Here is a 57492-nt window from a genome sequence, read left to right on the forward strand (position 1 = left end):
AACGGCCGCCCGCGTTTACCCTTGGTTCAGCGTTGTCGGGTGCTGGGAGTTCAGGTGTTCGGAGACATAGGCGGACTCGAGGTCCTGACGATCGTCATCATGGCCATCGTGATCTTCGGGCCGGACAAGCTTCCGAAGCTGATTCAGGACACCATGGCGTTCATTCGCAAGATCCGCTCCTTCGCGGACAACGCGAAGGACGACATCCGCAGCGAACTCGGGCCGGAGTTCCAGAACTTCGATTTCGAGGACCTCAACCCGAAGACCTTCGTCCGCAAGCAACTGCTCGGCGACAACGACGACCCGCTCGGGCTGAAGGACCTCAAGGACAGCGTCGACCTCAAGTCCGCGCTGAACGGCGAGCCGACGCGCACCCCGAGCGCCTCGGTCGACTTCTCCAAGCCGGCCTCCCCGTTGAGCAACGGCCCGGCCCTCGCGGCCGGCGAGCGCCCGCCGTTCGACCCGGACGCCACCTGACCGACGCTCCCCGCCCGACCCCGACGCCCCGCCCGGCAGGCGGGGCGTCGTCGTCCGCGCCGCTATCGTGTCCACTACCTCCCCGGACGGCGGGCGCTGTGCGGTCCGTCACGCCCGGCCGTGTCCGGCCCGGTTTTCCCGGACGGAGGGGCCGCGGTGCGCCACCATGGAGCCCGCCCGTGGCAGGAGCACAGCCGAGGAGGCCCGCAGTGGACGCCACGCAAACGACCGCAGAACCCGCCGCCACGCGTCGGCCCGCCGCCGACCCCCTCGCCGCCTACCGCGCCGCCGACTTCCCCTGGTACGGCCTGGACGAGGGCTGGACCGGCCGCCGCTGGCTCGGCCAGGTCGGCACCGGCCAGAACTCACGCGCCGCGCAGTCCGACCTCCCCGACTACGGCACCCTCGGCCACGGCGACGAACCCGCCCGCGGACCCGAACCGCGCGACACCCGCCGCTTCGCGCTGGTGGTCACCGTGGCCCGCCGCGAGGTCCGCCGCAGCGCCGACAACACCGGCACCCTGGAAGCCACCTCCGCGTCCTCCGCCGCCTGGCTGGCCGGCTCCGGCCTGCTCGCCGCCACCTGGCCCGGCAACCTCGACCGCACCCTGCGCCAGCACTGGCTCGACCAGCAGTCCACCCTCGCCTGGGACCTGGCCGACGACCTCGACGGCCCCGCCTGGTCCTCCCTCACCCTCCCCGTCAACGGCGTCCCGCAGCCCTTCCGCTACCGCGAATCCGAATACGGCTGGGTCCTGGCCGGCGAGGCCCCCGGCGTCCTCATCGGCGCCTACGGCCGCTCGGTCTCCGCGTACGGCATCGGCTTCACCACCGTCCCCGACCTGGCGACCTACGACGGACGGTAGGCCCGGCCGGACACACTACGGCTCCAGCAGAAACGGCCCCGGGCAGGTGCCCGGGGCCGTTCGTGGTGCTGGGGGTCCGTCAGAACTTGTTCTTCGGGGTCAGGCCCAGGGAGAGGCCGGACAGGCCGCGCTGGCGGCCGGAGAGCTTGCCCGCGATGGTGCGCAGGGCGGAGCCGGCGGGGGAGTCCGGGTTGGAGAGGACGACCGGGCGGCCGTCGTCGCCGCCCTCGCGGAGGCGGACGTCGATCGGGATGGAGCCGAGGACCGGAACGGTCGCGCCGACGCTGCGGGTCAGGGCGTCGGCGACGGTCTGACCGCCGCCGGTGCCGAAGACGTCGATCATCTCGTCGCAGTGCGGGCACGGCATGCCCGACATGTTCTCGATGACGCCGACGATCTTCTGGTGGGTCTGCAGCGCGATCGTGCCGGCCCGCTCGGCGACCTCGGCGGCGGCCATCTGCGGGGTGGTGACGATCAGGATCTCGGCGTTCGGGACGAGCTGCGCGACCGAGATCGCGATGTCGCCGGTGCCGGGCGGCAGGTCGAGCAGCAGGACGTCCAGGTCGCCCCAGTACACGTCGGCGAGGAACTGCTGCAGCGCGCGGTGCAGCATCGGGCCGCGCCACACCACCGGCGCGTTGCCCGGGGTGAACATGCCGATCGAGATGACCTTCACGCCGTGCGCCGCCGGCGGCATGATCATGTCCTGCACCTGGGTGGGCCGACCCTCGACGCCCAGCATGCGGGGCACGCTGTGGCCGTAGATGTCGGCGTCCACCACGGCGACCTTCAGGCCGTCCGCGGCCAGCGCCGCCGCCAGGTTGACCGTCACCGAGGACTTGCCGACGCCGCCCTTGCCGGAGGCGACCGCGTACACCCGGGTCAGGGTGCCCGGCTTGGCGAACGGGATCTCCCGCTCCGGGGCGCCGCCGCGCAGCAGCTGCGACAGCTCGCGGCGCTGCTCCTCGCTCATCACGTCGAGCTCGACGGAGACGGCGGTGACGCCGGGAACGGCGGACACCGCGTCGGTGACCCGCTGGGTGATCGTCTCGCGCATCGGACAGCCCGAGACGGTGAGGTACACCGCGACCTTCACCGCGCCGCCGTCGCCGATCTCGACGGACTTCACCATGCCGATCTCGGTGATCGGACGGTTGATCTCCGGGTCGTGGACGGTCGCCAGGGCTTCCTGGACGGACTGCTCCGTCACCCCGGCCGCCACCTCTGTCTCGTTGGCCATGTGTTGATGGTACGGCGCTGCGCCCCGCCCCCGACTCGCCGGTAGCGTGCCGCGGGTCACAACGGGTCGGCGGGCTCCCGCCGTTCGTCGATCTCCCGGAGCAGCGACTGCAGTTCGGACCGGATGAAGTCCCGGGTGGCGACCTCGCCGAGGCCCTGCCGCAGCGCCGCGACCTCGCGGGTCAGGTACTCGGTGTCGGCGATGTTGCGGTCGCTGCGGGCCCGGTCCTGCTCCATGTTGACGCGGTCGCGGTCGTCCTGGCGGTTCTGCGCGAGCAGGATCAGTGGAGCCGCGTACGAGGCCTGCAGCGACAGCACCAGGGTGAGGAAGATGAACGGGTAGCTGTCGAAGCGCACGCCGGGCGGGAGCAGGGTGTTCCACGCCACCCAGGCGATGATCACCACCGTCATCCAGACGATGAACCGGCCAGTGCCCAGGAAACGGGCGATCCGCTCGGAGAGCTTGCCGAACGCCTCCGGGTCCCAGGCGGGCAGGTGGATCAGGCCCGGGCGGCCGGTGCGCGGCTGGTCGAGCCGGGAACGGGAGCCCGGGGACTGGCCGGGGCGCTCCTCGCGGCGGACGCGCTGCTCCCGGGTCCGCAGTTCGCGCAGCTGGCGCAGCTGGCGCAGCTCGCCCTGGATCCGCTGGCCCGGCGAGTCGTGGTGGCGCTTGCGGTCACTGTCCATCGAGCACCTCGTCGGTGGGGATGCCGTGCGCCGAGCCCTCGCGCCAGTCGTCCGGCAGCAGGTGGTCCAGCACGTCGTCCACGGTGACCGCGCCCAGCAGGTGGTCGTCCTCGTCGACCACGGGCGCCGCCACCAGGTTGTAGGTGGCCAGGTAGGACGTGATCAGCTGGAGCGGGGTGTTCGGCGGCAGCGGGTCGAGGTCGTCGTCCACGATCGAACCGACCAGCGTGTACGGGGGCTCGCGCAACAGCCGCTGGAAGTGCACGGTGCCCAGATAGGTGCCGGTCGGAGTCTCGTTCGGCGGGCGGCACACGTACACCTGAGCGGCCAGCGCCGGCTTGGTGTCGGAGATCCGCACCCGGGCGAGCGCCTCGGCGACCGAGTCATCGGGTTCCAGGACGATCGGTTCGGTGGTCATCAGGCCGCCCGCGGTGTCCTCCTCGTAGGAGAGCAGCCGGCGCATCTCCGCCGCCTCGGCGGGCTCCATCAGACGCAGCAGCCGCTCGGCGTCCTCGGTGGGCAGTTCGGAGAGCAGGTCGGCGGCGTCGTCCGGGTCCATGGTCTCCAGGATGTCCGCGGCCCGCTCCTCCTTGAGCTTGCCGATGATCTCCACCTGGTCGTCCTCCGGAAGCTCCTCCAGGACGTCCGCGAGCCGGTCGTCGTCGAGCGCCGCCGCGACCTCCGCCCGGCGCTTCGCCGACAGGTGGTGCATGACGTTCGCCAGGTCGGCCGCACGCAACTGCTCGAACGTGGCCAGCAGGTTGGCCGCGCCCTGACCCTCCTCCGACAGCGAGAAACCGGTGACGGCGGACCAGTCGAGCAGCAGCTGCTCGCCCTTGGCCTTGCGCAGCCGGGACGGAGGCTTCCCGACCTGGACGAAAACCTTGTCGATCTCCCACTCGCGCAGGCGGGTCTGCACCATCGCGACGTCCAGCACGGTCACCTCGTCGGCGGTCTTGGTGCGGGTGACGGTGCGGTCGAGCAACTCGGCCAGCACCAGCGTCTCCGACGGACGCTGCTCGAACCGACGCATGTTCAGCAGGCCGGTGGAGAGCACCTGGCCGGACTCCAGACTGGTCACCCGGGTCATCGGCAGAAAGATCCGGCGGCGGCCGATCACCTCCACCACCAGCCCGAGAACCCTGGGCGGGCTGCCACCGAGACGCAACGAGACCACCACGTCACGGACCCGGCCCACCTGATCGCCGTTCGGGTCGAACACCGCGACCCCGGAGAGGTGGGAGATGAACACTCGGCTGCCTGGCCCCGCCATGCGACTCCCTCGGGGGGAAACGGACACAACCACCCAAATCTATCGGTGGCGCGTCGGGGCGGCAGGTCATTGAGGTGTCGCGATCTTCCTGGCGGGTGCCTTCCGTCCCGCGCAGTTCCCCGCGTGCCTGCTTGCGCTCAGCGCTTCTGCTTCTTCTTGAACAGGAGCTTCGGGAGGCCGGCCGGGATCGGTTTGCGGGTGGTGGCCGGGGTGGGCATGGGGGTGGCGGTGAGGGCGCCGTCGGGGTGGGGGGCGAGGGGGCCGGCGGGCTCCAGGCGGAGGATGCGGCACTCGCGGGCCCAGCGGTCGCCGATGGTGTCGGTGTCGGGGGCGTTGAGGCGCTTGCCCTTGAGTTCCTCGACGACGCCGTCCCAGGCGGGGGTGCCGGGGGCGACGGCGGTGACGGTGGCGGGGAAGGTGACCAGTCGGCCGCCCTTGTCCTTGCTGCGGACGGTGAGGGTGGCGGTGGTGCCGGCGGCGAGGCCGTGCAGGGGCTGTTCGGCGCCGTCGCCGACGACGATCACGGCGCCGTCGTGCCAGGCGTGCCAGAGCGGACGGGCGTGCGGCTGCCCGGCGGGCTGCACCCAGAGCAGGCCGGACTTCTTGGCGGACTCCTCCACCAGGGCCCGGTCGAGGAAGTCTGCCGGGGTCGTCGTACGCTCCATGCCGCACAGCGTACGGCCTGGTCCCCGGGGGACGGTTCCATCCCCCGGGACGACAGTGCCATGACGGGCGGACAGCCCTTACGGTGTTTCCTGCCCCGCCCCGTCCGCCGAAGGAGAACCGTGCTCGCCACCAGGACCGCCCCCGCCGCGCCCGCGGTGGCCGATCAGCAGCGGGTGTTGCCGCGCACCGACCTGCTGCTGCTGGCGGTGTCGATCGCGGGCATCTCGCTGTCCGCCCCGCTGATCAGCGCGACGGCCGCGCCCGCGCTGGCGATCGCGTTCTGGCGCAACGGCATGTCGGTGGCGGTGCTGGGCCCGTACGCGCTGTGGCGGCACCGGGCCGAGCTGCGCGGGATCTCCCGGCGGTCGCTGCTGCTGGCGATGGCGGCGGGTGTGCTGCTGGCGCTGCATTTCGCGCTGTGGATGCCCAGCCTGCGGATGACGTCGGTGGCGTCCGCGACCGCGCTGGTGACGACCACTCCGCTGTGGACGATCCTGCTGATGCGCCTGCTCGGGGTGCGCGCGCCGCGGCTGGTGTGGCTGGGCACGGGGCTGGCGTTCGCGGGCGTGCTGGTGCTGACCGGCGTCGATCTGTCGGTGTCGTTGCGCGCCCTGCTCGGGGACGGTCTGGCGCTGGCCGCGGGCGCCGCGGCGGCCGGGTACGTGCTGCTGGGCGCGGAGGTGCGGCGCACCCTGTCGACCACCGCGTACACCCTGATCTGCTACGCGACCTGCGCGGTCGCGCTGCTGGCGGTGTGTCTGCTGATGGGTACGCGGCTGTCGGGCTGGCCGGCCGGCGCGTGGTGGCAGATCGTCCTGCTGATGGTGGCGGCGCAGCTGCTCGGGCACTCGCTGAGCAACCGGGTGGTGCGCACGCTGGGCCCGTCGATCACCTCGACGGCGATCCTGCTGGAGACCCCGGGCGCGGCGCTGATCGCGGCGGTGTGGCTCGGCCAGTGGCCGCCGGTCGCCGCCTACCCCGCGGTCGGGATGATCCTGCTGGGCCTGGTCCTGGTGGCCCGGGCGGAGCGCCGCTGACGCTCCGCCCGGTCGGCCTCACAGCCAGCCGTTGCGGCGGAAGCCCCGGTACATGCCGACGCAGATCAGCGCGATCACGCCGAGCACGGTCGGGTAGCCGTACGTCCACTGGAGTTCCGGCATGTGCTCGAAGTTCATGCCGTACACGCCGGTGATCATGGTGGGGACGGCGAAGATCGCCGCCCACGCGGTGATCTTGCGCATGTCCTCGTTCTGGGCGACCGAGACCTGCGCCAGGTTGGCCTGGAGCAGCGAGTTGAGCAGTTCGTCGAAGCCCTGCACCTGCTCGCTGACCCGGGCCAGGTGGTCGGCGACGTCCCGGAAGTACTTCTGCATCTCCGGGTCGACCAGCCGCGCGACGGGCTCGGCCAGTTGCAGCATCGGCCGCAGCAGCGGGGTGACGGCGCGCTTGAACTCCAGCACCTCGCGCTTGAGCTGGTAGACCCGGCCGACGTCGGCGCCGCTGCCGCCGCGGTTGGCGAACACGCCGTACTCGATCTCGTCCACGTCGTTCTGCAGCCGCTCGGCGACCAGCAGGTAGTTGTCCACCACGTGGTCGGCGATCGCGTGCAGCACCGCCGCCGGGCCGAGGGCGAGCAGGCCGGTGCCCTCCGCGTCGGCCTCCAGCCGCAGCCGCAGGGCGCGCAGCGAGGAGTGCGCGCCGTGCCGGACGGTGATCACGAAGTCGGGGCCGGCGAACACCATCAGCTCGCCGGTCTCGACCACCTCGCTGGTCGGGGTGAGCTGCTCGTGCTCGATGTAGCGCACGGTCTTGAACACCGCGAACAGCATGTTGTCGTATCGCTCGACCTTGGGACGCTGGTGCGCGTGCACCGCGTCCTCCACCGCCAGCGGGTGCAGGCCGAAGCGCTGGGCGATGCCCTCGAACTCGGCCTCGGTGGGCTCGTGCAGGCCGATCCAGCTGAACGAGCCGGGCCCGCTCTGGTGGGCCGCCTTCACCTGCCGGGCCGCCTCGCGCGGGCTGCAGGTCTCGCCGATCCGCTTGCCCTGCTGGTAGACGGCGCAGTCCACCACCGCGGACGGGCTGGTACCGGAGGGCAGTCCGAGATCGTCACCGGCCCGGCGGCGGGTCGGGCGGACGACGGCGGCGCGCAGGTTGTTGATCATCGACATGGCGCGGACTCCTTGGGCCGGACCGGCGCGCACCCCGGCAGGGCAGGGCGAACGCGACGGCGGAAAACACCGGTGGACACGCCGGAGCCGATGGTGCGCCAGAAAGCCGTTGCTGGGCGGGTTTCGACGGCTCGACCCCGGGGAAGGTGCTCTCCCGGCCGGACGCCACGCTGCGTGTGAGCCCAGGTCAGCCGTGAAGGCGGCGGGCCAGGGTGGGCCGGAGAGAGCTGCCGGTACTGCATGGTCGACTGCTGTCCACCGTGACCACCTCCTCCACGCCGGGGCCCGCGCGGGGGCCGTCGCGGCCCTGGTTCGTATTCACAAGGCCGACCGCTCACATTAACAGCTCTTCCCCGTACTGAGCCCCGGAGTTCGGCGTCCGCCGGGTAAAGGTCGCGCCAAAGCTTGCCCGCGCGCCGCGCGCTAAGGTCGCGGCATGGCGCACGACTTCCCGCTCTTCGGCGACTTCTCCGATCCCGACGCCGGCCACGGCTCCGGCCCGACCCGGCAGACCGTTCTGGCCGCCGTCGAGGCGCGGCTGATCAGCACCTTCGGCGATCCCTCCGGCCGCGCCGCGGTCACCTTCGTCGGCGCGGACCGCATCGAGGTGCTGCGCTTCGGCCCGGACGCCGAGGGCCTGGTCCGCTACGCGACGCTCGGCATGGCCGCCGCCCCGATGGCCGACCCGTCCTCGCCCGTCGCCGACCCGGTGCGCGGCCCGCGCGCCGAGCTGGTGCTGACCGTGCGCGGCGGGCGGGACGAGGTGCACAAGGCGCTGGTGGTGTTCGCCGCCAGCCCGCAGGTCGAGGGCCTGGTGGTGGCCCCCGGCGGCTCGCTCGACCTGGGCTCCCCGCTGTGGACCGGCGCCCCGTTCACCTCGGTGCTGGCCGCCGAGCCCGGCGGCCTGGTCGAGGACCTTGAACTCCCGGCCCCCGCCGAGGCGGTGCGCTTCCTGCCGCTGCTGCCGATGACGCCCAACGAGGCCGCGTTCAAGCGCGTCCAGGGCGCGGGCGCCCTGGAGGAACGCTGGCTGAAGCACGGCACCGACCTGCGCGACCCGAACCGCCGCGGCGTCCCGCTGGACTGAACCCGCGTCGGCCCGGGGGTGGAGGCCCAGGGGTGGAGGCCCAGGGGTGGAGGCTTAGGGGTGGAGCTCGATGAAGCCGAACACCCCGTTGGCCACCAGCTGCGCCGCGATCGCCGACAGCAGCAGGCCGGCCAGCCGGGTGATCAGGACCACGCCGCCCTCCTGGATCACCCGGATGATCGACAGCGAGAACCGCATGGTCAGCCAGAGGATCAGATGCATGATGACGATCGCCGACCAGAGCGCCAGGTGCTGCGTTCCGGTGCTGGCCCCCTGTACGGCCAGGATGACCGCGACGATCGCACCGGGCCCGGCCAGCAGCGGGGTGCCCAGTGGGACCAGGGCGACGTTGACGTCCTTGGTCTGGGTGGGTTCTTCGATCCGGCCGGTCAGCAGGTCCAGCGCGATCAGCAGCAGGAGGACCCCGCCGGAGGCCTGGAGGGCCGGGATCGAGACGTGCAGGTAGTCGAGGATCTGGTGCCCGAACAGCCCGAAGCAGGTGATCACCCCGAGTGACACCAGCGTGGCCTGCCAGGCCATCCGGCGCTGCACCTTCTGCGTCCGGCCGGAGGTGAGCGCCAGGAAGATCGGCATGATGCCCGGCGGGTCCATGATCACGAACAGCGTGATGAAGAGTGAGCCGAAGACCTTGCCGTCGATGACGGTGAGCATGCCGGGATTGTGCGCGCTTCGGACCCCGGGTGCGGCGGGACGCGCCGGGTCTTTCAGCCGGTGATGGGAGTGGCTCCGGTCGCCTGGGACACCAGTGCTTCGTACACCTCTGGCGCAGTGGTGTACTCGCCCAGTCGGACGATCTTGCGGCTGCCGTGGTAGTCGCTGGAGCCCGTCACGAAAAGCCCCAACTCGCTTGCCAGCGTGCGGAGTCGGGCCCGGGTCGGTTCGTCGTGGTCGGTGTGGTCGACCTCCAGGCCGGCCAGCCCGGCCGCCGCAAGATCGGCGATCACCTGGTCCGACACCGTCCGGCCCCGCTTGTCCGCTCCGGGGTGAGCGAAAACCGGTACGCCCCCCGCCGCCCGTACAAGCCGCACCGCGAGCGCCGGGTCGGTCTCGTGCTTGCGGACGTCCGCCCTCCCGTCGTTGGCCAGCCACTCGGGCGTGAACGCGTCCGAGACGCTCGCCACCACGCCCGCCTCCACCAACGCGGACGCGATGTGCGGACGGCCCACCGAACCGGCCCCGGCGATCCGCTGCACCTGCTCCCAGCTGATCGGCGCGCCCAGCTCCCGGCAGCGCTCCACGATCGCCCGCGCGCGCCGGAGCCGGTCGGTGCGCACCAGCTCCCGCTCGGCCGCGAAGGCCGGCTCCGCCGGGTCGAACAGGTACGCCAGCAGGTGCATGCTGATCCCGCCCACCTGGCAGGAGAGTTCGGCGCCCGGAATCAGGGTCAGACCCGTCCCGGCCAGCGCGGCCGTCGCCTCGCCGTACCCGGCCACCGTGTCGTGGTCGGTCAGCGCCACCACGTCCAGGCCCGCGGCCACCGCGTTGGCGACCAGTTCGGCCGGGGAGTCGGTGCCGTCCGAGGCATTGCTGTGGGCGTGCAGATCGATACGCATGGCGCCCAGGATAGGGAGCCGCCGGGACGGCAGGGGCGGGGAGTGGCTCAGCCGAGCAGACGGGGGGAGAGTGCCCCGCAAGGCAGCAGGCCGAGTTCGGCCCCCGCGTCGCGCAGGTCCGTCAGCACCAGTTCGTCGTGCATCAGCAGCGCCGACTGCTCGGGCCAGGCGATCGCCCACAGCCACAGGCCGCGCGCCTCGCCGACGTACACCGCCCGGTCGTCCGGGGCGCCGGGGACGTGGAACATCGGGGTCGGCCGGCCGGCCGCCATCAGCTTGGCGTCCGCGGGCTTGTACAGCGCGACGTCCTCGCCCGGGTCCGGCCCGTCCAGTCCCGCGTAGCGGGCGCCCAGGCCGATGCCCAGTTCCTCGGCCACCAGCACCAGTTCGCCGAACCCGCCGAGCGGGGCCGGCCCCGAGCAGGCGACGGCGGTGGCGCGCGCCCCCGACAGGTCGTCACCCGCGTGCGCGATCCCGGTGAACAGCCAGCCGACCGGCAGCGGCCAGGGCATCCAGACGGGCACCTGGGAGCGGTTCACGGCAACGTTCAGGGCTTCGATACTGGGGGGCAGTACCGGCTGCATCGGGTGTACGGCACCGTGCCGGTCGCACTGCCAGGTGTCGGAGAAGAGGCCGGGGGCGCGGACCCGACCGGCACATCGCGGACAGCTTGGCTCGCCCCTCATAACCGACAACGGTCCTCCCTCCGGACTGCTGCGTCAAGGACGATCACCCGGAAGGAGTCCGCCACGAGCCGCCACGCGCCGCCCCGGCAACGGCCCGGGTCCGGCAGGGTAGATGTCCCGGGCGGCAGGGCACCAAACCCCCCGCAGGTCGCGGCCCCCGAACACACTGACGCCCCGTCGTCCCAGGGGTCTCCTGTGGTGACGGGGCGTCAGCCGGGTATCGGAACGTCGGACGGCTCGGCGGCTCGTCCGCGTTCGGTCACACGGCCTTGCACGGCCGGATGTACAGGCGTTCGCCCGTTTGCGCGGCGGTCTTCAGGTATTCGGAGACGGTCGCCGCGTCGGCGATCAGTCGATCGGTCTCCGCTCCGGCGTGATCCAGACGAAGGATCTCGAAACGCATGGGCCTCTCCCTTCCCGTCCTCGGGCTCCGAGGCGGACTCGGCCGGCGGTAGGCCATCGTGCGATGGCCTGCCGGCACTGGCTGGGTCGGACGTCCGGCAGGTGCAGTCACCCGTCGCTCCCCCCACTCTCAAGCAGGACTTCTTCAGCGGCACTTACAGTGCGGCAGCCGGAGTGGGGCGACGATGCCCCTGTCTCACTGTGCCGCGACGCTGCTACCCGGCGGTTTCCCGCCGGTAAATCCGTCATTTCGACGGCCGGAGGAGGGTGCGGCCGTCGGAGGGTTCTGATTCCGGACTGAATCAAATATTACCCGAGCTAACGATCCTTGTCGCGCGAAAACGGGAGCCGACTTCTGATCAACCGTCAGAAGGCCCGCCCATGGCCCGGATCCGCCGGGAAAACGGTGCGCCCCGCCGTCACGCGCCCTGCGCGGACCAGAACGAGGCGAGGGCCGCCGCCGTCTCGGCCGGGCGCTCCGCGTTCGGCGAGTGCCCCGCGCCGGGCACCACGGTGCGCAGCGCGCCCAGGCGCTCCGCCATCCGCGACTGCTCCTCGACCGGCCAGGCGTAGTCCCGCTCGCCGGACAGCACCAGCTTCGGCAGCCCGACCGCCGCCAACTCGTCCACCCGGTCCGGCGCGGCCACCAGGTGCGCCGCCGCCGCCTTCAGCGCCTGCGGCAGGTTCGCCAGCCAGCGACGGTGCAGAAAGTCCGCGATCTCCGGATCCAGCGGCGGCACCCGCTCACCCTCCAGCTGCCGCATCACCTGCCAGATCGACTCCAGGTCCATCGACTCCAGCGCGTCCAGCAGCAGCCTCGTCCGCGCCGCCTCCGCCGGATCGATCGCCCCCGGCCCCGTCGACATCAGCGTCAGCGACGCCCACGGCAACGCGCCGGGCGCCGACAGCACCGCCTCCCGCACCACCTGACCACCGAACGAGTGCCCCAGCAGGTGCAGCGGCCCGCCCTCGGCCTCCAGCTCCGCGGAGAGCGCCCGGACGTCCGCCCCCAGCGCTCGCACCGAGTACGCCTCCGGGTCGGCCGGGCCACCCGACTCGTACTGGCCGCGCTGATCCACCGCGACCACCCGGAACCCGGCCCCGGCCAGCGGCTCCAGCAGTGCGATGAAGTCCTCCTTGCTCCCGGTGAACCCCGGCACCAGCAACGCCGTCCCCCGCGCCGGCCCCACCGGCTCCCCCCACAACGCCGCCAGCCCACCCACCCGGACCGCCCGCACACACCCCGGCAGCTTCAGAAACGGCGGCGTACTCATATCTCCGTGCCCTCCCGGCAGATCACCCGACAACCCGGGGCCACCCTACGCAGCACAAATCCGCCTCCGGCGGCCGGAGCCGGGGGAAACGCCGAGGGGCGGGGCGGCGCCGTGGCAGGGCGGCGGAAATGCCGCCGGGGAGGGCGCGACCTGGTGGTCGGGCCCTCCCCGGCGGGTGGGGTGGTGCGGGTGTTACTTCTCCACGGCCTTGCGGGTCCGGCGCGGGGCCGGGATCTCCTCGGTCGCGGCCTTCTTGACGGCGCGCTTGCGCGGGGCCGGCGCGGCTTCCTCGGTCGCGACCTCGGCAGCGGCAGCCTTCTTGGTCGCGCGCTTGCGGGGAGCCGGGGCGGCTTCCTCGGCGACGACCTCGACAGCGGCGGCAGCCTTCTTGGTGACCCGCTTGCGCGGGGCCGGCGCGGCTTCCTCGGTCACGGCCTCGACGGCGGCGACGGCCTTCTTGGTCGTCCGCTTGCGCGGCGCCGGGATCTCCTCCGCCGCGGTCTCGACGGCGGCGACGGCCTTCTTGGTCGCGCGCTTGCGCGGCGCCGGGGCGGTCTCCTCGGCGACGACCTCGACAGGGGCGGCAGCCTTCTTGGTGGCGCGCTTGCGCGGGGCCGGCGCGGCTTCCTCGGTCACGGCCTCGACGGCGGCGACGGCCTTCTTGGTGGTCCGCTTGCGGGGAGCCGGAGCGGCTTCCTCGACGACGGCCTCGACAGCGGCGGCAGCCTTCTTGGTCGCGCGCTTGCGCGGCGCCGGGGCCTCGACGGTCTCCTCGACCACCGGCGCGGCCGCGGCCTTGCGGGTGCGCTTGCGCGGGGTCTCGGCGACCGGCTCCGCGACGACCGCCGGGGCGACCGTCTCGACGACGACCTCGGCGACCGTCTCGACCGCGGGGGCGGCAGCCTTGCGGGTGCGCTTGCGGGGAGTGCGGACCGCCGGGGTCTCGGCGACCGGTTCCACGACGACCGCCGGGGCAGCCGTCTCGACGACGACCTCGGCGACCGTCTCGACCGCGGCCGGCGCGGCAGCCTTGCGGGTGCGCTTGCGCGGGGTGCGGGCGGCGGGGGTCTCGGCGACCGGCTCCGCGACGACCGCGGGAGCAGCCGTCTCGACGACCTCGGCGACCGTCTCGACCACGGCCGGCGCGGCGGCCGCGGAGTTGCGACGGTTGCGGTTGCGGCGACGCGAGCTGCGGCCCTCACCGGGTGCGGCCGGAGCGGCGGTGGGCTGCTCGGCGGTGGTCACCTCGGGGGTGGCCGGAGCGTCGGCGACGGAGCTGCCGCCGCGGGTGCGGCGACGCTCGCGGCTGCGACGGGACGGACGCTCGGCGGGAGCCGGGGTCTCGGGGGCGGCAGCGCCCCGTCCACCGCGGCCGCCACCGTTGCGGCCCGCGGGGCGCTGGCCGCGGCCGCCGGTCTCGCCGAGGTCCTCGACCTCTTCGGCGGCGAGGCCGGCCCGGGTGCGCTCGGAGCGGGGCAGGATGCCCTTGGTGCCGGGCGCGATGCGGAGCAGCTCGTACAGGTGCGGGGAGGTGGAGTAGGTCTCCTCCGGGTCGTTGAACGGCAGGTCCAGCGCCTTGTTGATGAGCTGCCAGCGCGGGATGTCGTCCCAGTCGACCAGGGTGACGGCGGTACCCGAGGCGCCGGCCCGGCCGGTGCGGCCGATCCGGTGCAGGTAGGTCTTCTCGTCGTCGGTGCACTGGTAGTTGATGACGTGGGTGACGCCTTCGACGTCGATGCCGCGGGCGGCGACGTCGGTGCAGACCAGGACGTCGACCTTGCCGTTGCGGAAGGCGCGCAGCGCCTGCTCGCGGGCGCCCTGGCCGAGGTCGCCGTGGACCGCGCCGGCCGCGAAGCCGCGCTTGGTGAGCTGGTCGGCGACGTCGGCGGCGGTGCGCTTGGTGCGGCAGAAGATCATCGCCAGGCCGCGGCCGTCGGCCTGCAGGATCCGGGAGACCATCTCGACCTTGTCGAGCGAGTGCGCACGGAAGATGTGCTGCTCGATGTTGGCGACGGTGGTGCCGGTGTCGTCCGGTGCGGCGGCCCGGATGTGGGTGGGCTGGCTCATGTACCGGCGGGCCAGCGAGATGACCTGGCCGGGCATGGTGGCGGAGAAGAGCAGGGTCTGCCGCTTGGCGGGCAGCATGGTGATGATCTTCTCGACGTCGGGCAGGAAGCCGAGGTCGAGCATCTCGTCGGCCTCGTCCAGCACCAGCGCGCGGACCTGGGACAGGTCGAGCTTGCGCTGGCCGGCCAGGTCGAGCAGGCGGCCGGGGGTGCCGACGACGATGTCGACGCCCTTCTTCAGGGCCTCGACCTGCGGCTCGTAGGCGCGGCCGCCGTACACGGCGAGGACGCGGACGTTGCGGACCTTGCCGGCGGTCTGCAGGTCGTTGGTGACCTGGGTGCACAGCTCGCGGGTGGGGACCACGATGAGCGCCTGCGGGCTGTCGGTGAGCTGCTCGGTGGTGGCCCGGCCGGCGGCGACGTCGGCCTTGACCACGACCCGCTCGATCAGCGGGAGGCCGAAGCCGAGGGTCTTGCCGGTGCCGGTCTTGGCCTGGCCGATGACGTCGTGGCCGGTCAGCGCGACCGGCAGGGTCATCTCCTGGATCGGGAAGGGGTGGACGATGCCGACGGCCTCCAGGGCCTCGGCGGTCTCCGGGAGGATCCCGAGTTCCCGGAAGGTCGTCTTGATGGGTTCGGCGGTGGTGGACAGGGTGCTGCCTCTTCCGTGTGGAGGGGCCGAGTTCGAGCGCGTCCTGCCGTGCCCGCGCTGCCCGGTGAGGGGCGCGTCGGGCGGGCGGCGCGGGGGAGGGCGTCCCGTTGACGGGGGCGTGCGGCCCGGCGCGTCCTGGCGCGGTCCGCGGCGGCCCTCGCTCGGCCTGATGCGGTGCCTGGGCCCGAGGCTCGGGCCAGGTCGGAGCCGATCGGGTCTCCGACCGGGCATCCGCGTACGTGAGCGCCGGGAGCGGTGCACCGGGCGGCGGAAACGCCACCGGGTACGACTGCGCGGCCTGCCGATGAACGGACGGGCCGCGCGGGTTCACACCTGGCCTCGCTACCTACCATACAGTCAAGCGACGACTCGAACACGTGACGGCGAATACTCCGACCGGCCGCGCCGGGGTGGCGGGACGGCTGCGGGCGGTCCCCGGACCTGTCGGGACCACTAAGGTCAGGTGCCATGGAGACTCAGGAACCCGGTGACGGGATCACCGACTCGATCGGGCCCTGGACGGCCCGGGCCGCCGACCCGCAGTACCGCGCGGCGGTGCTCGACCTGCTGGGCGCGCTCGCGTACGGCGAGCTGAGCGCCTTCGAGCGGCTCGCCGAGGACGCCAAGTTCGCGCCCGGCATCGCGGAGAAGGCCGCGCTGGCCCGGATGGCCTCCGCCGAGTTCCAGCACTACCAGCTGCTGCACGACCGGCTGGCCGAGGTGGGCGCCGACCCGGTCGCGGTGATGGAGCCGTTCGTCGAGCCGCTGGAGGCCTTCCACCGGATGACCGCCCCGTCCGACTGGCTGGAGGGCCTGGTCAAGGCGTACGTCGGTGACGCCATCGCGACCGACTTCTACCGCGAGGTGGCGGTCCGGCTGGACGACGACACCCGGGACCTGGTGCTGCGCGTGATGGCCGACACCGGGCACGGCGAGTTCGCGGTGGACCGGGTGCGCCAGGCGATCGAGGAGGACCCGCGGGTCGGCGGGCGGCTCGCGCTGTGGGGCCGGCGACTGATGGGCGAGGCGCTCAGCCAGGCGCAGCGGGTGGTCGCCGAGCGGGACGCGCTGTCGAACCTGCTGGTCGGCGGCGCGCACGTGCGCGGCTTCGACCTGGTCGAGGTCGGCAAGATGTTCAACCGGATCACCGAGGCCCACACCAAGCGGATGGCCGCGCTCGGGCTGGCCTCCTGAGCGGTGGTCAGGCGTGCCGGTGCCGGCCGCCGCGCCGGCGCCGGTCCGCGAGGTCCGGCCGGGCCGGCACCGACACCAGCAGCACCGCCACCAGGACGGACACCGCCAGCTGCACCGCCGGGACGTGCCCGTCCATCACGTAGTGGGTGAGCCGCCCGGCCAGCACGGCGGACACCAGGGCGGTGCCGACCGGCAGGGCGCGCGACCCGGGGAACAGCTCGGGCCGGACCAGCAGGGCGCCGAACCCGACGGCGAGGCCGATCAGGACGAACGCGGTCGTCTCCCACACGGCTGCCTCCCGGGGTTGTGCGGCGCTGCGGCACCCACCGCCTACCCGCCCGGGGCCGCCGGTACACAGCACGGCGCCCCGTCCCCCCAGGTGGGGGAACGGGGCGCCGGTGAACGCAGACTCAGAGCGTGCCGAAGCCGACCTTGCGGACGGACGGCTCGCCGATCTCGACATAGGCGAGGCGGTCCGCCGGGACCATCACCTTGCGGCCGTGCTCGTCGGACAGGGTGAGCAGCTTGGCGCTGCCGTCCAGGGCCTTGGCGACCGCTTCCGTGACCTCTTCGGCAGATTGCGCGCTCTCCAGGACGATCTCCCGGTTCGCGTTCTGCACGCCGATCTTGACCTCCACGGCTTCCGTCCCTCCGGTAGCTGGCCGCGCGCGCTCGAACCGCATTTCGCGGGCGGCGCGCCGTACGGGCTTCACCTTAAGGCAGCGGAGCGGCTCGGAGGCGAACGTCCCGGGTCGGTCCGCTCAGGGCCGAATCGGCGCTCACTCGCCGCCGGCGCCGGAGCCCTCCAGGGCGGGGTGCATCGGGAAGCCCTTCAGACCGCGCCAGGCCAGGCTGGCGACCAGCCGGATCGCCTCGTCGCGCGGGATCTCGGACTCCTGGGACAGCCAGTACCGGGCGGTGATCTGGGCCATGCCACAGACACCGACCGCGAGCAGCTTGGCCTCCGCCTCCGGCAGGTCGGTGTCCTCGGCGATCACCTTGGAGACCAGGGTGGCGCTCAGGTCGGTGGCCCGCTCGACCCGGTCGCGCACGGCCGGCTCGTTGGTCAGGTCCGACTCGAAGACCAGCCGGAACGCGCCGGACTCGCTGGAGATGTAGTGGAAGTACGCCTCCATGGTGGCGGCGACGCGCTGCTTGTTGTCGTTGGTCGCCTCCAGCGCCGCCCGGGTGCCGTCCACCAGGGCGTCGCAGTGCTTGTCCAGCAGCGCGAGGTAGAGCTCCAACTTTCCGGGGAAGTGCTGGTACAGCACCGGCTTGCTGACGCCGGCCCGCTCGGCGATGTCGTCCATGGCGGCCGAGTGGTAGCCCTGGGCGACGAACACCTCCTGGGCGGCTCCGAGCAGTTGTTCACGGCGGGCGCTTCGCGGCAGGCGGGCACCGCGCGGGCGCTCCTGCGCCTCCTGGATGGCCGTCACGGCGCTCCTCACTTCACGGTCTGCGATGGGCTGGCAAGGTGTTGATTCTACTTTTCGGTAACCCGCTCGTGCGCGGGTGAAGCCGAGTAAAGCGCACCACCGCCCTTGTCGGGAGCCCACAATACGGCCCGGACCAGGGGTGTCCACAGGTCCGGACGGGCCCGGGAACGGGTCGGGACGGGCCGAATCGCACCGGTGGCGAGCCGTCCTCACTACCATCGTGCTCCATGAGCGCCGCCCAGCACCCTCCCGCCGCCCTGGAGCCCTACCGCACCGTCGAGGTGCCCGGAGCGGAAGTGGCCGTCAGCCGCCATACCGAACCCCGCGACGGACTCCCGCCCGCCCTGTTCGTGCACGGGCTCGGCGGCTCCGGCGACAACTGGCTGGAGCTGCTCGACCAGCTCTCCGACGACGTCGACGGCGAAGCGGTCGACCTGCCCGGCTTCGGCTGGTCCGCGCCGCCGCTGGACGGGAACCTGAGCGTCTCCGGACACGTCCGCGCCGTCATCGGCTACCTCGAGGAGACCGGCCGCGGACCGGTCCACCTGTTCGGCAACTCGCTCGGCGGCGCGGTCTCCGTCCGGCTCGCCGCGCTCCGGCCCGACCTGGTGCGCAGCCTCACCCTGATCTCCCCGGCACTGCCCGAACTGCCCCCGCAGCGCACCGCCTGGCCCACCGGGCTGCTGGCCGTCCCCGGCTTCGCCGAACTGCTCCGCCGCCGCAACGCCGGCAGCGACCCGGAGAGCGTCACCGCCGAACTGCTGCGGCTGGTCTACGGCGACCCCGAAGGCATCCCCGCGCACCGCCGGGCCCGCGCCGTCGCCGAGTACCGGCGCCGCACCGCGCTGCCGTACGCGCTGCACGCGATGGCCGGGTCCGCGCGCGGCATCGTCAGCGCCTACACCGAGCGCGGCGAGCAGTCGCTGTGGCGGCAGGCCCGGCAGGTCGAGGTGCCGGTGCTGCTGGTGTACGGGCTGAAGGACAAGCTGGTCTCCTACCGCTCCGCCCGGCGGGCCTGCGCCGCGTTCCGGGACGCCCGGCTGCTGGTGCTCCCCGAGTCCGGGCACGTGGCGATGCTGGAGCACCCGGAGCCGGTGGCCCGCGCGGTGCGCGAACTGCTCGCGGAGGTCGACGCCGGGCGCTGAGTACCTCGGGCGCTGAGTGCATCGGGCATTCGGGCGAGAACGCAGCCGAGGCGCGTGAGGTCACGGCCGTTCACTCGATCAGGTGGCAAGCCGGGCCGGGCCCCCAAGGGGTCCGGCCCGGCGCTCTACCGTCGTGTTGTCGGACCGAACAGGTGTGGGGGGCGAGACGGCGACGGCGGCGGACGCGGGGAGCGGACGCCGGCCGGACGGCCGTCGAGCACGGACGCACTTCCTGTGTCGTAGGGCCGGAACCCCGTCGAAACGCTCGTGCTCAGGAGGCGTCGTGCGCATAGCTCTGCTCACCGAGGGCAGTCACACCAACGCGCAGCGTGGTGGAGGAGGTTGGTGCGGTCGGCTGGTCGGCGGCCTGCCCGAGCACGAGTTCCGGCTCTACCGGCTGCTCCCCGGTGACGGGCCCGCCCCACCCACCGGGGTGCGTGGCCTGCACGGCGTCCACGAACTGCCCATCTGGGGCCGCCGCCCGGCCGGCCGCGGGCCCACCGCGTTGCGCCGCCGCGGCTACCTCCGGGCGTACGAGGAACTGGTCCGCGCACTGGTGATGCCCGGCGAGCGGGCCGGGTTCGGGCCCGCGCTGTACCGGCTGGCCGCGCTCGGACGGGAGGACGACGCGCTGCCCGCGTTCCTCGCCTCCGGCCACGCGCACCGTGCGCTGGAGCGGATCTGGCGGATGCCCGGCGCCGACACCGCGGGCGGCGGGCCGCAGGTTCGCGACGTGCTGGTCGCCGCCGACCTGCTCGAACAGTGCCTGCGGCCACTGTCCGCGCCCTGGTACGGCACCGGACCGGCCGGGCTCGGCGGCGCCGACCTGTGCCACGTGGTCGGCGGCGGCCCCGCCGCGCTGCCCGCGCTGGTCGCCCGTGAACTGCACGGCGTCCCGTTCGTCGTCACCGAGCACGGCCTGCACCTGCGCGAGCAGTACCGCGGCTACCGCTCGGCCCCCTACCGCTGGCCGGTGCGCGCCCTGCTGCTGTCGTTCTTCCGGCAGCTCACCGAGGAGACCTACCGGCAGGCCGCCGTGCTCACCCCCGGCAGCGACTACGACCGGCAGTGGCAGCGGCACTGCGGCGGCGACCCCGTCCGGACCCGGATCGTCCACGAGGGCACCCCCGCCACCGGGCGGGACGCCGCCGGGGCCGAACCCGAGGCACCCACCCTGGTCTGGGCCGGCGCGCTGGAGCCCGGCCGCGACCCCGAACTGATGCTGCACGCCTTCGCGCAGGTCCGCGCCGAACTGCCCGAGGCCCGGCTGCGGATGTACGGCGAGGAGGGCGCGCCCGGCTACCTGGCGCACTGCGAGGCGATCGCCGATCGGCTCGGCATCGCCGGGGCCGTCGAGTTCGCCGGACGGCCGGAGAGTCTGGCCGCGGCCTGGGAGCCGGGCAGCGTCGTGGTGTTCAGCGCGCTCGCCCAGCGGAGCCCCCGGTTGCTCGCCGATGCCATGCTCAGCGGCCGCGCCGTGGTCGCGACCGAGGTCGGGGTGGCCGGCGAGGTGCTCGGGGCCGGGCTGCTGGTGCCGCCGCGCAGCCCGCGTGCCCTCGCCGGGGCCTGCCTGGCGCTGCTGCGCGACCGGGAGCGGCGCTCCCGGCTGGGTCTGGCCGGTCGGCTGCGAGCGCAGGAACGCTTCGGCGTGGAGCCCGTGGTCGGCGCGTTCCGCGAGATCTACCTCGAACTGGTCTCCCGCTACCCCGCCTTCCCGGCCGGGCCCGGCACCCCGGCGCGGCCGTTCGCCCGCCCCGCCGAGTACTGGGTGGCCGCCGGCGGGACACCGCTGCCCGCGCTCGCGGAGGCGGTGTGACCACGTCGCCATCAGCGGATCCCGTCCGCGAACTCCTGGATGCCAACCGCGAGTTGTGCGAGCGCGCGGTGGACCCGCTGGAGATCGCCGCCGCCCTGGAGGACTCCGGCCTGGCCGCCGACGGCGCCGCCCGCTACCGGCACGCCGACGTCTTCGGCCTCGCCGAGGAGCTGTACGCCCGGGTGCCGCGCCGCCCGCCCGCGCCCGAACCGCTGCCGGTGGCCCCGGCCCGGCTGCCTGCGGCGCTGTGCGGCGCCGCCGTCCAGCTGCTGCCGCTGCTGCCGGCCGCCGCGCTCGGCGGGGTGGCGGGCGGGGTGCTGGCCGTGCTGGTCGGCGCGGGCGGGCACGCGCTGGTCGCCGACCGGTGCGGAAGCGTGCCGGGGCCGGTCGTCGGGTGGCAGCCGGACGACGGGCTGCTCGACGACCCGGCGCAGGCCGGACCCGGGCCGTCCGGATGGTGGACCGGCCACTGCGCGCGGCAGTCCGCGCTCGGCGAGGGCGCCGGCAGCGGACTGCTGCTCGCCCTGCTCTGCGCCGCCGACCCCGGCGCGGCGCTCGTGGTCGCGCTCGGCGGTGCGGTCGCCGGGTGGGGTGCGGCCCGGGTGCGCCGGTTCGGGCAGCGGCAGACGGGGGTCGCCACGCTGCGGGAGTTCCGCTCCCGGCTGCGGCCCGTGCTGCCGCTGGCCGTACTCGCGCAGCTGGCCGTGCTCGCCGTGCTGGGCCGGGTGACGGTCGGGGGCCGGTCCGGCACCGTGCAGGCCGCGCTGTTGGTGTGCGGCGTGCTGCCGCTGCTGGCCGGCGTGGTGCGCGGCGCGGGGCGGCCCGGCACCGCCGCGATCGCGGTGCTGACCGCCGCGGCCGGCGCCGCCGTCCTCTCGCTGCCCGGCCCCGCGCACTGGCTCGGGGCGCCGCCGTCGGGCCCGGTGCTGGCCGCCGCGCTCGGCCCGGCCGTGCTGCTGGCCGGGCACGCCTGGCCGCTCACCACCCGGCCGGGCGCGTACTCCGACTTGTCGATCAGATCTCGTTGCCCGGCCGGTGCCGGGCCTGATGGAAGGACTTGGGCCCGATGAGGGTGCTGCTGCTGGGAGCCGACGGGTTCATCGGCCGGCGGGTCGCCGACCGGCTGCTGGCGGAGGAGGGGCTCCAGGTGACCGTGCTGGGCCGGAGCGATTCCGCCGACATCAGGTTCGACCTGGCCTCGGGGAGTCCGGGCGCGCTGGCCCGGTTCCTGGACGCGGTCGCCCCGCAAGTGGTGATCAACTGCGCGGGGGCGACCTACGGGACGTCCCGGGCGCTGATCCGGGCGAACACGCTGGCGGTGGCCACGGTCTGCGAGGCGATCCGGCGCAGCCGGGAGCCCGCCCGGCTGGTGCACGTCGGGTCGGCCGCGGAGTACGGTCCGGCCCAGCCGGGCGGGCCGATCCCGGAGGGCGCGGAGCCGCGGCCGGTCGGGCCGTACGGGGTGTCGAAGCTGGCGGGCACCGAGCTGGTGCTGAGCTCGGGCCTGGACGCGCTGGTGCTGCGGGTGTTCGACGTGGTCGGCCCGGGGTCCCCGACGGCCTCGCTGTTCGGGCGGCTGGCGGAGGGCCTGCGGCGGGCGCTGGAGCAGGACGAGGCCCAGGTGCGGATGCCGGACCTGTCCGGCTACCGGGATTTCGTGGACGTCCGGGACGTGGCGCGGGCGATCCAGGCGGCGGCGGTGTCCGCGGCCACCGGGGTGATCAACATCGGCAGCGGCCACGCGGTGCGGGCCCGGGAGGCGGCACACCTGCTGGTCAGGGCGTCCGGTTTCGAGGGGGCGATCAGCGAGGACGCCCGCCAGGTGGTGCTGCCCGCGCAGCAGACGGCCGCGGAGGGTGCCCGGGCGGCCGAGGCGCGGGCGGCCGCCGAGCCGGTGCACTGGCGGCAGGCGGACGTCCGGACCGCCCGGGACCGTCTCGGATGGCGGACACAGGTGCCGCTGGAGGAGTCGCTCGGGGACGTCTGGCTGGAGACCGCCTGCCGGGTCTGATCCGGCCGAGTAGGCACAGCTTGACCAGGGGGTTCGGCGCGGGGTGCGAAGTCTCGCCATCCGGCGCCGGCCATCTCAGCAAATGGACCTGCTGTCTTGGAATACCCCCGGCGCGTGACACTGTTGGCGTAGTCGAACGAGAAACTGACGACCATCGGAGTCCCCGTGTCGCTGCCACCCCTGGTCGAGCCGGCCGCCGAGCTCACTGTCGAAGAGGTCCGCCGGTACTCCCGCCACCTGATCATCCCCGATGTGGGCATGGACGGGCAGAAGCGGCTCAAGAACGCCAAGGTGCTCTGTGTCGGCGCCGGCGGCCTCGGCTCGCCGGCCCTGATGTACATGGCCGCCGCCGGTGTCGGCACGCTCGGCATCGTCGAGTTCGACACCGTCGACGAGTCGAACCTGCAGCGCCAGATCATCCACGGCCAGTCCGACATCGGCCGTTCCAAGGCCGAGTCCGCGCGCGACTCCGTCAAGGAGATCAACCCGCTGGTCAACGTGGTGCTGCACGAGGAGCGCCTCGACAACGACAACGTGATGGAGATCTTCTCCGGCTACGACCTGATCGTCGACGGCACCGACAACTTCGCCACCCGGTACCTGGTGAACGACGCCGCGGTGCTGCTCGGCAAGCCGTACGTGTGGGGCTCCATCTACCGCTTCGACGGCCAGGCCAGCGTCTTCTGGGCCGAGCACGGCCCGTGCTACCGCTGCCTCTACCCGGAGGCCCCGCCGCCGGGCATGGTCCCGTCCTGCGCCGAGGGCGGCGTGCTCGGTGTGCTGTGCGCCTCGATCGGCTCGATCCAGGTCAACGAGGCGATCAAGCTGCTGGCCGGCATCGGCGAGCCGCTGGTCGGCCGGCTGATGATCTACGACGCCCTGGAGATGCAGTACCGCTCGGTGAAGGTCCGCAAGGACCCCAACTGCGCGGTCTGCGGCGAGAACCCGACCGTCACCGAGCTGATCGACTACGAGTCGTTCTGCGGTGTCGTCTCGGAGGAGGCCTCGGCCGCCGCGATCGGCTCCACGATCACCTCCAAGCAGCTCAAGGAGTGGATCGACAACGGCGAGGACATCGACATCATCGACGTCCGCGAGGTCAACGAGTACGAGATCGTCAGCATCCCGGGCGCCCGTCTGATCCCGAAGAACGAGTTCCTGATGGGCAACGCCCTGCAGGACCTGCCGCAGGACAAGAGGATCGTGCTGCACTGCAAGACCGGTGTCCGTTCGGCCGAGGTGCTCGCCGTGCTCAAGGCCGCGGGCTTCGCGGACGCGGTGCACCTGGGCGGCGGCGTGATCGGCTGGGTCAACCAGATCGAGCCGGAGAAGCCCGTCTACTGACGCCACGCCCCGCACTGACGCGCAGTCAGCGAGCCGCCCGACCAGGGGAATTCCCCCGGTCGGGCGGTTTTGCGTGACCATGGGTGCGGAACAGCACCCCTGCGCCGGCCGTGGCGCAGGCGTTCGAGTTCGAGGGAGCGGTGGAGTCCGATGGGCAAGCATGTGGTGGTCGGGGCCGGGCCGGTCGGTTCGGCCACCGCGCGGCTGCTCGCCGAGCGCGGCGAGGAGGTCGTGGTGGTCACCCGCACCGGCGCCTCCGCCGCCCCGCTGGAGGGCGTGCGCCGCCTGCAACTGGACGCGTCCGACCCGCAGGCGCTCGGCTCCGCCGCCGAGGGCGCCGCGGTCCTCTACAACTGCGCCAACCCGCCGTACCACCGCTGGCCCGAGGTGTGGCCGCCGCTCGCCGCGTCGCTGCTCGCCACCGCCGAGCACGGCGGCGCGGTGCTGGCCACCGTCTCCAACCTGTACGGCTACGGCGCGGTGGACGGGCCGATGAGCCCCGACACGCCCCTGCGGCCGGTCTCCACCAAGGGCGAGGTGCGGGCCACGATGTGGCGCGACGCGCTGGCCGCGCACCAGGCCGGGCGGGTCCGGGTCACCGAGGTGCGCGGCTCCGACTACCTGGCCGCGAACGCGGTCGGCGCGCTCGACGACCGGGCGTTCTCCCGCGCCCTGGCCGGCCGCACCGTCCAGGTCCTCGGCGACCCGGACGCGCCGCACAGCTGGACGGACCCGCAGGACGTCGCCCGCCTGCTGGCCACCGTCGCCGCCGACGAGCGCGCCTGGGGCCGGGCCTGGCACGTGCCGAGCAACGCGCCGCGCAGCCAGCGGCAGGTGGTCGCCGAGCTGTGCGCCGCCGCCGGGCGGCCCGCCGCGAAGGTCACCGGCATCCCACGCCCGGTGCTCGTCCTGCTCGGCCTGGCCGACCCGACGATCCGCGCCGCCCGGGAGACCGCCTACCAGTTCGAGCGCCCGTTCGTGCTCGACGACAGCGCCACCCGCGAGACCTTCGGGCTGGCGCCGACGCCCTGGGAGGAGATGCTCGCCGGGATCGTCGCCGCGTACCCGAACGCCTAGAGCGCACTCCTGCGCTGGAGGACGTTGTAGGCGATCCAGCCCGGGAGGACGGGGAGCCAGAAGGTCAGCAGGCGGTACAGGAACACCGCCGGGGTGGCCGCCGTGAGCGGGACGCCGGCCGCGGTCAGCGCACCGATCAGGGCGATCTCGACCGGGCCGATGCCGCCCGGGGTGGGGATCGCCGAACCGGCCGCGTTCGCGGTCAGGAACACCACGGCGACGGCCGAGTAGGTGACGTGCCCGCCGCCGCCGAACGCCTGCACCGAGGCGTCCAGGCAGGCGGTGAAGGACAGCGTCAGCAGCAGGATGCCGCCGAAGCCGGTGACCAGCTTGCGCGGGGTCTGCATCAGGTCGAGCATCCGCGGGATCACGCCGAAGAACAGCGAGCGGACCCGGGTCACCACGAACCGGCGCAGCGGGGCCACCGCGGCCACCACCAGCGCGAGCACCGCGGCGGACAGCACCCCGATGATCACCGCCCGGGAGGCGCCCAGGTCCCCGTTGGTCTGGGTGCCGGTGATCAGGCCGAAGGCGAACAGCAGCAGCAGGTGGCCGCCGAGCCCGGCCAGCTGGGAGGCGCCCACCGAGGCGGCGGCCTGCACCGGCCGGATCCCGGCCTTCTGCAGGTAGCGGGTGTTCAGCGCGATGCCGCCGACCGCCGCAGGCGCGACCAGCTTCACGAACGACCCCGCGACCTGCGCCGCGACCGTCCGGCCGAACGGCAGCTTCTCCGGGACGAAACCGGTCAGGCTCATCGCCGCGGCGACGTACGAGGCGGCCGCGGCGGCCAGCGCGGCCGCCGCCCAGGCCCAGTTCATCTGGGAGACCTTGAACTGGTCCGGCCGGATCGTGGTCAGCGCCAGGTAGGCGGCGAAGGTCAGCGCCACCAGCATGATCAGCGTCTTCGGCTTGAGGCGTTCCAGCTTGGCCGGGGCCAGCGGCGCCTCGGGGGCGATTTGCAGGATCTGCCCGCGCAGCTTGGACAGCAGGTCCTCGTTGGCCTGCGCGATGTCCTCCTCGGCCTGCTGCTGGGTGCGTTCGCCCGACGCGACCTGCTTGAGCGCCAGCGCCTTCGCGGCGGCCTTCCGCTCCTTGGTCATCCGTTTCAGGTCGCCGCGGGTCTGCCGGCTCAGGCCGACCGGTTGCAGCAGCGGCAGCGCCTCGGCGATCCGGGTCGGGCCGAGCGCCTCGGTGGCGGCGGCCACCGCCCGCTCCGGGCCGGTGCGCAGCGCGAAGGTGGTGAGCAGCTGGGCGATGTCGATGCGCAGGGTCAGGTCGCCGGCCGCGATGTCGCCGCCGGACAGGTTGATCAGGCAGCCGGTGCGGTCGTCCATCACCAGCAGGGACTCGCCGGTGAGCCGGCGGTGGGCGATCCGGCGCTCGTGCAGGGTGGCCACCGACGTCCAGAACGAGGTCATCACCGCGTCGGTGACCTCCTCGTCGGCGAGCTCGTCCAGGGTGCGGCCGGCCACGTTCTCGTAGACCAGGATCGCGGCGTCCGGGCCGAGCTCGGAGGTGGCGACCAGTTGCGGGGCGCGGGCCCCGGAGGCGGAGGCCGCGTACGCGATCAGCGCCTCCTGTTCGAGTGCCTGGCGCAGCGACTGCGGGCTGCGGCGGACCGCGACCGAGCGCAGCCGCAGCCGCCGCCAGGCCCGGTAGAAGAAGCCGGAGGCCTGTTGCTCGCGGTCGATGATGTGCACGTCGAGCAGCGGCCCCTGTTGTTGCACGACCAGGTAGCGGCGGGTGCCGCCGGGGCCGTCGGGGGCAGTGTGCGCGGCGGACGGGGTGAAGCCGACCTTGCGCAGGCCGATCATCAGGTGCTGCCCGGTCGGCCGGATGTTCGGCGAGCCGATCGCGTACAGCGTGCCGTACGCCACCGACCAGCCGATCAGCACGGTGAGCAGCAGCGACAGCGGGGTGGTGTAGCCGTTGACCAGTTCGGTCGCGCCGGAGAGGATCACCACGATCCACAGCGCGACCCGCCAGCGCGGCCGGCTCGACATGCCGACGGCGGTCATGTACGCGATCACCGGGGCGAGGTAGCCGTGCACCGGGTCGGTGAGTTGCTCGCCGTCGCCCGGCGGGAACTGGGTCAGCGCGTTGCGGATCTCCTCGGGGGCGCTGGCCGCCACCCACCAGTCGACGCCCAGTGAGACGCCGTACGCGAGCACCGAGGCGAGCACACCGTCGGCGACCCGCAGGCCGTCGCGTTTGATCAGCCGCTCGACCGCGAACGCCAACGGCACCGCCAGCACCGCGACCGAGGAGACCAGCGCGGCGATGGTGGACAGCAGGTCCGGGATCCGCTTGGCATTGATCGTGATGTCGCTCTCGATGCCGCTGGTGGTGGAGACCGCCACCTGCGCCAGCACGAACACCGCGACGATGCCGAGCAGCCCGGCGAGGAACCGCAGCAGGTCCGAGGGCCGGTGGGCGCGCGGCGGCAGCAGCGGTTCGTCGACCGCCAGGTACTCGCCGCCCGGCTCGCCCGCCTCGGGCTGCTCGTCGTCGGGTCGCTCGTTGTCGGGCTGCTCGTCGTCGGGTCGCTCGTTCTGTCCGTTCCCGTGCTGGTCCGGTCGCTCCGGCGGCCGGTCCGGTGTGTCCGGACGGTCCGACCCGTCGTCCGGCGGCAGCTGAGCGGCCACCGCGTCCTCCCCCGTGTGGTGCGCGTCCCGCGCCCGGTGGCGCAGGTCGACCGGTGGTGGGGCGTCCTTGCCCCGCGGGGCGGAACCGTCGGTGGCGGACTCCTCGGAGCCCTTGTCCACGTTCAATTCAGCCGTCCCGGTCATCTGGTCTTGTTTCCTCGCGTGTCGCACTGCCCCGAAGATGCTGCCATGCCCGGAACCCCGGTGCGGTCCAGGGGCGGTATCCCGCGTGCCGCATCGCCCGCACGGGGTGCTGGAAATCGACCGGATGGGGAAGAATACGTCGGATGACCGAGCCGGACGAGGTGCCCGAGATCCCGCCGTACGCGGAGGCGGTGCTCGACCTGACCGAGCGGATCCCGCCGGGCCGGGTGATGACCTACGGTGACGTCGCCGAGTATCTGGGCCGCGGCGGCCCCCGCCAGGTCGGCCGGGTGATGGCGATGTACGGCGGCTCGGTGCCCTGGTGGCGGGTGATCCGCGCGGACGGGCGGCCGCTGCCCGGCCACGAGCACCGGGCGCTGCCCGAGTACCGCGCCGAGGGTACTCCGCTGCGCACCGTCGCCGGCGAGCCCAGGGTCGATCTGCGGGCCGCCCGCTGGGACGGGACAGCCGCACAGCCCTGACCGGGGAACGTGCGCGGGAGGGGCCTGTGGGTGCAGGATCGTAGGCTCGATGCGGCGGGCCCCACTCTCCCCACCGCCCGCCACTGAACCGCCGTACGACCCTGGACCGCAGTGACCTCACCGTTCCGCCTGGTGCGCAGCCCCCTCGCGCAGCCCGACCCGCCCGTGCTGGACGACTTCCAGCAGGCGGTGGTCGAGCACGCGTCGGGGCCGCTGCTGGTGCTCGCCGGGCCCGGCACCGGCAAGACCACCACGCTGGTCGAGGCGGTCGCCCGGCGGATCGCCGACGGCGCCGCCCCCGAGCGTGTGCTGGTTCTCACCTTCAGCCGCAAGGCCGCGATGGAACTGCGCGACCGGATGACCGCCCGGATCGGCACCACCGCCCCGCAGGCCACCACCTTCCACTCGTTCTGCTACGCCCTGCTGCGCGCCCACCAGCCGGCCGAGGAGTACGCCGAGCCGCTGCGGCTGCTGTCCGGCCCCGAGCAGGACGTGATGGTCCGCGAGCTGCTGGCCGGCGGCGCCGAGGACGCCAAGGCGGGCACCGCCACCATCCGCTGGCCGCTCGACCTGCGGGCCTGCCTGACCACCCGCGGCTTCGCCGACGAAGTCCGCGCGGTGCTCGCCCGCAGCCGCGAACTCGGCCTCGGCGAGCAGGAGCTGCTGCGCTTCGCGGAGGGCGTCCAGCGCCCCGACTGGGCCGCCGCCGCGCACTTCCTGGCCGAATACCTGGACGTGCTCGACCTGCGCGGCGTCCTCGACTACGCCGAACTCGTCCACCGCGCCGTACTGCTCGCCGAACGCGAGGACGTCGCCGGGCAACTGCGCGACCGCTACGACGTGGTGTTCGTCGACGAGTACCAGGACACCGACCCGGCCCAGGTGCGGCTGCTGCGGCGGCTGGCCGGCGGCGGCCGCGACCTGGTCGCGGTCGGCGACCCCGACCAGTCGATCTACGCGTTCCGCGGCGCCGACGTGAACGGCATCCTGGAGTTCCCCGACGCCTTCCGGCAGGCCGACGGCCGGCCCGCCGAGGTCAAGGTGCTGCGGGTGTCCCGGCGCTCCGGCGCGGTACTGCTGGCCGCCTCCCGGGAACTCGCCCGCCGGATGCCGATGGGCCGCCTCCCCGCCGACAAGCTCGCCGCGCACCGCGCCCTGCTGCCCTCCCGCGAGGGCGGCGCCGTCGAGGTGTACACCTACCCGACGCCCGGCGCCGAACTCGACTCGGTCGCCGACCTGCTGCGCCGCGCCCACCTGGAGGACGGCGTCCCGTGGGGTCAGATGGCGGTGCTGGTGCGGGCCGGCTCCCGGTCGATACCGGCCGTGCGCCGCGCGCTGGCCGCCGCCGGCGTCCCGCTGGAGATCGACGGCGACGACCTGCCGCTGCGCGAGGAACCCGCCGTCACCCCGCTGCTGCTGGCCCTGCGGGTGTGCGCCGAGGGCGAGGGCGCGCTCACCGCCGACCTCGCGCACACCCTGCTCACCGGCCCGCTCGCCGCCCTGGACGGCTCCGACCTGCGCCGCCTCGGCCGCACCCTGCGCGAGGAGGAACGCCGGGCGCTGGCCGAGGAGGGCGTGGCCGGCGTGGTCCGCCCCGCCGAGGAACTCGTCCGCGAGGCGCTGGAGCAGCCCGAACTGCTCGCCCTGCTGGACGCCCCGTACGCCCGCCGCGCCTACGAGTTCGGCGTGCTGCTGCGCAAGGTCCGCGAACTGCTGGCCGGCGGCGCGTCCGGCGAGGACGCGCTGTGGGAGCTGTGGGACGGCTCCCGGCGCTGGCGCGAACGGCTGGAACGGGCCGCGCTGCGCGGCGGCGCGGCCGGCCGCAACGCCGACCGCGACCTGGACGCGCTGTGCGCCCTGTTCGAGACCGCCGCCCGCGCCGAGGAACGGGTCTCCGGCCACCGCGGCGCGCTCGACCTGCTCGCCGAGGTCGAGGCCCAGGACATCGCCGCCGACACCCTGCGGGTGCGCGCCGTCCGCCCCGACGCGGTGCGGCTGATGACCGCGCACCGCTCCAAGGGCCTGGAGTGGCGCCTGGTCGTGGTGGCAGGCGTCCAGGAAGGGCTCTGGCCCGACCTGCGCCGCCGCGGCTCGCTGCTGGAGGCCGACCGGATCGGCCGCGACGGCCTCGCCGAACCGCTGTCGGCCGCCGCGCTGCTCGCCGAGGAACGCCGGCTGTTCTACGTCGCCGCCACCCGCGCCAAGGAACGCCTGGTGGTCACCGCCGTCAAGGCCCCCGCCGAGGACGGCGACGAACCCTCCCGGTTCCTGCGCGAGCTGTACCGCGAGACACTCGACCCCCGCACCGGCCGGGTGCTGGAACGCGTCCCGCAGGTGAAGGTCGCCGACATCACCGCCCGCCCACGCCGCCCGCTCGCGGTGCCCGCGCTGGTCGCCGAACTGCGCGCCGTCACCGTCGACCCCACCCGCTCCCCGCAGCTGCGCCGGGCCGCCGCCGAGCGCCTCGCCACCCTCGCCGCCGCCGTCGACGAGGAGGGCCGCCCGCTGGTCCCCGCCGCCCACCCCGACCAGTGGTGGGGCCTGGTCGACGCCACCGCCGCCCCGGAGCCGCTGCGCGAGCCCGGGCTGCCGGTGCGGCTGTCCGGCAGCGGCCTGGAGCAGCTGGAGTCCTGCGCGCTGCAGTGGTTCCTGGAGAAGGACGTGAAGGCCGGGCACACCGCCTCCGCCGCCCAGGGCTTCGGCAACGTGGTGCACGCCCTCGCCGACGAGGTCGGCTCCGGCCGCACCCCCGCCGACCTGGCCGTCCTGATGGAGCGCCTGGATACCGTGTGGGACGCCCTGGCCTTCGACGCGCCGTGGAAGTCCCAGCAGGAGAAGACCGAGGCCCGCGCCGCCCTGGAACGCTTCCTGCACTGGCACGTGCTGGAACGCGAGCGCACCACCGTCGCCACCGAGCACGGCTTCGACCTCACCCTGGACGTCGGCGGCGTCGCGGTGCGCATCCGCGGCTCGATGGACCGGGTCGAGGCCGACGCGGTCGGCCGCGCCTACGTCGTCGACTTCAAGACGGGCAAGCAGATCCCGACCGACAAGTCGCTGCCCGAACACCGCCAACTCGCCGTCTACCAGCTAGCGGTGCGCGGCGGCGCGCTCGACGGCCTGCCCGGCTTCGAGCACGGCGCCGTCCCGGGCGGCGCCGAACTGGTCCACCTGCGGGAGCCCGCCAAGGGCGAGCCGGACGCCCCCAAGGTGCAGCAGCAGCTGCCGCCCGACGGCGACCCGTGGATCGAGAACCTGCTCGCCGACACCGCCGGCCGGGTGCTCGCCGAGCGGTTCACCCCCACCGCGGGCGAGCGCTGCGGCCGCTGCGCGTTCCGCGGCAGCTGCTCCGCGCAGCGGGACGGCCGGCATGTCGTCGACTGAGCTGCTCGAACACCCGGACCAGCTCCGCGAACTCCTCGGCATCCCGTTCAACACCGAGCAGTTGGCGGCCATCGGCGCGCCCATGGCCCCTGGCGTGATCGTGGCCGGCGCGGGCTCCGGCAAGACCACCGTGATGGCCGCCCGGGTGGTCTGGCTGGTCGGCTCCGGCGCGGTGCGCCCCGAACAGGTGCTCGGCCTGACCTTCACCAACAAGGCCGCCGGGGAGCTCGCCGAACGCGTCCGCGCCTCGCTGCTGCGGGCCGGCGTGCGCGAGGACGACTCGCTCGGCGACCCGCAGATCTCCACCTACCACGCCTTCGCCGGCACCCTCCTCAAGGAGCACGGCCTGCGCCTGGGCATCGAACCCGACGTCCGGCTGCTCGCCGACGCCACCCGCTTCCAGCTCGCCGCCCGGGTGCTGCGGCAGGCCCGCGGCCCCTACCCGGCGCTCACCGGCACCTTCTCCGCGCTGGTCGCCGAACTGATCGCGCTCGACTCCGAACTCGCCGAACACCTGGTCGAGCCGTCGCAACTGCGCGACTGGGACGAGGAGTTGCTCGACCACCTGGCCACCGTCAAGCTGAGCAACGAGGACCTCCGGGCCGTCCCGAAGGCCGCCCGCGGCCGGCAGGAGCTACTGCACCTGGTCGAGGACTACCGGGCCCGCAAGCAGAAGCTCGGCCTGCTCGACTTCGGCGACCAGATCGCCGCCTCCGCCCGCCTCGCCCAGCAGCGCCCCGAGGTCGGCCGGCTGCTGCGCGAGCAGTACCGGGTGGTGCTGCTGGACGAGTACCAGGACACCTCGGTCGCCCAACGCCTCATGCTGGCAGGCCTGTTCGGCGGCCCCGACAGCGCCGGACACCCTGTCACCGCAGTCGGCGACCCCTGCCAGGCGATCTACGGCTGGCGCGGCGCCTCGGTCGCCAACCTGGACGACTTCCCGCAGCACTTCCCGCAGGCCGACGGCAGCCCGGCGCACCGCTTCGCGCTCAGCGAGAACCGCCGCAGCGGCGGCCGGCTGCTCGCCTTCGCCAACGAACTGGCCTTTGATCTACGCGAGATGCACGAGGGCGTGGAGGCGCTGCGGCCCGCGCCCGGCGCCGAACTCGACGGGTACGTGCGCACCGCGCTGCTGCCCACCCACGCCGAGGAGGTGGACTGGCTGGCCGACTCGATCGCCCACCTGGTGCGCACCGGCACCGCGCCCGGCCGGATCGCCGTGCTCTGCCGGGCCGGCACCGCCTTCCCCGACATCCACGCCGCGCTGGTGGCGCGGAGCGTCCCGGTCGAGGTGGTCGGCCTCGGCGGACTGCTCCAACTCCCGGAGGTCGCCGACCTGGTGGCCGTCTGCGAGGTACTCCAGGACCCGACCGCGAACGCCGCCCTGGTGCGCCTGCTGATCGGCCCGCGCTGGCGGATCGGCCCGCGCGACCTGGCGCTGCTCGGCCGCCGCGCCGCCGACCTGGTGCGCACCGCCCGGCTCGGCGACCAGGACCCCCTCGCCGCCGCCGTCGCCGAGACCGACCCCACCGAGGTGGTCTCGCTGGCCGACGCGCTGGAGACCTTCGTCGACGCCGAACAGCCCGACGAGCTGCCGTTCTCGCCCGAGGCCCGGGTGCGCTTCGCCCGCTTCGCCCGGGAGATCCGCGACCTGCGCCGGGCGCTCGCCGAGCCGCTGATGGACGTGCTGCACCGGGTGCTGACCGTCACCGGCCTGGAGGTCGAACTGTCCGCCTCCCCGCTGGCACTGGCCGCCCGCCGCCGGGAGACCCTGCACTCCTTCCTGGACATCGCCGCGTCCTTCGCCGACCTGGACGGCGACCCCGGCCTGGCCGCCTTCCTGGCCTTCCTGCGGGCCGCCCAGGAGTACGAGCGCGGCCTGGACGCCGGGCTGCCGGGCGGCGAGGACACCGTCAAGGTGCTCACCGCGCACAAGTCCAAGGGCCTGGAGTGGGACGTGGTGGCCGTCCCCGGCCTGGTCAAGGGCGGCTTCCCGTCCGGGCAGGGCCGGGAGCGCTGGACCTCCACCCGCAAGGTGCTGCCGCACGCGCTGCGCGGCGACGCCGCCACGCTGCCCGCCGACCCGGCGTGGAACGCCAAGGGCATGGGTCTGTTCAAGAAGGAGATGGCGCACCACGCCGAGGTCGAGGAACTGCGGCTCGGCTACGTCGCGTTCACCCGCCCGCGGTCGCTGCTGCTGGCCTCCGGCCACTGGTGGGGGCCCTCGCAGAAGCGCCGGCGCGGGCCGTCCGAGTTCCTGCTGAAGCTGCGCGTGCACGCCGAGCGGCCCGGCAACGGCGAGATCGAGCGCTGGGCCGAGGAGCCTGCGGGCGATGCGCAGAACCCGGCGTTCGACGTGTCCGTGGAGACCCCCTGGCCGCTGCCGCTCGACCCATCCGCGCAGCACGCCCGCCGCCGGGTCGCGGACGTGGTCCGCCGCCGGCTCGCTGGGGCGCCCGCGCCCGAGGCCGAGCAGATGGGCGTCGAGGACCAGCGGACGGTGGCCTCCTGGGACCGCGATCTGAGCGCGCTGATCGGCGAGTTGGAGCGCTCCCGGCGCACCGTCCGGGAGGTCGAGCTGCCCGCCTCGCTGTCCGCCACCGAGCTGATGCGGCTGGCCGCCGACCCGGACGGCTTCGCCCGCGAACTCGCCCGCCCGATGCCCCGCCCGCCCGCACCCGCCGCCCGCCGCGGCACCCGCTTCCACGCCTGGGTGCAGGCCCGGTTCGACCAGCCGCTGCTGCTCGGCCCGGACGCGCTGCCCGGCCTGGACGTCGACATCGACGAGATCGAGGACGAACGCGACCTGGAGCGCCTCAAGGAGGCCTTCCTGCGCGGCCCGTACGCCAGCCGCACCCCCTACCGGGTCGAGGCGCCGTTCCAACTGGTGCTGGCGGGACGGGTGGTGCGCGGCCGGATCGACGCGGTCTACCGGGACGCGGACCGTGGCGCAGGGTCACCGCGCTACGAGGTGGTGGACTGGAAGACCGGCCGGGAGGACAGCGGCGACCCGCTGCAACTCGCCGTCTACCGCCTCGCCTGGGCCGAGCAGGCGGGCGTCCCGGTGGAGCAGGTCACGGCCTCGTTCTGCTACGTGCGCAGCGGCCGGATCGAAACACCGTCAGGACTTCCCGGCCGAAAAGAGTTGAGCGATCTTCTGATCGGGAATAGGTAGAAAAGAGTCACTCAGAGCATTCAACCCGTCACGAGATCAAGTGAAACCTGTGCGCCCTGCACGTTTCGTGCCTATTGTGGGGTCGGTAACCGGTCATCCTCCCGTACTCCGGCCGCCGTCAGGGCCCCGACCCCCTGACCTCCCGTCAGACCCGCAGGTGCCGAGCAGCACCCGCACCTTCCGCTGGAGAGACCGACGTTGAGCGCGACCGGATGGATCAGGGACGTCCTCCACGGCCCCACCCCAGGGCCGGTACCCAACACCGTCACCGGCACATGGCCCAAGACCTCGCACGCCCTGCCGCTGATCGGCATGGCGCTGGTCGTCTCCCTCGACCTGCTGACCAACAGCCACGTCACCGTCGAACCCGCACTGACCGCCGTCCCCGCCCTCGCCGCCGTGGTCTCCCGGCGGACCTGGTACCCGCTGCTGACCGGCGCGCTCGCCGAAGTGTGCGCCTTCGGCATGGCCTGGTACAACGGCGTGCTCGGCCAGTCCGTGCACACCGCCACCGTCGCCGCGATCGTGCTCATCGCCGGCATCGGCCACCTCAGCGCCACCCTCCGGCTGCGCCAGGAACTCGCCCTCGCCGAGGCCCAGTTGGTCGCCGAGGTCGCCCGCCGGGTGCTGCTGCGCCCGGTGCCCGAACGGGTCGGGCCGGTACGGGCCGCCGTCCGCTACGCCGCCGCCGCCGCGCACGCCTCGATCGGCGGCGACCTGTACGAGGTGGTCAACACCCGGCACGGGGTGCGCGCCGTGATGGGCGACGTACGCGGCAAGGGCCTGGCCGCGGTGGAGACCGCCGCCGCCGTGCTCGGCGCGTTCCGCGAGGCCGCCCACCAGGAACCCGCGCTGGACCGGGTGGCGGGCTGGCTCGCCGTCAGCCTGGACCGCGCCCTGCACGAGAACGACCACCCCGGCGTCGAGGAGGAGTTCGTCACCCTGGTGCTGATCGGGGTCCGCCCCGACGGCGCCCTGGAGATCGCCAACTGCGGCCACCCCGCGCCCGTCCTGCTGCGCGGCGAGGACGCGCCCCGGCTGCTGACCGCCGACGAGACCGTCCCGCCGCTCGGGGTGCTCGACCCCGTCGACGTCTGCCCGCCGCTGCAACTGCTCATCACCGAACCCGGCGACCGCATCCTGCTGTACACCGACGGCGTCATCGAGGCCCGCGACCACCTCGGCGCGTTCTACCCGCTCACCGACCGGCTGCCGCTGCTCGCCGACAGCGGCCCGGTCGAGGTCCTGCACCGCCTGCACGAGGACGTCGTCCGGCACGTCGGGCACAAGCTCGGCGACGACGCCGCCATGCTGATGCTCCAGTTCGATCCGGTGCAACTGCCAGCGCAGCAGCAGGCCGAGGCACCGGTCGGGCACACCCTCTGAACGCCTAGACCTCGATCTCCACCACCAGCGGCCGGTGGTCGGACACCCCGGTGCGCGGCGCCGACACCGAGCCGACCGTGCTGCGCGGCACGCCGATGCCCAGGATGTGGTCGAACTGCACGGTCGGCCGGTGCGCCGGGTAGGTGGGGGTGCGGGCCAGGTCGTACCAGCCCTGCAGGCGGGTGCGGCGGGCGGTGCGGACCCGGTCGCGGGCCGCGGTGCGCTGGATCGCGTGCGCCGAGCCGAGCACGGTGCGCGGCACCGCGCCGATCAGGTTGAAGTCGCCGAGCACCAGGTACGGCTGCGGCAGGTCGGCGATCCAGCGCCGGATCGCGGCCAGCTGCGCGACGTTCCAGCCCGGCACGAACGACAGGTGCGCGGCGACCACGGTGAACTCCCCGGCTGGCCCGGCCAGTACCGCCGCCAGCGCGGCCCGCGGCTCGTCCGGCACCGCCGTCAGCCCGCGCCGCCCGGCCACCCGCAGCGGCAGCCCGAACGGGGCGGGCGCGAACCGGCGGGCCCGCCAGTGCAGCACCGGCAGCCTGGTCAGCAGCGCGGTGCCGTACGACGGGCGGTCGGCGCCGTCGTCCGCCTCGGCGGGCCCGTACACCTGGAGGCCCGGGACGGCCGGGTCGGTGACCCAGCCGGCCGACCGGGCGGGGGTGCCGTGCAGGGCGGCGGCGAAGCGCCAGTCGGCGGCGCCCATCGCCTTGGCGGCGACGGCGGCCTGGTCGGTGCGGCCGGAGCGCTCCGGGCCGCGGTCCACCTCCTGGAGGGCGAGGACGTCGGCGTCCAGCGCGGCGACGGCCTCGGCCAGCGGGCCGCCCGGCTCGACCGGGTAGGGCGCGGGGCTGCCGTCGGCGGCGAGCGGCTGGCCGTGCAGCAGGTTGTACGTGGCGATCCGCAGAGTGGTCACGGAGCCGACGGTACCGGGTGGGTGTGACCGGGGTGGCGGCTTGAGCAGGTCAGGCCATACCGGGTATACATACTCAGTATGTCGATCCGTCACGGCCTGCTCGCCCTGCTCGACCAGGGCCCGCGCTACGGCTACCAGCTGCGATCCGAGTTCGAGGCCCGTACCGGGGCGACCTGGCCGTTGAACGTCGGCCAGGTCTACACCACCCTGGGCCGACTGGAGCGCGACGGCCTGGTCGAGTCCGCAGGGGAGGACGACGAGGGCCACCAGTTCTACGCCGTCACCGACGAAGGACGCGCGGAACTGCTCCGCTGGTTCGACACCCCGGTGCCGCGCACCAACCCGCCGCGCGACGAACTGGCCATCAAGCTGGCGATGGCGGTGACCGTCCCGGGAGTGGACGTCACCGGCGTCGTCCAGGGCCAGCGCCGGCACAGCATGCAGGCGCTGCAGGACTACACCCGGCTCAAGGGCCGGGCGCTGGCCGCCGACACCGGCGACGGCGCGGACCTGGCCTGGCTGCTGGTGCTGGAGCAGCTGATCTTCCAGACCGAGGCGGAGATCCGCTGGCTGGACCACTGCGAATCCCGACTCGGCAAGCACGCCGAGCGACAGGCCGCTGCCACGGCCGAACCCGCCGCCGCGCCGCCCGCGCGCCGCGGCGTCAAGAGCCGCGCCCGCGGCCGCCTCTGAAACTCCTGGGGGAGCGATGACCGAACAACTCAAGCCGGCCCAGCCCGTGCTGCACCTGGACCGGGTGAGCCGCGTGCACGGCCACGGCGCTGCCGAGGTGCACGCGCTGCGTGCCGTGGACCTGAAGGTGTACCCCGGCGAGCTGGTCGCCGTGATGGGGCCCTCCGGCTCCGGCAAGTCCACCCTGCTGACCCTGGCCGGCGGCCTCGACAGCCCCAGCGACGGCCAGGTACTGGTCGAGGGCATCGTGCTCGGCAGCCTCGACCGCAAGAAGCTCGCCGCGGTCCGCCGCCGCTCCGTCGGCTACGTCTTCCAGGACTACAACCTGATCCCGGCGCTCACCGCCGCCGAGAACATCGCGCTGCCCCGTGAACTCGACGGCATATCCGCCCGCGCCGCTCGCAAGGAGGCGCTCGCCGCGCTCGAGGAACTCGGCATTCCGGAACTCGCCGACCGCTTCCCCGACGACATGTCCGGCGGCCAGCAGCAGCGCGTCGCCATCGCCCGCGCGCTGATCGGCGAGCGCCGCCTGGTGCTCGCCGACGAGCCCACCGGCGCCCTCGACTCCACCACCGGCGAATCCGTGCTCGCCGTCCTGCGCGCCCGCTGCGACGCCGGCGCCGCCGCCATGATGGTCACCCACGAGGCCCGGCACGCCGCCTGGGCGGACCGGGTGGTGTTCCTGCGCGACGGCCGGCTGGTCGACGAGACCGCCCGGCAGGACGCCGGCACCCTGCTGGTCACCGCCGCCGCCAACGCGCTGAAGGGCGAGGACCAGTGAGGCTGACCGCCTGGCGGGCAGCCCTGCGGATCGCCCGCCGCGACGCGATGCGCGCCAAGGGCCGCAGCGCCCTGGTGGTGGCGATGATCGGCCTGCCGATCCTCGGCGTGGCCGGCGTCGACGTGGTCGCCCGCAGTGCCCAGCTGGAACCGGGCGAGAAGGTCGCCCGGGTGATGGGCACCGCCGACGCCCGGATCTCCGTGAGCCAGCGCGGCGACATCGTCCTGCAGGCGCCCAACCCCGACGACGAGACCCAGACCGGCGCGCCCGGCCCCGACGGAAAGCCGCGGGCGAAGACGCCCGAGGAGCAGCGCAGCGCGAGCACCGAGCCCGTCGACCTGATCAAGGAACTGCTCCCGGCCGGCACCAAGCTGGTGCCGATGCCCGCCGGACCGCGCACCACGGTCACCACCAAAGAGGGCCGGATGACGGTCGAGGCCGTCGAGGTCGACCTGTCCGACCAGGTCTGGCACGGCATGGTGAACAGGATCCGCGGCACCGCCCCGGCCCAGCCGAACGAGATCGCCGCCACCCAGGAGTTCCTGAACCAGTCCGGGCTGCGGCTCGGCGACTCCACCGCGATCCACGGCCTGGAGTCCAAGCCGTTCACCATCACGGCCGTCGTCGAGATCCCCGCCGAACTCAAGCGCGCCGAACTGTTCGCCCGCCCCGGCAGCGTGATCGCCCCGCTCGCGCAGGCCGACCCGGACCGGGCGGTCGTCCCGGAGAGCCGCGACAGCTGGCTGGTCCAACTGCCCGCCGGAGCGGCCGCGCTGGACTGGCCGAAGGTGCTGGAGCTCAACAAGTACGGCTTCGCGGTCGCCTCCAAGGCAGTCCTGATGGACCCGCCCGCCCGCTCCGAGGTGCCGCTGTACCAGCAGCCCGGGCGGCAGGACTACGGCGGCATCGACAAGGTGACCGTCGCGATCGTCGGCACCGTGGTCGGCATGGCCCTGCTGGAGATCGTGCTGCTCGCCGGACCGGCCTTCGCGGTCGGCGCCCGCCGCTCGCGCCGCCAGCTCGGCCTGCTCGCCGCCGGCGGCGGCGACCGCGGGCACGTGCGCGCCGTGGTGCTCGGCGGCGGAGTGGTGCTCGGCGTGACCGGCGCGCTGACCGGCCTGGTGCTCGCGATCGTGCTGGTCGCGGTGTTCCGCGACAACGCCGAACAGTTCGCCGGACGCCGCTTCGGCCACTTCGACCTGCAGCCGCTCGACCTGCTGGCGATCGTCGTGGTCGGCCTGGTCACCGGCCTGCTCGCGGCCGTGGTGCCCGCCGTCCAGGCCTCCCGGCAGGACGTCGTGGTGGCGCTCACCGGACGCGGCGGCAGCAAGCCCCCCAGCCGGATCGTCGCCGTGCTCGGCCTGATCATGATCGGCGGCGGCGCCGCCCTGGCGCTGGCCTGCGCGGCCACCGGCACCGCCGTGGTCTACGGCCTGCTCGGCGGCTCGGTGATCGCCGAGATCGGCATGCTGATGTGCACCCCGATGCTGATCGGCCTGTTCGGCCGGCTCGGCCGCCACCTGCCGCTCAGCCCGCGCCTCGCGCTGCGCGACTCGGTGCGCCACCGCGGCCGCACCGCCCCGGCGGTGGCCGCGGTGATGGCCGCCGTGGCCGGTGCCGTCGCCGTGGGCATCTACACCACCAGCAGCACCGAGCAGCAGCGCCGCGAGTACATGCCGTCGGCGCCCCCCAACACGGTCGCGCTGTACGCCGGCTGGGGCCCGGCCGCCGACCAGAACCGGCTGCCGATGATGCGCGAGGTGATCGAGAGCAACATCCCCGACCTCGGCGAGCGCGCCGACGTGTGGGACGCGACGCCGACCGCCAAGTGCAACCCCGGCGCGCCCTGCGGCTGGGTCCAGGTCGTGCTGCCGGAGTCCAAGCGCTGCCCGGCCGATGCGGCCCGCTCCGCCGAGGAGTACGAGCGCCTGCACACCGACCCCCGCTGTGAGGTGAACCGGAACCGCGGGGAGCGCCGGAGCACCATGTTCGGCGAAACCCTGGTCGGTGACGCGGCCCTGCTGCACACCCTGTTCGGGGTGCGCGACCAGGCCGCCGAGAAGGCCCTCGCCGACGGCAAGATCCTGGTGTTCCGGCCCGACTACGTGGAGAACGGCAAGGTCGACCTGCTGGTCACCGACCCCTTCGACCAGAAGAAGATGCGCGAGGACAACAACTACCGGCCGGCGGAGCGCCACTTGGTGGCGGACGCGGTCGAGGTGCACGTCCAGGCGCCGTTCGGCAACGCCATGATGACCCGCCAGACCGCCGAGAAGATCGGCCTGGGCACCCGGGCGGCCGGCTCGCTCTGGATGCCCACCGCGGAGCCGTCCGACAAGGCGTACCAGAAGGCCAACGGCTCGCTGGCCAAGCTGGACGACAACGCGATGATCACGGTCGAGCGGGGCTTCCACCCGGACGTCGACCTGATCACCGTCGGTCTGACGGTGTTCGCCGGACTGGTGGCGCTCGGCGCGGCCGGCATCGCCACCGGCCTGGCCGCCGCGGACTCCCAGCAGGACCTCGCCACGCTGGCCGCGGTCGGCGCTAGCGGCGGCATCCGGCGCCGGCTGTCCGGCTTCCAGTGCGGCGTGATCGCCGCGATGGGCGCGGTGCTCGGTCTGTTCTGCGGTGCCGTCCCGTCCATCGCGCTGCGCATCTTCCAGGCGCAGGACCAGGCGAAGTGGGCGATGCCGGGCCAGCCCGCTCCCGAAGCGGTGATCGCGATCCCGTGGGGCGAACTCGCGGCGATGGTGATCGGCCTGCCGGTGCTGGCGGTGCTGCTCGCGGCGGCGCTCACCCGCTCCAAGATCGCCATGGGCCGCCGGGCCGCCTGAGGCCCGGCACAGGCAGGGTGACCGTGCTCACGGCCGAGGGAGGCCGTGGGCACGGACCCATCCGGGCGAACTAAAGTCGTCCGCATGACGAAAACCCCGGACAGCGCCGTCCGCTCCTTCATCGACCAGCACGAGGACACCTTCCTGGCCGACCTCGCCGACTGGCTGCGCATCCCCTCCGTCTCGGCCGACCCCGGCCGGGCCGGAGAGGTCCGCCGCTCCGCCGAGTGGCTGGCCGACAAGCTGCGCGCGACCGGCTTCCCGGTCGCCGAGGTGTGGGAGACGGACGGGCTGCCCGCGGTGTTCGCCGAGTGGCCGTCCGGCGACGAGGGCGCGCCGACCGTGCTGGTCTACGGCCACCACGACGTGCAGCCCGCCGCCAAGGAGGACGGCTGGGACACCGAGCCGTTCACACCCACCGTGGTCGGCCGCCGGCTGTACGCGCGCGGCGCCGCCGACGACAAGGGCCAGGTCTTCTTCCACACCCTCGGCGTGCGCGCCCACCTCGCCGCCACCGGCCGCACCGCGCCCGCCGTCAACCTCAAGCTGCTGATCGAGGGCGAGGAGGAGTCCGGCTCGCCGAACTTCGCCGCCCTGGTGCGCCGCGAGGCCGACCGGCTCGCCTCCGACGTGGTGATCATCTCCGACACCGGCATGTGGTCCGAGACCACCCCGACCGTGTGCACCGGCATGCGCGGCCTGGCGGACTGCCAGATCGACCTGTACGGCCCGGACAGCGACATCCACTCCGGCTCGTTCGGCGGCGCCGTCCCCAACCCGGCCGACGTGGCCGCCGCGCTCGCCGCCGGCCTGCACGACGCGGACCGCAAGGTCGCGGTGCCCGGTTTCTACGAGGGCATCGTCGAACTCACCGACGAGGAGCGGGCGCTGTTCGCCGAACTGCCCTTCGACGAGGCGCAGTGGCTGAAGGTCGCCAAGTCGTACGGCACCCAGGGCGAGGCCGGCTACACCACCCTGGAGCGGGTCTGGGCCCGTCCGACCGCCGAGGTCAACGGCATCTGGGGCGGCTACACCGGCCCCGGCGGCAAGACCATCGTCCCGGCCGAGGCGCACCTCAAGCTGTCCTTCCGGCTGGTGGCCGGCATGGAGGTGGAGAAGGTCCGGGAGGCCGTCGCCGCCTGGGTTTCCGCGCAGGTCCCGGCGGGCATCCGGTACGAGATCGTCTTCCCGGGCGCCACCCGCCCGTGCCTGACGCCGCTGGACCACCCCGCCCTGCAGTCCACCGTCCGGGCGATGGGCCGGGCCTTCGAGCAGAAGATCCTGTTCACCCGTGAGGGCGGTTCCGGCCCGGCCGCCGACCTGCAGGACGTGCTGGGCGCGCCGGTGCTGTTCCTCGGCATCTCGGTGCCCTCGGACGGCTGGCACTCGATCAACGAGAAGGTGGAACTCGACCTGCTCCGCAAGGGCGTCGAGACCTCCGCGTACCTGTGGGGCGACCTCGCGGAGAACTTCCGGCCGTGAGTGCGCGTCCCGAAGCGGCGAAGGCGCCGTACCTGCCGTACCGAAGCGAACGGGGATGGACGAGTTGAGCAGCGCCCCTGACACCAAGCACCTCGCGCTGACCCGCGCCGGGGTGGACCGGTCGGCGCACCGCCGACTCGACGAGCCGTGGCTGGCCGCGGCCTGGAGCCACCCCACCACCAAGGTGCTGCCGATCGCCGGCGGCGAGGCGTTCGTGGTGGACACCGGCAGCCGCACCGAACTGGTGCTGCTGCCCTCCTTCGAGGCCCCGCAGAACGGCTCCCGCTACTTCCTGGGCACCGACGACGACGGCGTCCACTACTTCGCGCTGGACTGCGAGTCGCTGCCCGGCCGACTGGACGGCGACGCCCGCCCGGCCGGGCTGCGCGAGGTCGGCGGCTCGCTCTCCGACCGGGACTCCGGGCTGCTGGTGCACGCCGTCGCCCTGGAGCACTGGCACCGGCTGCACACCTTCTGCTCCCGGTGCGGCCACCGCACCGAGAAGGCCGGCGCCGGACACCTGCGCCGCTGCACCTCCTGCGCGGCCGAGCACTACCCGCGCACCGACCCGGCGGTGATCATGCTGATCACCGACGGCGAGGACCGCTGCCTGCTGGGCCGGCAGGCGCTCTGGCCGGAGGGCCGCTGGTCGACGCTGGCCGGGTTCGTCGAGCCCGGCGAGTCGATCGAGCAGACGGTCGGCCGCGAGGTGCTGGAGGAGGCGGGCGTCCGGGTCGCGGAGGTCGAGTACGTGGCCAGCCAGCCCTGGCCGTTCCCGTCCAGCCTGATGCTCGGCTTCCTCGGCCGGGCGCACCCCGACGGCACCGGGATCACCGTGGACGGCGAGGAGCTGTCCGAGGCCCGCTGGTTCACCCGGGAGGAACTGCGGGCGGGCATGGCGGCCGGCGAGATCCTGCCGCCGTCCGGCATCTCGATCGCCCGGCACCTGGTCGAACTCTGGTACGGCGAACCGCTTCCGGCGGCCGCCCGCTGGTGAGCGAAAAGCGGTACCTGCAGGGGCGTGCGGAGCACTCCGCGCGCCCCTGCGGTGCATCCGACCGACCCGGGGGACCGGCCGGGTCCCGCTCCGCCGAGCGGAAATGTTCGAATCCCCAGGGGCGGAATCGCCAGGGTTTCCCGAACAGACCCGCGACCATGGCTGCCCGGTTCGGCTGAAATGCCACAAAAGGCCTGACTACATTCGCTCGCGTGACGATCCCCCGCGCCGCCGCGACCCCGCCCAAGTACCAGCGCATCGCCGCCGACCTGCGCCGCCGCATCGACTCCGGCGAATGGGAGGACGACGGCCGGCTCCCCGTCGAGAGCGAACTGGAGGAGCAGTACCGGGTGGCCCGCAACACCGTCCGCCTCGCCGTCGACGTCCTGGTCAACGAGGGCCGGCTGGTGCGCGTCCAGGGCAAGGGCACCTTCCTGCGCCGCCGGGCCCGGCACGACCACCGGGTCTACCCCCGGCCGCACCGCCGCGGCGCCCTGCCGGCCGGCGGCGAGACGTACGCCGCCGAAGCCCGGGCAGCCGGACTGGACCTCAGCTTCGAGTACGAGGTGTGGGCCGTCCGGGCCCGCCGCGACATCGCCGACTGGCTCGGACTCCAGCCCGACGACAGCGTCATGATGCGCCGCCAGCTCTGCCGCGTCGCCCAGGAGCCCTACGCCATCGAGGACAGCCACTACCGGCCCGGACTGGCCGCCGGCACCCCGCTGATGGAGGACCTGCCCGCCCCCGGCGGCGACGAACGGACACTGGCCGACCTCGGCCGCACCGAGACCGCCGCCACCGACCACCTCACCGCGCGGATGCCCGACCCCGCCGAGGCCGCCTGGTTCGGGCTCGGACCCGGCGTGCCACTGCTGGTCAACACCCGCGTCACCCGCGACCGGCGCGGCCCGATCCGGGTGGTGGAGACCCGCTACGCAGCCGACCGGGCCCGGCTGCTCTACGAACTCGGCGACCCGGCCCCGGCCGGCTGACCGGGGCCCGGGCGCCCAGTGGTCAGACCAGCGCGGCCTGGACCTGGCGCAGGCTCGGGTTGGTCATCACGCTCTGCTCGCCGGAGGCGCCGACCACCACGACCGTCGGGACCGTCTGGTTGCCGTCGTTCACCGACTCCACGTAGGACGCCGAGGCCGGGTCCTGCTCGATGTTGACCTCGGTGTAGGCGATGCCCTCGCGGTCCAGCTGGCTCTTGAGGCGGTTGCAGTAGCCGCACCAGGTCGTGCTGTACATCGTGACGGTGCCGGACATGGTGAGGGACTCCTTCGGTCGACGTAACGGGGCGTGCAGCCCACGGAGCAAACGTCCGGCGGGCCGCCCCCATTCCAGGACGGGTAACAGTGGCACGATCCGATCATCCGAGCGGGCCTGTGGACAACACCGTCCGGACTGTCCGGCGCGCCTGCGAGGATGGAAGGCATGCAGGATGACCTCCCCGGCCTCGGCGGCCCCAGCCAGCAGCACCGCCCCGGCGGCTTCGCCCCCCTCGGAGCGGACGCCGTGCTGGCCGGACTCGACCCCGAACAGCGCGCCGTGGCCACCGCCCTGCACGGCCCGGTCTGCGTGCTGGCCGGCGCCGGCACCGGCAAGACCCGGGCCATCACCCACCGGATCGCCTACGGCGTGCGCAGCGGCGTCTACCAGCCGGCCCAGGTCCTCGCCGTCACCTTCACCGCCCGCGCCGCCGGCGAGATGCGCGGCCGGCTGCGCCAGCTCGGCGCCGAGGGCGTCCAGGCCCGCACCTTCCACTCCGCCGCGCTGCGCCAGCTCCAGTACTTCTGGCCGCGCGCCATCGGCGGAGACGTCCCCCGGCTGCTGGAGCGCAAGGTCCAGCTGGTCGCCGAGGCGGCCGGCCGCAGCGGCCTGCGCGTCCAGCGCACCGAACTGCGCGACCTGACCGCCGAGGTCGAATGGGCCAAGGTCACCCAGGTCGTCCCCGACGACTACCCGACCGCCGTCGCCAAGTCCGCCCGCGAGGCCCCGCGCGACCCGGCCGAGATCGCCCGGGTCTACGCCGCTTATGAGCAGACCAAGCGCGACCGCGGCCTGATCGACTTCGAGGACGTGCTGCTCCTCACCGCCGCCATCCTGGAGGACCGCCCGGAGATCGCCGACCGGGTCCGCGCCCAGTACCGGCACTTCACCGTCGACGAGTACCAGGACGTCTCCCCGCTCCAGCAGCGCCTGCTGGAGCAGTGGACGGGCGGCGACGGCGGCGCCAGCCTCTGCGTGGTCGGCGACGCCAGCCAGACCATCTACTCCTTCACCGGCGCCACCCCCGACTACCTGCTGAACTTCCGTCAGCGCCACCCCGAGGCGACGGTGGTCAAGCTGGTGCGCGACTACCGCTCCACCCCGCAGGTGGTGCACCTGGCCAACGGCCTGCTCGCCCAGGCCCGCGGCCAGGCCGCCCAGCACCGCCTGGAGCTGATCTCCCAGCGCGAGGCCGGTCCCGAGCCGGTCTACCGCGAGTACCAGGACGAGCCCACCGAGGCCGAGTCCACCGCCCGGCTGATCCGCGACCTGCTCGGCACCGGCGTGCGGGCCAGCGAGATCGCCGTGCTGTTCCGCACCAACAGCCAGTCCGAGGTGTACGAGCAGGCGCTCGCCGACCTCGGCATCTCCTACCAGCTCAAGGGCGCCGAGCGGTTCTTCGAGCGGCCCGAGGTCCGGGAGGCCGGGGTGCTGCTCAAGGGCGCCGCCCGGGCCGCCGACGACCCGCTGACCGCCGGCGCGCCCGACCTCGCCGCCCAGGTCCGCGCGGTGCTCGCCACCCGCGGCTTCTCCGCCACCGCCCCGGCCGGCTCCGGCGCCGTCCGCGAGCGCTGGGAGTCGCTGAACGCGCTGGTCCGCCTCGCCGAGGAGTTCGAGACCGCCCGCACTGCCGCCGGCGAGCGCGCCGACCTCTCGGCCTACGTCGCCGAACTCGACGCCCGGGCCGCCGCCCAGCACGCCCCCGCCGTCGAGGGCGTCACGCTGGCCTCGCTGCACGCCGCCAAGGGCCTGGAGTGGGACGCCGTGTTCCTGGTCGGCCTCACCGAGGGCACGCTGCCGATCATCTACGCCAAGACCGACGAGCAGGTCGAGGAGGAGCGCCGCCTGCTGTACGTCGGCGTCACCCGGGCCCGCCGCTTCCTCACCCTCTCCTGGTCGCTGTCCCGCTCGCCGGGCGGCCGCGCCTCCCGCAAGCCCACCCGCTTCCTGGACGGCCTGCGCCCCGGCTCCTCCAGCTCCGGCCCGCGCACCCGCGGCGGGCGCGGGGGCATCGAGCCCGGCGCGGAGCGCCCGGCCGCGCGCCGGGTGCGCGGCCCCGTCAAGTGCCGGGTCTGCGACCGCACCCTGACCGAGGCCGTCGAGCGCAAGCTCGGCCGCTGCGAGGACTGCCCGTCCAACATGGACGAGGCGCTGTTCGAGCGGCTGCGCGAGTGGCGTTCGGCCCGCGCCAAGGAGCAGAGCGTCCCGGCCTACGTGGTGTTCACCGACGCCACCCTGATGGCCATCGCGGAGAACGTGCCGGGCAGCCTCGCGGAGCTCTCCCGGATCTCCGGGGTGGGGGCCATGAAGCTGGACAAGTACGGTTCCGACGTGCTGTTGTTGTGTGCGGGGGAGAGTCCGGAGCTCGTGGGGGAGCCCGACGGGGAGCAGGTGCAGGACTCACCCGGGGACGAGGCCGCCGAGCAGGCCGAGAACTCACCGGAAAACTCGCCGGAAAAATAGTTTGCGCGCCGCGCGTACGGCGCAATAGCCTGCCGGAGCGGTCAAGGGGACGAGACCGCAACGCTCGCAGAGGGCTTGTTTCTGCGTGCGCTGACCATCAACCAGATATCGGAGCCCGGGGGACTGGGCACCGCGAGACGCCGAGAGGAGGCGAGTTCAGTGTCGACGAAGACGATCACCAAAATGATTGACCCGATGTCCACCCTCGCCATGCCCGCGCGCGTCCTCGTGCCGGGTCTGGGTCTCGACGTGGCCGGCGGCAACGCCGGAGTCCTGCTGATTGCCGAGCACTGCCTTGTCAGTGGTCGTGGCAATGCTGAGGGCACCAGTGTCGAGGCGGGTCCGTCCCGTGACCGGTCCGTGTTTGTCGACGGCATCACGCTGTCCGATGAGCGACCGACCAAGGCACCGAAGGCAGTAGCGGCAGAAGCGGCCCATGGTCGCTATGCGGCCGTCGTCGGTGCCGGAGTCAAGCAGCAGAAGCAGCAGAGCATTCTGGCCACGGCCGCCGTTCGCGGCGCCGGAGCCGTCCGGAAGCAGGCTTTCCGCGGGCCTGGACCCTGGAGCGAACGACCCTGACGCAACCCGTCAGGGCGGTGCCTCCAGGGCCGCGGAAACCCAGCAACCGGGTTCCGCGGCCCTTCTGTTTTGTCCGGTACGCACGACCCACCCAGGCCCCACGCGGGCCTCCGGCCGAACTCGAACAACGAGCCCGGCCGGACCCATCAAAAGACGAGGAAGACGCCCACAGTGTCCACGGTCATCACACCGCCGCCCCTCCCGTCCGTACCCGACAAGACCATCAAGGCCGACCAGGCCGACCCCCCGGAGGTAACACTCATGCAGCTCACCGCCATCGACGAGGCTGACTCGCTCGGGCTTCCCATTCCGTGCCGGGCCTTCGACCCGGAGGTCTTCTTCGCGGAGACGCCCGCCGACGTCGAGTACGCCAAGTCGCTGTGTGGCACCTGCCCCGTCAAGGCCTCCTGCCTGACCGGCGCGCTCGAGCGCCGCGAGCCGTGGGGCGTCTGGGGTGGCGAGCTCTTCGTCCAGGGCGTCGTCGTCGCCCGCAAGCGTCCCCGTGGCCGTCCGCGCAAGACCGAGGTCATGGCGTGAACCCCGCAGCCCGTTCCCGCACCGAAGCCGCAGCCGTCCGCAGGGGAGAGCAGCCCCCGCTGGACACCGCACTGCGCGACTCGGTACGCCTCGCGGCCGCCAAGGCCGACTCCGAACTGACCCGTCCCTTCCCGACTACGCACCACGAGCAGGACCACCACATGAACCCCGCCGGCATCGATCCGACCGTCCGCTCCGAGCAGACCACCGAACTTCAGATCCAGAACAGGACCCTCGAGATGAATCTCCTCCAAGAATCCCTGGCGCGTGCGCATATGCAGGAACGCCTCCACGAGGCCGAGGAGCAACGCCTCGGCCTGCGGGTGATGCGCGCGACGCGACTGCGCCGCAAGGCCGAACAGGCCTCCCTGCGCGCCCGCAAGGCCCTTGCCGTCGCCCTGATGTGACGGACGCTCCACCCCCGCCGACCGGGCCCGTGCCCACGTCGGTGACCAACCCCTGAACGCCGATGGCCGACTCCTCCCCCGGGAGTCGGCCATCGGCGCGTCCAGGCGTTTCCCCGTCCAACTCCGCAGGGTCGTACTGTCGTTCGTCGCTCGAACGTAACGTGCGAGGATGTGCCGCATGTGGTCCTCCCTTCCGCTCGGCGAGCGGCTGCGCGCCGAGCTCGGTTCGCCGCGCAAGGTCCGCCGCCTGGCCAGCAGTCCGCGCTCCCGGGTCTGGCGGGCCGAACTGTCCGGCGCCCCGGTGGTGGTGAAGCAACTGGTCGACTCGCCCGGCGCCGACGACCGCTACGCCCGCGAGGCGGCCGCACTGTCCCTCGCCTCCCGGCGGGCCGGCCGCGCCGGTCGCCCTGTGGTGCCCACGCTGCTCGGTACCGACCCCGACGCGCGCATGGTGGTGCTGGAACGCCTGGAGAACCGCACCCCCGGCCCCGGCTGGCAGATCGACTACGCCGTCGCGCTGGCCGGGCTGCACGCGAGCGCCCCCGCCGACCTGGACGACCTGGCCGGGACGGCTCCCGGCACCGCGCTGCCCGCCTGGACCGGACCGACCGGCCGCGACCTCGGCTGCTTCCTCGCGCTGGCCCGCGCCCTCGACGTCCCAGCCCCGCCCGGTGCCCGCGCCGAGGCCGAGGCACTGCTCGCCCGGCTCTCCGCCACCCCCGTCCGGCACGCGCTGCTGCACGGCGATCCCTGCCCCGGCAATGACCTGCACACCGCCGAGGGCGTCCGGTTCATCGACTTCGAGCAGTCCTCGCTCGGCCCGGGCGCGGCCGAATTCGCCTATCTGCGAATAGGTTTCCCCACCTGCTGGTGCTCCACCGCCCCGCCCGCCGACGTACTCACCGAGGCCGAGGCCGCCTACCGCACCGCCTGGCGGGCCGCCACCGGCACCGCGGCCGCCACCGACGCCGAGCTCGCCGACGCCTGCGCCGGCTGGCTGCTGCGCGGCGACGCCCTCGTCCCCAAGGCCGAACGCGGCCTCGCCGACCAACTCGCCCGCGTGCACCACGCGGACTGGACCTGGGGCAACGCCACCGCCCGCCGCCGCCTGGCACACCGCCTCCGGGCCGTCGCCGCCCTGGCCGGCGAGGACAGCGCCCTCCCGGTCTTCGGCCGCTTCTGCGCCACCCTCGCCACCCGCGTCCGGACCGCCTGGCCGGCCGCCGGGCCGCTGCCGAGCGAACGCTCCTGACCCGCCGTCGGCTCCCGCCCGCCGGGCGCTCCCCGGCGGACCGTCAGGCGCGGACCACCCACGCCTTGCGGTACTCCATCGCCCAGGCCAGGAACTTCGGGCAGCTCCGCCCCGCGGGCAGGTCGGTCTCTCCCGTCAACTCCCGCTCCGTCGCGGCGAAAATCGCGGCGAAGTCGTGCCGGACCAGGGTGAACGGCGGGACCGCGCCGAAGCCGCCGCCCAGGCAGTCTGCGAAGCCCATCGACTCCCGCCCGTAGTAGCCGCCCGGGCCGTTGATCGCCTCGCCCAGGGCGCAGTGCAGGCCGGTCTCGTCCTCGACGCCCGCGCCCGCCAGGTGGTACTCGCCGCCGGAGCGGTCCGGCTCGGGATCGCGCCGATTCAGCGCCAGCGACTGCCACTCCTGCTTGGCGGCGACGCTCAACCCGCGCCGGCTGCCCGGCTGCTGCGGCGGCCCGGGCTGCCACTGCCGCGAGACCTCGCGGGCGGCCGAGCCGGGCAGCGCCAGGACCTCGCGCGGTGGCGGCGGGTCGGCGAACAGCCCCTCGACGGCGGGGCACCGGCCGAGCAGCAGGTCCACACCGATCGCGTCCTCGTCGTCGCGCTCGCCGACGATCAGGAACCGCACCGGGAACGGCTGTTCCCACCGGGTGTGGTCCGCCACCAGCATGCCCGTGCCGTCTTCCGTCCGTCCGGCGGGCGTCTATTCGGGCTCGGCGAAGCCGGGCAGCCAGCGGAGGAGTTCCTCGTGCAGGCGGACAGTGGCGCCGAGCTGGCAGAGCACACCGATGGTGGAGAGCGTGACGCGGTGAATCAGCAGGTAGGAGGGCGGGAGGTTGAGCTGCTTGCCGAGGTTGTAGGCGGGGGAGCGCGGGTCGGCGATCCGGGCGGCCTGGGTGCGCATCCATTCGCGGCTGAAGGTGAACTGCTCGGCACGGGTGGGTTCGATGATCGGCAGCAGGTAGTCGAGCACCGCGTCCGGATCGAGCGAGATGGTCGGGCGGACGAAGCCCTCCTGCTTGAGCAGGTCGTAGACGGCGCCTGCGTCGCCCGCCAGGGCGAGCCGCAGGGAGGTGCCGATCGGGCGGGGCAGACCGCCGGGGAGGCGGTCAACGGTGCCGAAGTCGAGCACGCCGAGCTGCCAACTGGAGGCGGCCCGGCCGGTCTTGACGAGCCGGAAATTGCCGGGGTGAGGGTCGGCGTGCAGCAGGCCGGTGCGGGCCGGGCCGGCGAACAGGAAGCGGGCGAGCAGCTGCCCGGCCCGGTCGCGTTCGGTCCGGGTGCCGTCGGAGATGACCTGGGACAGCGGCTTGCCGTCCAGCCACTCGGTGACCAGCACCCGCCCGGACTGGGCGACCACCCGGGGCACCCGGATGTCGGCGTCGTCGGCGAACTCCTGGGCGTGCAGCTGCTGCGACTCGGCCTCCAACTGGTAGTCGAGCTCCTCGGCGACCCGCTCGCGCAGCTCGGCGATCAGCGGCTTGATGTCCATGCCCGGGATCAGCGGGCCCAGCATCCGGGCCAGCCGGGCGAGTTGGCCGAGGTCGCTGAGCAGGGCGTCGCCCGCGCCCGGGTACTGGATCTTGACCGCGACGTCCCGCCCGTCCTGCCAGACGGCCCGGTGCACCTGGCCGATGGAGGCGGCGGCGGACGGCTGATCGGAGAAGGAGCGGAAGTTGGCGGCCCAGTCGTCGCCCAGGTCGGCGGCCAGCACCGAGTGCACGGTGCGGGTCGGCATGGCCGGGGCGGAGTCCTGGAGCTTGGTCAGTGCGGCCCGGTAGGGGCCCGCCACGTCCTCCGGGAGGGCCGATTCGAAGACCGACATGGCCTGCCCGAACTTCATTGCACCTCCCTTCAACTTGCCGAGCGTGGCGAAGAGTTGCTCGGCGGTCTGGGCCTGGAGCTCGGCCGCGACCTCCTCCGCCGGACGCCCGCCGAGCCGCTTGCCCAGGCCGAGCGTGGCACGGCCGGCGAAGCTCAGCGGCAGCGCCGCCAGCCGGGCCGTACGGGAGACCGCCTTGCGCGGCATCTCAGACATCGGCCGTCTCCGTTCGGACCGTGCGGTCAACAGCGGCTGTCGCCGTCGCCAAACCAGCCGTCGCCACATGCCGCCGGGCCGCCGCCGGGCGCGGGTGGGCGACCGGTCGCGCCGTGCCGGTCACTGCCTTGCGCGGTAGATCGCTCACCGGACCTCCAGATCAGCCGGACCGACCGGCGGCCCCCCGCCGGCGGTGGTGCGTGGACTCCCGGGGCCCGCCCGGCGCTCTTCCCCGCCGGGCCGCGCGCTCCGGAGGCGTGCACCGGGCAGGGCGTGCGGTGGATCGGCTGGGTCTCGCCGGACGGACCCGAAGGCATGTCCTATGCCATTGTGCCCGCTTGGGCGGGTGTGACGGACTGCCACAGGCAACCGCAGTCGGGGTGACTGCGCAGCCGCAGCCGCCGCACCATGCCGTCGGCCGCGGACAGTTCGCACCAGCCGTCCACGCTCGGTGGCAGCACCCCGTCCAGGTACAGCTGGACGTGCAGGGCGGCGAGCCCGGCGATGGAGGCGGCGACCGCGCCGTCGCAGGCCGGGGCGCGGGGGCGGCCGGGGCCTTCGTCGATCAGCTGGGCGAGCAGCCGGGGCCAGGCCTCGTCCTCGTCCCGCCGGGCCAGGGTGGCGCAGCTGCCGCAGGCGGAGGCCCCCGGGACGACCAATGGGCCGACCACGCCGAGGTGTTCGAGCACCCCGGTGTACAGGTGCGGAATGCCGGCCCGCATCAACTCCTGGGCGTCGACGGCGGCGCCGGTGTACGCGGCGGAGCCGTCTCGCGGGGCGAGCACCACCAGGGTGGGCGGCGGGGGTGTGGCGGGCGGCCGCTTGTAGCGCTCGCCGACCGGGGCACCGATGGCGCGGTGCACCAACTCGCGGGCGGCGGTGGCACGCAGCCGCCCGACGTCTCCCGGCGGGAAGCCGCCGGGTGCGCAGTCCCGGACGGTGACCCGGCCGCGGTCGAGCACGGCGACCTCGCCGATGCCGCCGGCGGCCAGCGCGGTGCCGACGGCCGCGCCGACCCGCCCCGCACCGCGCACCTCGACCCGGGCCGCGGCGCGGCTCTGCACCACGGCGGCGGCCTCCTCGGGCGCGGGGTGCACCAGGGAGAGCGAGGCGAGGTCGGGCCCCAGCAACTCCCGGCGGGCCGGCGGGTGCAGCTCCAGCACGTTGGCCAAGGCCTCGGTGTCGTCCAGCAGTTCACTCCGGGCGAGCGAGTCGAGCATGCCCTGGCAGTACTCGGAGCTCAGGCCGATCCGCTTCCCGGCGGCGACCAGCGCGGGCCCGTCCCGGGTGCCGTCGATCAGTTCCAGGAACATGGCGAGCTTGCGATCGACGCCTTCGATCAGGCGGGCGTGCCGCCGGACGGTGCCGAACTGCAGGGTCTGCTTCTCCCGCCAGAGCCGGGACAGGGCGGGCTTGATCACGGGGCGCATGTCGGTCCTCCAAGCGTCGGTCTCCGGCGTCCCGGTCGAGGCGTCGGATCAACTGGTGACCGCAGCATGCCCGCGACCTTCCGTACACGAAAGCGCGTTGTCCACAGGCCCGTACTGACAATCCGGTCATCACCGTGCACAGCCTGTGGACAACGCGCCCGGGTGGTCCCCGGGGCCGCGCCGTCCCGGTGCCGGACTTCTGTCGCGAGGACGGGGTAACGTCCATGCCATGGCAGCCGAACGCGACTCCCATCGGTCGGCGTCGCGTAGGCGTGCCCGGGCGGCCTCCGGGTCCACGGCCGCGGCGCCCGGTGCGCATGTCAGCACCGAGGCCGACCGGGCCCGCGGCCCCGAGCGGGGCATCGACCGCAGCAAGGTCGAGGTGCGCCGCAGCGCCCGCCGCAGCCGCACCGTCTCCGCCTATCGCGAGGGCGACCGCACCGTGGTGCTGATCCCGGCCCGGATGTCGCACGCCGAGGAACAGCGCTGGGTGGCGCAGATGCTCGACAAACTGGCCGCGCAGGAGAAGCGCCGGGTGCTCGGCGACGAGGCCCTGCAGGCCCGGGCCACCGAGCTCTCCGAGCTGTACCTGGGCGGCCGCGCCGAGCCCGACCAGGTCCGCTGGGTGACCAACCAGAACTCCCGCTGGGGCTCGTGCACCCCCAGCGAGCGCACCATCCGGCTCTCCCACCGTCTCCAGGGCATGCCCGAGTACGTGGTGGACTACGTGCTGCTGCACGAGCTCGCCCACCTGCTGGTGCCCGACCACGGCCCCCGGTTCTGGGCGCTGCTGGACGCCTACCCGCGCACCGAGCGGGCTCGCGGCTACCTGGAGGGCGTCGCCTCCGCCGCCCGGCTGCCGCACATCCCCGGCGCCCGGAACACCTGACGGTCTCCCGGACGCGCGACGACCCCCGGACGCGCGACGACCCCCGCCGGACCCGTCAGGGCCCCGCAGGGGTCGAAAGCGAGTGGCCTCGGAAGCGAGTGGCCGCGAGTGGCCTCAGACCAGCGCCCGGGCCCGCGCCACCAGGTCGCGCACCGAGTGGTCGGTGTCGGCCGGCAGCTGCTCCCAGCCGAACCAGCGCAGGTCCAGCGACTCCTCGCTGATCAGCTCGCGCGCCCCGGCCGGGGCGAGGGCGACGTACTGCACGTCCAGGTGGATGTTCTCCGGCCGGTCCTTGCCCAGGCAGTGCACGTGGTGCCGGTCCAGCTTCACCGGCGCGGTGCGGCCGCCGACCGCGAGCAGCTCCAGTTCGGCGATGCCGGACTCCTCGACGGCCTCGCGCAGCGCCGCCGCGGCCAGCGTCTCGTCCCCGGGCTCGCAGTGGCCGCCCATCTGCAGCCACCTGCCGACCTTGGGGTGCAGCGTCAGCAGCACCCGCCCCTCGGCCGGGTCGACCACCAGCGCGCTGGCGGTGATGTGGCCGGGCAGGCAGGCCCGCCACAGGCCGTCGGGGTGGGCCGCCAGGTGCGCCAGGTAGTCGCGGCGCAGCTCCTGCTGGCCGTCCTCGTCAGGCGCCCAGTCGGTCAGCGCGCGGACGGCATCGGTGTGCAGCGACGTCACTTGGTGTCGCCCTCCGTGCCGTCGTCGTCCTTGTCCGGGGAGGACTTGCCCGAAGCGGGCTTGTCGGAGTCGCCCTCGGTGGAGGCGTCGCCCTCGGCGGAGGCATCGCCCTCGGTGGAGGCGTCGCCCTTGGTCAGGTCGGGCTTCCCGGAGCCGCCGCCCGCGGCCTCGCCGAGCAGCTTGTTCAGCGCGTCGAAGTCGAAGCCGCCCTCGGTCTCGGCGGTGGTGTCGCGGTGCACGAAGCCGTCCGGGTCGTCCAGGTCGGCAGCGGTGGGCAGCATGTCGGGGTGGCTCCAGAGCGCGTCCCGGCCCTCGACGCCTCGGGCGTCGGCGAGCGAGGCCCACAGGCGGGAGGCGTCGCGCAGGCGGCGCGGGCGGAGCTCCAGGCCGACCAGGGTGGCGAAGGTCTGCTCGGCGGGGCCGCCGGTGGCGCGGCGACGGCGGAGCGTCTCGCGCAGGGCGGCGGCGTGCGGCAGGTGGGGGGTGGCGGCGGCGTGCACGACGGCGTCGACCCAGCCCTCGACCAGGGCGAGCGCGGTCTCCAGCCGGGCCAGCGCGGCCTTCTGCTCGGGGGTGTCCTCGGGCTGCAGCAGGCCGCCGGCCAGCGCGTCCTGCAGGGCCTCGGGGTTGCTCGGGTCGAGCTGGCCGACCAGCTCCTCCATCCGCGAGGTGTCGACCTTGATGCCGCGCGCGTACGCCTCGACGGCGCCGAACAGGTGCGCCCGCAGCCACGGCACGTGGGCGAAGAGCCGCTGGTGGGCGGCCTCGCGCAGGGCCAGGTAGAGCCGGACCTCCTCGGCGGGCACGTTCAGGCCGTCACCGAACTCGGCGATGTTCTGCGGCAGCAGCGCGGCCTTTCCGGCGGGGGCGAGCGGCAGGCCGACGTCGGTGGAGCCGAGCACCTCGGCGGCCAGCGCGCCGAGCGCCTGCCCGATCTGGGTGCCGAACATGGCGCCGCCCATGGAGCGCATCATGCCCATCAGCGGCCCGGCCACGGCCTGCATCTCCTCGGGCAGCACGCCGCCCATGGCGTTGCCGACCCGCTCGGCGACCGGGTCGACCAGGTCCTTCCACACCGGCAGGGTGGCCTCGATCCACTCGGCGCGGCTCCATGCCACGGCCGTCGAGGAGGTGGACGGGAACTCGGTCGCCGAGTCCAGCCACAGGTCGGCCAGCCGGACCGACTCGACGACGGCGGTGCGCTCGGCGGCGCCCACCGAGCGGTCCTTGGTCTTCCCCTCGGGCTGCTCGGCGACCACGGTCTGCCGGGCGATGTTCTTGGCCAGCTCCCAGTTCACCGGGCCGCCCTCGAACGAGAGCATCTGCCCGAGCTGCTGGAACGCCGCGCCCAGGTCGTTGGGGTTGAAGCCGCCCATCATCGCGGCGAACGGGTTGTCGCCGCCCGCCCCGCCGGCGCCGCCCATGCCGAACAGCGCCCCGAAGGGGTTTCCGTTGCCGAAGCCGAACGGCTGCGGGGTCGAGTCGCCCTGCTCGCCGTCCTTCTTGCCCTTGTTCTTGCCGTCCTCGGGCTCCTCGGGGGGAACGCCGAATCCGAAGGGGAGGTCGCTCACGGGGTCCTCGATCTGATCGGCCGTCACGCGGGTGTGGCGGGAAATTCTGTTGCCCGGAGGCTCCGGGCAGTTTCAATAGTCTCGCGGCCAATGGTCTCGCGGCCGACCGCGCCGGGTGCACCGCTGGGGCCGAGCCTCGGGCAGGATGGACAGTGCGTGACACTCGTGCGTACGCACTTAAGCTAACCGTGGAGGATGGCCGGTGAGTTCCCCGCCTTCGGACGTTCGCTCTGGGCTGACCGAGGGCGAGGACGTGCCGGCCGACGCCGGTTCGCCGCCTCCAGCCTACGGCGGCAAACCGCTCACCGTGGCCGTCA

50 protein-coding genes (1 of these 50 cut by a window edge) are annotated in these 57492 nt (G+C 73.7%); 28 read left to right on the forward strand and 22 right to left on the reverse strand.

What is annotated here, in order from left to right:
* Positions 1–54: 54 nt before the first annotated feature.
* Both ACIHEI_RS02510 and ACIHEI_RS02515 read left to right on the forward strand, forming a co-directional pair.
* Positions 55–477 (forward strand): sec-independent translocase, encoded by a 423-nt coding sequence (locus ACIHEI_RS02510; protein WP_387637633.1) that lies wholly within the window; start codon positions 55–57, stop codon positions 475–477.
* Between the two features lie 209 nt (positions 478–686).
* Entirely contained in the window at positions 687–1343 is a 657-nt protein-coding gene (locus ACIHEI_RS02515; protein ID WP_396605342.1) for a hypothetical protein, read from the forward strand.
* Between the two features lie 79 nt (positions 1344–1422).
* Here ACIHEI_RS02515 and ACIHEI_RS02520 read toward each other — a convergent pair whose 3' ends face one another.
* From ACIHEI_RS02520 to ACIHEI_RS02535, 4 genes are all read right to left on the reverse strand, one after another.
* Positions 1423–2583 (reverse strand): Mrp/NBP35 family ATP-binding protein, encoded by a 1161-nt coding sequence (locus ACIHEI_RS02520; protein WP_387865619.1) that lies wholly within the window; start codon positions 2581–2583, stop codon positions 1423–1425.
* Positions 2584–2639: 56 nt separating this feature from the next.
* The gene (locus ACIHEI_RS02525; RefSeq protein ID WP_387637625.1) at positions 2640–3269 is read right to left on the reverse strand and encodes a DUF1003 domain-containing protein; all 630 of its coding nucleotides are present in this window, start codon (positions 3267–3269) and stop codon (positions 2640–2642) included.
* Entirely contained in the window at positions 3259–4542 is a 1284-nt protein-coding gene (locus tag ACIHEI_RS02530) for a magnesium transporter MgtE N-terminal domain-containing protein (RefSeq protein WP_396605343.1), read from the reverse strand. Before ACIHEI_RS02530 ends, ACIHEI_RS02525 begins: the two co-directional genes overlap by 11 nt.
* A 137-nt stretch (positions 4543–4679) precedes the next feature.
* Positions 4680–5207, reverse strand: coding sequence for a hypothetical protein (locus ACIHEI_RS02535; protein WP_396605344.1), 528 nt, complete (start codon positions 5205–5207; stop codon positions 4680–4682).
* A 120-nt stretch (positions 5208–5327) separates the two neighbouring features.
* Here ACIHEI_RS02535 and ACIHEI_RS02540 point away from each other — a divergent pair, with 120 nt between their 5' ends.
* Positions 5328–6245 (forward strand): DMT family transporter, encoded by a 918-nt coding sequence (locus ACIHEI_RS02540; protein ID WP_396605345.1) that lies wholly within the window; start codon positions 5328–5330, stop codon positions 6243–6245.
* Positions 6246–6263: 18 nt separating this feature from the next.
* Here ACIHEI_RS02540 and ACIHEI_RS02545 read toward each other — a convergent pair whose 3' ends face one another.
* A complete protein-coding gene (locus ACIHEI_RS02545) occupies positions 6264–7379 on the reverse strand; it encodes a magnesium and cobalt transport protein CorA (protein ID WP_387637614.1) in 1116 nt (371 codons plus the stop codon).
* A 436-nt stretch (positions 7380–7815) separates the two neighbouring features.
* On the opposite strand from ACIHEI_RS02545, the gene ACIHEI_RS02550 reads away from it, so the two are divergent.
* Positions 7816–8466, forward strand: coding sequence for a suppressor of fused domain protein (locus ACIHEI_RS02550; RefSeq protein ID WP_387637612.1), 651 nt, complete (start codon positions 7816–7818; stop codon positions 8464–8466).
* Between the two features lie 54 nt (positions 8467–8520).
* Here the strand turns inward: ACIHEI_RS02550 and ACIHEI_RS02555 are convergent, their stop codons facing one another.
* From ACIHEI_RS02555 to ACIHEI_RS02580, 6 genes are all read right to left on the reverse strand, one after another.
* Positions 8521–9138, reverse strand: coding sequence for a MarC family protein (locus ACIHEI_RS02555; RefSeq protein WP_387637610.1), 618 nt, complete (start codon positions 9136–9138; stop codon positions 8521–8523).
* A gap of 53 nt (positions 9139–9191) precedes the next feature.
* The gene (locus tag ACIHEI_RS02560; protein ID WP_396605346.1) at positions 9192–10040 is read right to left on the reverse strand and encodes a PHP domain-containing protein; all 849 of its coding nucleotides are present in this window, start codon (positions 10038–10040) and stop codon (positions 9192–9194) included.
* Between the two features lie 47 nt (positions 10041–10087).
* The gene (locus ACIHEI_RS02565) at positions 10088–10726 is read right to left on the reverse strand and encodes a DUF6758 family protein (protein ID WP_387637604.1); all 639 of its coding nucleotides are present in this window, start codon (positions 10724–10726) and stop codon (positions 10088–10090) included.
* 259 nt (positions 10727–10985) lie between these two features.
* Positions 10986–11129, reverse strand: coding sequence for a hypothetical protein (locus ACIHEI_RS02570; RefSeq protein WP_167349416.1), 144 nt, complete (start codon positions 11127–11129; stop codon positions 10986–10988).
* Between the two features lie 418 nt (positions 11130–11547).
* Positions 11548–12402 carry an alpha/beta fold hydrolase gene (locus tag ACIHEI_RS02575; RefSeq protein WP_387865608.1) on the reverse strand — a complete coding sequence of 285 codons (855 nt, stop codon included), beginning with the start codon at positions 12400–12402 and terminating at the stop codon, positions 11548–11550.
* A gap of 192 nt (positions 12403–12594) precedes the next feature.
* Positions 12595–15006, reverse strand: a complete 2412-nt coding sequence (locus tag ACIHEI_RS02580; protein WP_396605347.1) for a DEAD/DEAH box helicase — start codon at positions 15004–15006, stop codon at positions 12595–12597.
* A 582-nt stretch (positions 15007–15588) separates the two neighbouring features.
* Between ACIHEI_RS02580 and ACIHEI_RS02585 the strand changes: the two genes are divergently transcribed.
* Positions 15589–16314, forward strand: coding sequence for a ferritin-like fold-containing protein (locus ACIHEI_RS02585; RefSeq protein ID WP_380487407.1), 726 nt, complete (start codon positions 15589–15591; stop codon positions 16312–16314).
* Positions 16315–16321: 7 nt separating this feature from the next.
* Here the strand turns inward: ACIHEI_RS02585 and ACIHEI_RS02590 are convergent, their stop codons facing one another.
* From ACIHEI_RS02590 to ACIHEI_RS02600, 3 genes are all read right to left on the reverse strand, one after another.
* Positions 16322–16603, reverse strand: coding sequence for a hypothetical protein (locus ACIHEI_RS02590; RefSeq protein WP_387865603.1), 282 nt, complete (start codon positions 16601–16603; stop codon positions 16322–16324).
* A gap of 121 nt (positions 16604–16724) precedes the next feature.
* Entirely contained in the window at positions 16725–16952 is a 228-nt protein-coding gene (locus tag ACIHEI_RS02595; RefSeq protein ID WP_387637592.1) for a DUF3107 domain-containing protein, read from the reverse strand.
* Between the two features lie 141 nt (positions 16953–17093).
* Entirely contained in the window at positions 17094–17750 is a 657-nt protein-coding gene (locus tag ACIHEI_RS02600) for a TetR/AcrR family transcriptional regulator (RefSeq protein ID WP_387637590.1), read from the reverse strand.
* Positions 17751–17977: 227 nt separating this feature from the next.
* Here ACIHEI_RS02600 and ACIHEI_RS02605 point away from each other — a divergent pair, with 227 nt between their 5' ends.
* The 6 genes from ACIHEI_RS02605 (at position 17978) to ACIHEI_RS02630 (ending at position 25143) form a co-directional block, all read left to right on the forward strand.
* Entirely contained in the window at positions 17978–18895 is a 918-nt protein-coding gene (locus ACIHEI_RS02605; RefSeq protein WP_396605348.1) for an alpha/beta fold hydrolase, read from the forward strand.
* Between the two features lie 283 nt (positions 18896–19178).
* The gene (locus ACIHEI_RS02610) at positions 19179–20711 is read left to right on the forward strand and encodes a DUF3492 domain-containing protein (protein WP_396605349.1); all 1533 of its coding nucleotides are present in this window, start codon (positions 19179–19181) and stop codon (positions 20709–20711) included.
* Positions 20708–21781 carry a hypothetical protein gene (locus ACIHEI_RS02615; protein ID WP_396605350.1) on the forward strand — a complete coding sequence of 358 codons (1074 nt, stop codon included), beginning with the start codon at positions 20708–20710 and terminating at the stop codon, positions 21779–21781. Before ACIHEI_RS02610 ends, ACIHEI_RS02615 begins: the two co-directional genes overlap by 4 nt.
* Positions 21778–22722, forward strand: coding sequence for an NAD-dependent epimerase/dehydratase family protein (locus ACIHEI_RS02620; RefSeq protein ID WP_396605351.1), 945 nt, complete (start codon positions 21778–21780; stop codon positions 22720–22722). The genes ACIHEI_RS02615 and ACIHEI_RS02620 overlap by 4 nt, the downstream gene beginning before the upstream one ends.
* Positions 22723–22887: 165 nt before the next feature.
* Positions 22888–24066: an adenylyltransferase/sulfurtransferase MoeZ gene (moeZ, locus tag ACIHEI_RS02625; RefSeq protein ID WP_387637578.1), complete on the forward strand. Its 1179-nt coding sequence runs from the start codon at positions 22888–22890 to the stop codon at positions 24064–24066.
* A 150-nt stretch (positions 24067–24216) separates the two neighbouring features.
* Positions 24217–25143: an NAD-dependent epimerase/dehydratase family protein gene (locus ACIHEI_RS02630; RefSeq protein ID WP_396605352.1), complete on the forward strand. Its 927-nt coding sequence runs from the start codon at positions 24217–24219 to the stop codon at positions 25141–25143.
* Here ACIHEI_RS02630 and ACIHEI_RS02635 read toward each other — a convergent pair.
* On the reverse strand, positions 25140–27932 hold the full coding sequence (locus tag ACIHEI_RS02635) for a lysylphosphatidylglycerol synthase domain-containing protein (protein ID WP_396605353.1): 2793 nt from the start codon (positions 27930–27932) through the stop codon (positions 25140–25142). The two genes, ACIHEI_RS02630 and ACIHEI_RS02635, sit on opposite strands and share 4 nt — an antisense overlap.
* 143 nt (positions 27933–28075) lie before the next feature.
* Here ACIHEI_RS02635 and ACIHEI_RS02640 point away from each other — a divergent pair, with 143 nt between their 5' ends.
* From ACIHEI_RS02640 to ACIHEI_RS02655, 4 genes are all read left to right on the forward strand, one after another.
* Complete coding sequence (locus ACIHEI_RS02640) at positions 28076–28414, forward strand: MGMT family protein (protein ID WP_387637571.1); 339 nt, start codon at positions 28076–28078, stop codon at positions 28412–28414.
* 111 nt (positions 28415–28525) lie between these two features.
* Entirely contained in the window at positions 28526–31798 is a 3273-nt protein-coding gene (locus ACIHEI_RS02645; protein WP_396605354.1) for an ATP-dependent helicase, read from the forward strand.
* Positions 31785–34973 (forward strand): UvrD-helicase domain-containing protein, encoded by a 3189-nt coding sequence (locus ACIHEI_RS02650; protein ID WP_396605355.1) that lies wholly within the window; start codon positions 31785–31787, stop codon positions 34971–34973. The genes ACIHEI_RS02645 and ACIHEI_RS02650 overlap by 14 nt, the downstream gene beginning before the upstream one ends.
* Positions 34974–35171: 198 nt before the next feature.
* A complete protein-coding gene (locus tag ACIHEI_RS02655) occupies positions 35172–36359 on the forward strand; it encodes a PP2C family protein-serine/threonine phosphatase (RefSeq protein ID WP_392953987.1) in 1188 nt (395 codons plus the stop codon).
* Between the two features lie 4 nt (positions 36360–36363).
* On the opposite strand, the gene ACIHEI_RS02660 is transcribed toward ACIHEI_RS02655, so the two are convergent.
* Positions 36364–37275: an endonuclease/exonuclease/phosphatase family protein gene (locus ACIHEI_RS02660; RefSeq protein WP_396605356.1), complete on the reverse strand. Its 912-nt coding sequence runs from the start codon at positions 37273–37275 to the stop codon at positions 36364–36366.
* Between the two features lie 78 nt (positions 37276–37353).
* On the opposite strand from ACIHEI_RS02660, the gene ACIHEI_RS02665 reads away from it, so the two are divergent.
* The 6 genes from ACIHEI_RS02665 (at position 37354) to ACIHEI_RS02690 (ending at position 45057) form a co-directional block, all read left to right on the forward strand.
* Positions 37354–37968 carry a PadR family transcriptional regulator gene (locus ACIHEI_RS02665; RefSeq protein ID WP_387637558.1) on the forward strand — a complete coding sequence of 205 codons (615 nt, stop codon included), beginning with the start codon at positions 37354–37356 and terminating at the stop codon, positions 37966–37968.
* A gap of 16 nt (positions 37969–37984) precedes the next feature.
* Complete coding sequence (locus ACIHEI_RS02670) at positions 37985–38749, forward strand: ABC transporter ATP-binding protein (protein WP_387637555.1); 765 nt, start codon at positions 37985–37987, stop codon at positions 38747–38749.
* Positions 38746–41586 carry an FtsX-like permease family protein gene (locus tag ACIHEI_RS02675; protein ID WP_396605357.1) on the forward strand — a complete coding sequence of 947 codons (2841 nt, stop codon included), beginning with the start codon at positions 38746–38748 and terminating at the stop codon, positions 41584–41586. The genes ACIHEI_RS02670 and ACIHEI_RS02675 overlap by 4 nt, the downstream gene beginning before the upstream one ends.
* Before the next feature lie 84 nt (positions 41587–41670).
* A complete protein-coding gene (locus ACIHEI_RS02680; RefSeq protein WP_392953997.1) occupies positions 41671–43068 on the forward strand; it encodes a dipeptidase in 1398 nt (465 codons plus the stop codon).
* Positions 43069–43123: 55 nt separating this feature from the next.
* Complete coding sequence (nudC, locus tag ACIHEI_RS02685) at positions 43124–44065, forward strand: NAD(+) diphosphatase (RefSeq protein WP_392954000.1); 942 nt, start codon at positions 43124–43126, stop codon at positions 44063–44065.
* A gap of 212 nt (positions 44066–44277) precedes the next feature.
* The gene (locus ACIHEI_RS02690) at positions 44278–45057 is read left to right on the forward strand and encodes a GntR family transcriptional regulator (RefSeq protein WP_387637544.1); all 780 of its coding nucleotides are present in this window, start codon (positions 44278–44280) and stop codon (positions 45055–45057) included.
* Positions 45058–45079: 22 nt separating this feature from the next.
* Here ACIHEI_RS02690 and ACIHEI_RS02695 read toward each other — a convergent pair whose 3' ends face one another.
* Entirely contained in the window at positions 45080–45331 is a 252-nt protein-coding gene (locus ACIHEI_RS02695; RefSeq protein WP_387637542.1) for a mycoredoxin, read from the reverse strand.
* A 168-nt stretch (positions 45332–45499) separates the two neighbouring features.
* Between ACIHEI_RS02695 and ACIHEI_RS02700 the strand changes: the two genes are divergently transcribed.
* The 5 genes from ACIHEI_RS02700 to ACIHEI_RS02720 all read left to right on the forward strand — a co-directional run bounded on the left by ACIHEI_RS02700 (position 45500) and on the right by ACIHEI_RS02720 (position 50572).
* Entirely contained in the window at positions 45500–47797 is a 2298-nt protein-coding gene (locus ACIHEI_RS02700) for an ATP-dependent DNA helicase UvrD2 (RefSeq protein WP_392954004.1), read from the forward strand.
* A 159-nt stretch (positions 47798–47956) separates the two neighbouring features.
* Positions 47957–48376, forward strand: coding sequence for a hypothetical protein (locus ACIHEI_RS02705; protein ID WP_392954007.1), 420 nt, complete (start codon positions 47957–47959; stop codon positions 48374–48376).
* A gap of 171 nt (positions 48377–48547) precedes the next feature.
* The gene (locus ACIHEI_RS02710; RefSeq protein ID WP_387637533.1) at positions 48548–48913 is read left to right on the forward strand and encodes a WhiB family transcriptional regulator; all 366 of its coding nucleotides are present in this window, start codon (positions 48548–48550) and stop codon (positions 48911–48913) included.
* Entirely contained in the window at positions 48910–49320 is a 411-nt protein-coding gene (locus ACIHEI_RS02715; RefSeq protein WP_387637530.1) for a hypothetical protein, read from the forward strand. The genes ACIHEI_RS02710 and ACIHEI_RS02715 overlap by 4 nt, the downstream gene beginning before the upstream one ends.
* 178 nt (positions 49321–49498) lie before the next feature.
* Positions 49499–50572: a phosphotransferase gene (locus ACIHEI_RS02720; RefSeq protein WP_387865577.1), complete on the forward strand. Its 1074-nt coding sequence runs from the start codon at positions 49499–49501 to the stop codon at positions 50570–50572.
* Between the two features lie 43 nt (positions 50573–50615).
* Here ACIHEI_RS02720 and ACIHEI_RS02725 read toward each other — a convergent pair whose 3' ends face one another.
* From ACIHEI_RS02725 to ACIHEI_RS02735, 3 genes are all read right to left on the reverse strand, one after another.
* On the reverse strand, positions 50616–51239 hold the full coding sequence (locus ACIHEI_RS02725) for a hypothetical protein (protein WP_396605358.1): 624 nt from the start codon (positions 51237–51239) through the stop codon (positions 50616–50618).
* A gap of 33 nt (positions 51240–51272) precedes the next feature.
* On the reverse strand, positions 51273–52607 hold the full coding sequence (locus tag ACIHEI_RS02730) for an ABC1 kinase family protein (protein WP_392954017.1): 1335 nt from the start codon (positions 52605–52607) through the stop codon (positions 51273–51275).
* Positions 52608–52927: 320 nt separating this feature from the next.
* Positions 52928–54037, reverse strand: a complete 1110-nt coding sequence (locus ACIHEI_RS02735; RefSeq protein WP_387637521.1) for a ThiF family adenylyltransferase — start codon at positions 54035–54037, stop codon at positions 52928–52930.
* A 229-nt stretch (positions 54038–54266) separates the two neighbouring features.
* On the opposite strand from ACIHEI_RS02735, the gene ACIHEI_RS02740 reads away from it, so the two are divergent.
* Entirely contained in the window at positions 54267–54926 is a 660-nt protein-coding gene (locus ACIHEI_RS02740) for a M48 family metallopeptidase (protein WP_392954022.1), read from the forward strand.
* Positions 54927–55040: 114 nt separating this feature from the next.
* Here ACIHEI_RS02740 and ACIHEI_RS02745 read toward each other — a convergent pair whose 3' ends face one another.
* Entirely contained in the window at positions 55041–55604 is a 564-nt protein-coding gene (locus tag ACIHEI_RS02745) for an NUDIX hydrolase (protein ID WP_387637516.1), read from the reverse strand.
* Positions 55601–57175, reverse strand: coding sequence for a zinc-dependent metalloprotease (locus ACIHEI_RS02750; RefSeq protein WP_396605359.1), 1575 nt, complete (start codon positions 57173–57175; stop codon positions 55601–55603). The genes ACIHEI_RS02745 and ACIHEI_RS02750 overlap by 4 nt, the downstream gene beginning before the upstream one ends.
* Positions 57176–57377: 202 nt before the next feature.
* Here ACIHEI_RS02750 and ACIHEI_RS02755 point away from each other — a divergent pair, with 202 nt between their 5' ends.
* Positions 57378–57492: the beginning of an NAD-dependent epimerase/dehydratase family protein gene (locus ACIHEI_RS02755; RefSeq protein ID WP_387637512.1), read on the forward strand. The gene runs 1034 nt beyond the window's last position; 115 of the gene's 1149 nt are visible here — the first part of the coding sequence; it begins with the start codon at positions 57378–57380; its stop codon lies off the right edge, out of view.

The organism is Kitasatospora sp. NPDC051984 (assembly GCF_044593455.1).
Lineage (GTDB): Bacteria > Actinomycetota > Actinomycetes > Streptomycetales > Streptomycetaceae > Kitasatospora.

Coding starts and splice junctions, on each gene's coding strand:
- ACIHEI_RS02520 (WP_387865619.1), bottom strand. CDS start 2,583: ATGGCCAACGAGACAGAGGTGGCGGCCGGGGTGACGGAGCAGTCCGTC.
- ACIHEI_RS02525 (WP_387637625.1), bottom strand. CDS start 3,269: ATGGACAGTGACCGCAAGCGCCACCACGACTCGCCGGGCCAGCGGATC.
- ACIHEI_RS02530 (WP_396605343.1), bottom strand. CDS start 4,542: ATGGCGGGGCCAGGCAGCCGAGTGTTCATCTCCCACCTCTCCGGGGTC.
- ACIHEI_RS02535 (WP_396605344.1), bottom strand. CDS start 5,207: ATGGAGCGTACGACGACCCCGGCAGACTTCCTCGACCGGGCCCTGGTG.
- ACIHEI_RS02545 (WP_387637614.1), bottom strand. CDS start 7,379: ATGTCGATGATCAACAACCTGCGCGCCGCCGTCGTCCGCCCGACCCGC.
- ACIHEI_RS02550 (WP_387637612.1), top strand. CDS start 7,816: ATGGCGCACGACTTCCCGCTCTTCGGCGACTTCTCCGATCCCGACGCC.
- ACIHEI_RS02555 (WP_387637610.1), bottom strand. CDS start 9,138: ATGCTCACCGTCATCGACGGCAAGGTCTTCGGCTCACTCTTCATCACG.
- ACIHEI_RS02560 (WP_396605346.1), bottom strand. CDS start 10,040: ATGCGTATCGATCTGCACGCCCACAGCAATGCCTCGGACGGCACCGAC.
- ACIHEI_RS02565 (WP_387637604.1), bottom strand. CDS start 10,726: ATGAGGGGCGAGCCAAGCTGTCCGCGATGTGCCGGTCGGGTCCGCGCC.
- ACIHEI_RS02570 (WP_167349416.1), bottom strand. CDS start 11,129: ATGCGTTTCGAGATCCTTCGTCTGGATCACGCCGGAGCGGAGACCGAT.
- ACIHEI_RS02575 (WP_387865608.1), bottom strand. CDS start 12,402: ATGAGTACGCCGCCGTTTCTGAAGCTGCCGGGGTGTGTGCGGGCGGTC.
- ACIHEI_RS02580 (WP_396605347.1), bottom strand. CDS start 15,006: ATGACCCTGCCGGTCGCGCTGACCGGCCACGACGTCATCGGCCAGGCC.
- ACIHEI_RS02585 (WP_380487407.1), top strand. CDS start 15,589: ATGGAGACTCAGGAACCCGGTGACGGGATCACCGACTCGATCGGGCCC.
- ACIHEI_RS02605 (WP_396605348.1), top strand. CDS start 17,978: ATGAGCGCCGCCCAGCACCCTCCCGCCGCCCTGGAGCCCTACCGCACC.
- ACIHEI_RS02620 (WP_396605351.1), top strand. CDS start 21,778: ATGAGGGTGCTGCTGCTGGGAGCCGACGGGTTCATCGGCCGGCGGGTC.
- ACIHEI_RS02630 (WP_396605352.1), top strand. CDS start 24,217: ATGGGCAAGCATGTGGTGGTCGGGGCCGGGCCGGTCGGTTCGGCCACC.
- ACIHEI_RS02635 (WP_396605353.1), bottom strand. CDS start 27,932: ATGACCGGGACGGCTGAATTGAACGTGGACAAGGGCTCCGAGGAGTCC.
- ACIHEI_RS02640 (WP_387637571.1), top strand. CDS start 28,076: ATGACCGAGCCGGACGAGGTGCCCGAGATCCCGCCGTACGCGGAGGCG.
- ACIHEI_RS02650 (WP_396605355.1), top strand. CDS start 31,785: ATGTCGTCGACTGAGCTGCTCGAACACCCGGACCAGCTCCGCGAACTC.
- ACIHEI_RS02665 (WP_387637558.1), top strand. CDS start 37,354: ATGTCGATCCGTCACGGCCTGCTCGCCCTGCTCGACCAGGGCCCGCGC.
- ACIHEI_RS02670 (WP_387637555.1), top strand. CDS start 37,985: ATGACCGAACAACTCAAGCCGGCCCAGCCCGTGCTGCACCTGGACCGG.
- ACIHEI_RS02680 (WP_392953997.1), top strand. CDS start 41,671: ATGACGAAAACCCCGGACAGCGCCGTCCGCTCCTTCATCGACCAGCAC.
- nudC (WP_392954000.1), top strand. CDS start 43,124: ATGGACGAGTTGAGCAGCGCCCCTGACACCAAGCACCTCGCGCTGACC.
- ACIHEI_RS02695 (WP_387637542.1), bottom strand. CDS start 45,331: ATGTCCGGCACCGTCACGATGTACAGCACGACCTGGTGCGGCTACTGC.
- ACIHEI_RS02700 (WP_392954004.1), top strand. CDS start 45,500: ATGCAGGATGACCTCCCCGGCCTCGGCGGCCCCAGCCAGCAGCACCGC.
- ACIHEI_RS02720 (WP_387865577.1), top strand. CDS start 49,499: ATGTGGTCCTCCCTTCCGCTCGGCGAGCGGCTGCGCGCCGAGCTCGGT.
- ACIHEI_RS02725 (WP_396605358.1), bottom strand. CDS start 51,239: ATGCTGGTGGCGGACCACACCCGGTGGGAACAGCCGTTCCCGGTGCGG.
- ACIHEI_RS02730 (WP_392954017.1), bottom strand. CDS start 52,607: ATGTCTGAGATGCCGCGCAAGGCGGTCTCCCGTACGGCCCGGCTGGCG.
- ACIHEI_RS02735 (WP_387637521.1), bottom strand. CDS start 54,037: ATGCGCCCCGTGATCAAGCCCGCCCTGTCCCGGCTCTGGCGGGAGAAG.
- ACIHEI_RS02740 (WP_392954022.1), top strand. CDS start 54,267: ATGGCAGCCGAACGCGACTCCCATCGGTCGGCGTCGCGTAGGCGTGCC.